Genomic DNA, 57,671 nt, shown 5'->3' on the forward strand with positions numbered 1-57,671 from the left:
GTCCACCTTGCGTTTCACTACAGTTGTCGTCACTCATTCTGGTCACCGCTTTCAGGTGACTGATTTTGGCCCATGCCGGGCACACTGGGAGCGGGCGTTGCCCGCGATGCGCCGCGCGGGCGGCGCTCGATCTTGAGGGCGCTGCAAGCCTCAAGACAGCCACCTGGCGGCCTTGACGCGACTCCCCGACAAGCCTTCAACGATCTAGATACCCCACACCTATCGCCGCCAAGTCACCTAAACAAACGCATCCGCATAAAAATCCCCCTCCGCCAGCCCACGCTGCGCCACATACTCGCGCCGCGCCGACTCGACCACGATCGGCGCCCCGCAGGCATACACCTCGAAGCCCTTGAGGCTCTGGAAGTCCTCCATCACCTGGCGATGCACGAAGCCGGTCGCGCCCTGCCAGTCGCAGGACTCGCCCGGCTCGGACAGCACCGGGGTATAACGCAGCCACGCCAGCTCCGCCTCCCAGGCCAGCAACTGCTCGTGCCGGTAGAGGTCCTCGCGCCGCCGCCCGCCCCAGTACAGGTACACCGGCCGCCGATTGCCCTGCTCGCGCAGTTGTTCAAGCAACGCCTGGATCGGCGCAAAGCCGGTGCCGCTGGCAAGAAACACCATCGGCGCCTCGCCCTGGCGCAGGAAGAACGAACCGAACGGCCCCTCCATGCGCAGGATCGCCTTCGGCTGCAGGGCGTTGAACACATGCCCGCTGAACACCCCGCCCGGCATGTGGCGGATATGCAGTTCCAGCTGCTGCTCACGCGCAGCGGCGGTCGCCATGGAATAGCTGCGCCGGCTGCCATCCTTGAGCAGCACCTGCACGTACTGCCCAGGGAAATAACCGAAGGTGCTGCCCGGCGCCAGCATCAGGCGCAGCACGGCGACGTCGTGGCTGACCTTGTCGATCGCCGCCACCCGCACGCCCATCTGCTGGATGCCGATCCCACGCAGCTCGGTGACTTCCGGCGCCTCGATCACCAGGTCCGACTGCGCCCGCGCGCAGCAGAACAGCGCCAGCCCCTGGGCGCGCTCGGCTTCGCTGAGCACCTCCAGCGGGCTGTCGGCGTGATCCACCTGGCCACTGAGCAAGCGCCCCTTGCAGCTGCCGCAGGTGCCGGTGCGGCAACTGTGCTTGAGCATCAGGCCATCGGCCAGAGCGGCATCGAGCACCGTCTGCTGCGGGGTGACCGGGCAGCTCAGGCCCACCGGCTCGATGCGCATCTGGAAGCTCATGACGCGCTCCTTGCCGCCAGCAGGTCCAGCGCCACATCGACGATCATGTCTTCCTGCCCGCCAACCATGCGCCGCTTGCCCAGCTCGACGAGGATGTCCACGGTCTTCAGGTCATAACGCTTCGCGGCGATTTCGGCGTGACGCAGGAAGCTGGAGTAGACGCCGGCATAACCCAGCGCCAGCGATTCGCGATCCACCCGCACCGGGCGGTCCTGCAGCGGTCGGACGATGTCGTCGGCGGCGTCCATCAGGGTGTAGAGGTCGGTGCCGTGGTTCCAACCCAGGCGCTCGGCGGCGGCAATGAACACTTCCAGCGGCGCATTGCCCGCCCCCGCGCCCATGCCGGCGAGGCTGGCGTCGATGCGGTCGCAGCCCTCCTCCACCGCGGCGATGGAGTTGGCCACGCCCAGGCTCAGGTTGTGGTGCGCGTGCATGCCAGTCTGGGTCGCGGGGTCGAGCACCGCCTTGAACGCGCGCATGCGCTCGCGGATGTCCTGCATGTTCATCGCGCCACCGGAGTCGGCCATGTAGATGCACTGCGCGCCGTAGCTCTCCATCAATTTGCCCTGCGCCGCCAGCTGCTCGGCCGGGATCATGTGGCTCATCATCAGGAAGCCGACGGTGTCCATGCCCAGCTCGCGGGCGTATTCGATGTGCTGCTTCGACACGTCCGCTTCGGTGCAGTGGGTGGCGACGCGGACCACGCGGGCGCCGGCGTCATAGGCGGCCTTGAGGTCGTGCACCGTGCCGATGCCGGGCAGCAGCAGCGTGGCGATCTTCGCGTGGCTGACCACGTCCGCCACCGCCTCGATGTACTCCAGGTCGGTGTGGCGGCCGAAGCCGTAGTTGAAGCTGGAACCCTGCAGGCCGTCGCCGTGGGCCACTTCGATGGAGTCGACTTTCGCCGCATCCAGCGCCCGGGCGATGTCGCGGGCATTGTCCAGGGTGTACTGGTGGCGCACGGCATGGCTGCCGTCGCGCAGGGTGACGTCGGAGATGTAGATCTTCTTCATGCTCTGTTCCTCAGCCGTCGATCATCGACACGGCCATGCGCTCGGCGGTGGCCATGGCGGCGGACGTCATGATGTCGAGGTTGCCGGCGTAGGCCGGCAGGTAATGGGCGGCGCCTTCGACTTCGAGGAACACCGAGGTCTTCAGGCCGCTGAACAGGCCGAGGCCAGGGATCTTCAGGTCGCTGACGGGCTCGAACTGCACCTTCTGCTTCAGCCGATAACCCGGCACGTAGGCCTGGACCGCCTGGGCCATCTCCTCGATGGAGGCCTCGACCCGGGCCTGGTCCGCGGCCTCGGACAGCACGAACACCGTGTCGCGCATGATCAGCGGCGGCTCCGCCGGGTTCATCACGATGATCGCCTTGCCCTTGGCCGCGCCGCCGATCACCTCGATGGCGCGGGAGGTGGTCTCGGTGAACTCGTCGATATTGGCGCGAGTGCCGGGGCCGGCGGACTTGCTGGCGATCGAGGCGACGATCTCGGCGTAGTGGACCTTCGCTACCCGCGACACCGCAGCCACCATCGGGATGGTCGCCTGGCCGCCGCAGGTGACCATGTTGACGTTGAGCTGGCCGAGGTTCTGCTCCAGGTTCACCACCGGTACGCAGTACGGGCCGATGGCGGCCGGGGTCAGGTCGATCAGGCGGATGCCGGGTTTGATCGAGCGCAGGAAGGCGTCGTTCTTCACATGGGCGCCGGCGCTGGTGGCATCGAAGACGAAATCGATGTCCTGGAACTGTGCCATCCGGGTCAGGCCTGCTACGCCTTCGTGGGTCGTGGCCACGCCCATGCGCGCGGCACGCGCCAGTCCATCGGAGTTCGGGTCGATGCCGACCATCACCGACATTTCCAGGTACTGCGCCTGGCGCAGGATCTTGATCATCAGGTCGGTGCCGATATTGCCGGAGCCGATGATGGCGACTTTGAGTTTTTTCATTGCAGTTCTCTCTTCGTTCACTCGGCGCTGAAGTCCACGGCGACCTGGCCGATGCCATCGATCACCGCTTCGAAACGGTCGCCGGGGGCGACGTTGACCATCGGGCCGAGGGCGCCGGTCAGGATGATGTCGCCCGCCTTCAGCGGGTCGCCCAGGCGGGCCATGGTCCGCGCCAGCCACACCGCGGCATTCAGCGGATGGCCGAGGCACTCGGCACCGCTGCCGGTGGAGACTTCCTCGCCATTGCGGGTCATGCGCATGGCCGCGCCGCGCAGGTCGAGGTCGGCGGCACGACGGGCCGGACCGCCGAGCACGAAGCAGCCGCTGGAGGCGTTGTCGGCCACGGTGTCGGCGAAGCGGATATTCCAGCCGGCGATGCGGCTGCCGACGATTTCCAGGGCCGGCAATACCCAGCCGGTGGCCTCCAGGACCTCGGCGAAGGTGGTGTCGGCGTCAGGCAGGTCGCGGGCCAGGACCAGGGCGATCTCCGCCTCGATCTTCGGCTGCAGCACCCGCCGGAACGGTACGGTTTCGTTGTCGCCATAGGCCATGTCGGCGAACAGGCAGCCGAAGTCCGGCTGGTCGACGCCCAGCTGGGCCTGCACCTTGGGGTTGGTCAGGCCGATCTTGCGACCGACCAGGCGCCGGCCCCGGGCCAGGCCGTGGGCGACGTTCAGGCGCTGGATGGCATAGGCCGCCGCGGCGTTGTTTTCTCCAATCCGCTCGCGCAGCGGGGCAATGGCTTCGCCGGCGGTTTCCGACTCGCGCAGCGCCTCGGCGAGCCGCTCAAGGGATTGATCGAGGGGCATCATGATTGACCTCATCGGGCAGTGAGTTGAACAGGCACGGCGGGAGGCTTTCGGCGCTCCCGCCGGCGATGCGCTAGCGACCCTTGGCACCAAGGAAATCGAGGGTGGCGGCGAGCGTCGCCTCGAGGTTTTCCATCTGCGGGATGTGTCCGGCCGCGGCGATGCTGCAGACCTGGCTGCCACAGATGGCGCTGGCGAACTCGTCGGCGTAGACCGGCGCCACCAGGCGGTCATGCTCGCCCCAGACGATCAGGGTCGGCGCTTCGATGCGGTGCAGGCGCTTGCGCAGGCCGCGATCGGCGATCGGCCAGACGAACTTGCCGGTGCAACCGAGGGCCCAGACCCCCGCGGCCATGGCGGTGACCCTGGCGTCGAGGTCCTCGGGCAGCTCGAACATCTTGCGTGCCACCGCGCAGGACGGGTCGTGGAACAGCAGGGCCGGCATCTGCTGCGCCGGCAGTTCGTTCCAGTTGACCACCGGCGCATCGTCACGCCACAGGCCGATGGCATTGCACAGCACCAGGCGCGACGGCAACTGCGGGAAGACACTGGCCAGCTCGGCGGCGAGCATGCCGCCAAAGCTCTGCCCCAGCAGGACCGGCCGTTCCAGGCCGAGCTTGCGAATCACTTCCTCGTACACCAGCACCACATCGTGCAGATCGTCGAGGTGCTTCACCGCGTACGGATCGTCCGGCGTGGTCCCGGGGAATTCAGGGGCGTAGACGGTGTAGTGCTCGGCCAGGCGATCGAGAAAATCGTCCCACAGCGGTCCTGCCGCCGAATGCAGATAGACCAGCGCCGGACCCTGGCCGGCAACGCGCACGCGCAGGGTGATCCTGTCGCTCCATGCCTTGACCTGAACGTATTGAATCGAGCTCATTGCAGTGACTCCAGAAAGGTGAAAGGGGGGGCTCACAGCGGCTTGCCGCCGAGACGCTCCGGCCACCAGTGGTGCTGGTAGCCCTGCTCGCTCCAGAGCCCGGACAGGTGCGGCTTGACCTCCCTGGCGAACAGCTCGATGTTGTGCCTGGCCAGCTCGGTGGGCATGGAGCCGAACTGCAACATGGCGTGCAGGTTGCCGATGCGGAAATCAGTGGCGAATTCCTTGATCCGCTCGCGCACCGTGGCCGGACTGCCGCAGATGATCGCGCCGCACTCCACCAGCTCCTTGAAGGTGATGTCGCGCATGCGCTCGTAGATGCCGAAGTCCTTGGGATCGCGGTAGATGAACTCCAGGCCGCGGATATCGATGCCGCCCGGCAGGGCCAGGCGGTTCATGCCGATGCCGCCCAGCGACTTGCGGAAGAAGTACTCGGCATGACGGGCATACAGGCGCTCGGCCTCGGCGTCGGTCTCGGCCACCGCGATCATCTGCATGAAGCCGATCTGGTAGGGGTTGACCTCCTTGCCCAGCTCCTCGGCGATCTGCTGGAAGCGGTCGAAGATCCGCCGTCCGGTGACCTTCGGCCCGAACCAGCCGAAGTAGTTGAAGCCGTAGTTGTTCTCGAGGATGAACTTCATGGTGTTCGGGTTGCCGATCGCGGTGATCCACACCGGCGGATGCGGCTTGTCCTGCAGCGGTCGCGGCCACAGGTTGACGTTGGACAGCTGGGTGTACTTGCCATTGAAGGCGAACGGCTCGCGCTCGCGCCAGGCACGCAGGATCAGCTCGAGGTTCTCGTCGAAACGCTCGCGGGTCTCCATCGGCGCCACGCCGTTGTTGGAGTTGGCGTCATACGCCAGGCCGATGGGGAAACCGCAGATCAGCCGGCCGCCGGACATGCAGTCGAGCATCGCCTGCTCTTCGGCCACCCGCAGCGGTTCGCGGGTCTTGCCCAGGGAGCGGCCGAGAGGATAGATCGCGGTTTCCAGCCCTTCCTGCTCGGTCATGTAGGCCACCACCGCCTGGAACAGGTCGGGGTTGGGCATCATGTCGTAGCTGCTCTGGCCGTGTTCGGTGATGGCGATGCCGTCGAAACCGCAACGGGCGGCGAACATCATCTCGTCCAGGGCGTGGCGGAAGTCGTCGCGGATCCCCTGGGCCGTTACCAACTGGTGGTAAGGCGTGGTCACCACCGACTCGTGGTGGCGTTCGAAGTCATCCGGCAACGAGCGATACGGCACTTGCTGGAAATAACTGATTTTCATGGTCAACTCCGTATTTCAGGACAGCGGTCGCTTGCCGCTGTCGAATGGAAAGTCGAAACGTCCTCCCGCGCGCCGTTGTCAGGCGCGCAGGAAGTCCTTCAACAGGGCGGCGAAGCGTTGCGCGTGTTCGATCTGCACCCAGTGCCCGCACTTTCTGAATACGTGCAGTTCGGCGTTCTCCAGCTGGGCGAACAGCTTGTGGCTGTTCTCCACCGGGATGACCTGGTCTTCCTGACCGTGGAGGATCAAGGTCGGGTGCTTGAGGGTCGCCAGTTGTCCGGCCGGGATCGCCAGGCGGTCGATGCCGTTCTGGCGAGGCTCGGGGAACATCGCGGCGAAGGCCTCCTGGAAGCCCGGGCGGATGCTCGCCTCGTAGCGCATCCGTGCCAGGTCGTCGTTGACCAGGTCATGGTTGAAGGCGAACACCTCCAGCAGCGCCTTCATGTTGGCGATCGACGGCTGGTAGCCCCACACCGCGTCCAGGCCCGGGGTAAGGGCAAAGTCGACGCCGACACTGCCCATCAGCACCAGGCGCTTGACCCGCTGCGGATGCTCGACCGCCATGGCCAGGGCCAGGGCGCCGCCGAACGAGTTGCCGACCAGGTTGACCTGCTCAAGGCCGAGTGCATCGAGGAAGTCCACCAGATGCTTGACCCAGACCTCGCGGCCGTAGGTGATCCCGGCGGGACGCTCGGTGTAGCCGAAGCCGACGATGTCCGGGGCGATCACCCGCATCTGCGTGGCCAGTTCCGGCAGCACCAGGCGCCAGTTGGCCCAGGCGGTCACGCCCGGCCCGGAGCCGTGGATGAACAGGGTCGCAAAACCCTCCCCACGGTCGTGATAGTTGGTCGAGATGCCACCGGCATCGATGCTCAGCCCGTGTTCGGGCGAATTGGCAATAGTCATGAAAAGGCCCAACCGTTGGATAAAACCCGCCCGCCACGACAACTGGCGGTCGCGGAACGAATGCTTGTCGGGTAGCGCTCAGGTGTAGTTTTCGAGGAACTCCGGGCGCGGCGTGCCGTCGTGGAAGAAGATGCCGCGCCAGATGTCCTCGGCATGCCAGGTGATGGTCGGCATGTCCGGCTGGGCGAAATAACCCATGCCGGCGAACATCTCGTTGCGGTTGCCACTGGGGTCGAAGAAGTAGGTGGTCTGCCCGCGGGTGATGGCATGCCGCTGCGGAGTCACGTCCACCGGGACCTTGTGCTTGCCGAGGATGTCGGCGCCGCGCAGCACCGCATTCCAGTCCTCCAGATAGAAGGCGATATGGTGCAGCCCGGTGCTGGCGCCGGCGCCCAGGGCCAGGTCATGGGCCTTGGTGCCGCGGAACAGCCAGGTGGCGAACTGGTTCTTGCCCTCGGCGTCGGTCACCACCTGCTCGGCCAGGTGGAAGTCGAGCACCTGCATGAGGAAGCGGGTGGTCTCGACCACGGTATTGATCCCCGCGCCCTCGTCCACCGGGCAGGTCAGCATCACATGATCGAGCCAGTGCACGCCGGCGCCTTGCAGGTCATCGGGCCAGGGGTGCGGGTTGACGCAGCCGACCGCCTTGCCGATGAAGGCCTTGGTCGCATACAGGTACATGCGGTGGCCGCTGGGCAGGTCGAAGGCGATCGAACGGCCGCACTGGTGCAGATGCCCCTCGTCATTCCAGGTCACCGCCACGCCATGGGCGCCGATCTTCTCGGCGAGCACCGCGAGGTCGCTGTCGTGCTCGACCTTGTAGGCGATGTGGTCGAGCCCCGGGCCGGTGCTGGGCGAGAGCACCAGGGAATAGGCATCCCATTCGTCCCAGGCCTTGAGGTAGACACGTCCCTGCGCGTCCCGCGAGGTCTCGCGCAAGCCGATGATGTTCACGTAGTGATGCAGCGCCAGATCGAGGTCGCTGACCTTCAGATCGACATGACCCACTCTGAGAATTCCCATTTCAGCCTCTCTTTTTCTCGGTTGTTGTTTTTTCCTGCGCGCAGGGGTCCCCCGCGGCAACGTGATTGCGCAGTGCAAGCCATCAGGTGTGTGTGCGCCGGGCAGGCCGGCGGCCAGGATTCAGCCGGCGGTTCGGAATACCGCGTACTGCCGGGCGCGGTGGCGCGACGAAGCGCTGCGGGGCGCCGGGCGATAGGCCGCGCAGCCCCATGCACGGCGCGTTGGCCGTGGAAGGACGGGAAGGCAGGTGGTCGTGCTCATTTTCTTGTTCTCCTGGCCACCGCGAAACGGATTTCGCCGTGGCTGAATGATCGCTAGATCAAAACTGATTTAATCATCAGTTACGATTAAGCGATCACATTTACCTTTTGTCAACACCCTTTCGCCACCGCGAAACAAGGACTGGCGCGGGGGAAAAACCTCTGATAGCCTAAAAACTGATGAATCAATCAGTTTTGATGATTCAATCAGACAACAACAATGACCCTGCTCCGCGGCCACTGCCGGGAGCCAAAGGAGGTAAAGATGGACGCCATCAGCTTTCGCGAAGCCATGACCCATCTCGGCGCGGCCGTGAATGTGATTACCACTGGTGGAGAAGCCGGCCTGGGAGGCTTCACCGCCTCCGCTGTGTGCAGCGTGACCGACTCACCGCCGACCCTGCTGTTCTGCATGAACAAGGGCGGCTTCCAGTACGAGCGCTTCGTGCGCAATGGCGTGGCCTGCGTCAACGTGCTGCATGGTCGCCAGGAGGACATCTCGCAGACGTTCAGCGGCGCCCTGAAGATCGGCGTCGAGGAACGCTTCGACGCCGTCGACTGGAGCCTGCTGCAGACCGCCGCCCCGGCCCTCGACGACAGCCTGGTGTCGTTCGACTGCCGCATCGTCAAGGTCAGTGAGGTGGGTACCCACGGCGTGTTCATCTGCGAGGTGCAGGCGGTACGTTTCGGGCCGCACAACGAGAGCCTGATGTACTTCCGCCGGCAGTATCACCGTCTCGCCCAGGCCTGCTGAGAACGCCTGCGCGGATACCATAATCCCGGCTGTCGAGGCATCATGTGTCGATGCGCGCCGCCCGCAGCTTCCTCGCTGCGGGCGGCGCAGAGACGATATGACCGGGGTTTACATGAAGAAACGCGACAACCCGCCTCTGGCGCCAGCCGTCGAGGCCAAGCCGGCAGCGATGCCACGAGGGCTCAAGTCGAAAATGCGCACGCGCAAGAAACTGATCGACTCCGTACAACGCCTGATCGCGGTCAAGGGCTTCGAGCAGATGACCATCGAGGACATCACCAACGGCGCGGACGTCGGCTTCGGCACCTTCTACAACCACTTCCACTCCAAGGAAGACATCGCCACCGCCCTGGTGCTGGAGAAGAACCAGGAGATCGAGGAGATCATCGGCAGCATCAACCAGGCCGAAGCGGACCGGGCGATCTCCATCGCCTACGTGCAGAAACTGTTTCTCACCCAGGCCATCCGCGATGAAATCTGGGGCTGGTTCATCGTGCGTTCGCACAGCAACCACAAGGTCATGAGCGACTCGTTCAACGAGCAGGCCAAGTCGGACATCGCCGCCGGCGTGGCCCAGGGCCGCTTCGACGTGGCCTGCATCGATGCCGCCGCGCAGATCACCATCGCCGGCCTGATCGCCGCCATGCGCAGCCTGCTCGACGGCGCTGCCGCGGCCAGCACGGTCAACAACACCGTCGAATGCTTCATGCGCCTGTATGGCCTGACGCCGGAGGAAGCACGCCGGGTCGCCCAGCTGGAGCTGCCGGCCTACGTCACCGCGCTGTTCGGCGAGGGCGGGCAGGAACGGCCGCCTACCTGATATTTCTGTCAGTTTCGCGGGGCTCGCGGCTCTGTTCCAATGTCGGGGTCGCCCACCCTACAGGAGCAGCGAAAATGGCGGACCCGCACAGCGAAATGGTCGTCAGATGCATCGTCGAGCGCTTGGGGCTCAAGCGACCACCACCGGTTGAGACCAGGTTGATAGACCTGGAAATGGACTCGCTCGACATCGTGGAACTGGTCGTAGACATCGAGAAAGAGCTGAATGTGTTGATCCCCGAGGAGGACGTTGTGGAGGAAATCACCGTCGGCCAGCTCATCGCCACCGTTAAAAACCATGCCTCCGATTCCGCTCAATAGTCGTACCGGTCAACCGCCCGCCGCCGCTCGTTGTCGTCGCGCATGTCGTAGTTGGCGGTGGTCTGGATATTGCTGTGGTGCGCCAGCTTCTGCGCGATGGACAGGTCGTGCTCCTCGATCACCCGGGTGATGAACGAGCGACGGAAGTCGTGGGGCATGATCTTCACCCCGACCTGCTGGCCGCGCTGGCGGGCGATATAGTAGATGGCGTGCTTGGTGATGCGCTCGCGGGTGATATGGCTGCCACGGCGGATGCGGTTGAACAGGAACGGATCGTCCGCCTGCCCCGCCGGCAGCTGTTCGCGGCGCAGCTTGAGCCAGGCATCGAGCTTTTCGAAGGCCCACACCGGCGCGTACTTGACCAGTTGCTTGTTGCCCTTGCCCAGCACCCGCAGGCTGCGTTCGGCGAAATCGACCTGGTCCAGGTCGATGTTGACCGACTCCGACTTGCGCATGCCGGTGCCGTACAGCAGCGCGATCACCGCCGCATCGCGCAGGCCCTGGGGGCGCGGGTCGGCGGCGCAGACGTCCATCAGCTCGCGGATCAGGCTGCGCTTGAGGTTGCGCCCCACCGGCAGGCGGCTGCCCTGCACACCCTTCACTTCACGAATGCGCAGCAGCCGTTCCTGGTCGATCAGGCCCAGGCGCCAGGCTTCGTTCATCACCCCGCGAATGGCGTTGACGTACAGCGAGGTGCTGTTGGGCGCGTAGCCGTCGCCGCGCAGCGCCGCCACCAGGTCGGTGACATGGGCGGGATCGAGGCCGTGCCAGGGCACCTCGAGGATGTCGATGTCGGCGAAACCGAGGCGGTCGGCGGCATCCTGGAGAACGTACTTCATGGTCAACTGGCTGGAAGGTGCCAGTCGGGCGAGGTATTGCGACAGCGGATTGGACAGTGACTCGGGCAAACCTTGGGGTTCCTCGACAGCATGGGTAACCGAAGCGGCGCAGGATGACCGAGCGCGGCGGCAGCGGCAAGCCCCTTCCGGCGGAACGCCGGCGCGCGGGGTAGCGTCTACAGTTGCCTGAACCACCCGCGCACCGAGGTCACATGGCATTCCACAAACTGGCCCGTACCCATCCCCGCCTGAGCATCGCCGCGCTGCTCGGGGTCCTCGGCGGGCTGTTCATCCCCGCTGAGGACAGCGTCCAGCATGTGCTGCTGGGCTGGAACATCGCGGTGTGGATCTACCTGCTGCTGGTGCTGCACCTGACCCTCAAGGCCAGCGCCGACGCGGTCCGGCGCACCGCCGACGTGGAGGACGAGAACGCCGCGCTGGTGCTGTTCGTGGTCAGCATCGCGGCAATCGCCAGCCTCGCCGCGGTGACCCTGCAACTGGTCGGCAGCCAGCACCTGCACGGCCAGGCGCTGCTCCTGCACTACGCCTGCACCGGGCTGACCGTGGCCGGCTCGTGGCTGCTGATCGGCACCATCTTCAGCCTGCACTACGCCCGCCTTTTCTATACCTGCGACGGCAAGGAGCCGCTGCTGCGCTTTGCCGACGGCGAGCGTCAGCCCGACTACTGGGACTTCCACTACTTCTCCTTCACCATCAGCGTCGCGGTGCAGACCTCCGATGTCGGCATCGCCGGCCGCACCATGCGCCGGGTGGTGCTCCTGCATTCGCTGATCGGCTTCCTGTTCAATACGGCGATTCTCGGTTTCACCGTGAACATCGCCGCCGGCCTGCTCAACTGAAACGTTTGCGCTGGAATGACAGGCATTTGCAATCACGCCACTGGTCGGAAAGTCTGGATCCAATAATCGCCGACGACCGCCGGTATTCCGCCGCGGCGTCCCGGGCTGGCGGACGAAAGCGGCGGAGAAAACGTTTGCGCAAAAAACAGCCAGCGGGCGGGAATGTGACAACCGTCATGGAACAGTAAAAAGCAGCGGGAATTATTCCTTTTCCTACAAAGTAATACTGCTATGGTTAGCCTCTGGCCGGAAAAGGCCTACAGATTCATCCGAGGTCATCGTCGCGCGGTACAAGGAGGCCTGCATGAACAAACTTACGTTCCCTGGCGCATGCCAGATGATGCGCTGGCATTTTCACCCTCTGGGCTTCGAAGCGAGCATGGATGCGCCGCGCAGTATGGTCGCCCGCCTCTTCGACCGGGCCACCGGCGAAACCCTGCTGGCGATCGCCGGCATCCCCTGCTCCACCGTCATGGCCGCCCACGATGTGGAGCGGATCATCGAAGCGGTGGAAGACGAACTGGAAGCCTTCCAGCCCTCCTGCGCCATCAGGCGTTCGGCCTGACGCTCAGACGCGCGCCTGGGCCGCCTTCACCCGCTCGATATCCTTGAGAAAACGCTCGGCCGGTACCGGCTGGCCGAGCAGATAGCCCTGCAGCGAATCGCAGCCCAGGCGGGTCAGGAAGTCCTGCTGGCGATCGGTTTCGACCCCCTCGGCAACGATGCGCAGGCCCAGCGCCTGGCCCAGGGCGACGATGGCCGAGACGATCGCGGCATCGTCGCTGTCCTGTTCCAGGTCGCGGACGAATCCACGGTCGATCTTCAACTCGTTGGCTGGCAGGCGCTTGAGGTACATCAGGCTGGAATAGCCGGTGCCGAAGTCGTCGATCGACAGGTCCACGCCCATGTCCGACAGTTGCTGCAGCACGCACAGGCTGGCGTCGGCGTCGCGCATGGCGGTGGTCTCGGTGATTTCCAGGGTCAGGCTGTTGGGCGGCAGGTCGTTGCGCTGCAATGCCGCGGCGACGCTGTCGACCAGCCCGGCATGGCAGAACTGGATGGCCGAGAGGTTCACCGCGATGCGCCAGTCGCTGTAGCCCTGGTCGACCCACTCGCGCATCTGCCGGCAGGCCTCCTCCAGCACCCACTCGCCAATCGGGATGATCAGCCCGGTCTTTTCCGCCAGCACGATGAAACGGTCCGGCAGCAGCAGGCCCATGCTCGGGTGATCCCAGCGCAGCAGGGCTTCGGCGCCGATCGGATGGCGGCCGATGGCGTCGTACTTGGGCTGGTAGAACAGGCGGAACTGCTTCTCTTCCACCGCGGTGCGCAGGTCCTGGAGCAGTTGCAACTGCAGGCGCGCGTTGCTGTTCATCGACACGTCGAAGAAGCTGTAGCCGTTCTTGCCGCCGCTCTTGGCGTGGTACATGGCGGCATCGGCGTTGCGCAGCAGTTCGTGCTGGTCGAGGCCGTTGCCCGGGTAGAGGACGATGCCGATGCTCGCCGAGATCTGCAGGTTCTGCTCGGCCACCTTGAAGGCCCGGGACACCAGGTTGACCTGCTTGGCGGCGACGTTGACCGCGTCGTCCGGGTCGTCCAGTTCCACCAGCAGGACGAATTCGTCGCCGCCGATACGCGCCAGGGTGTCCTGGCTGTGCAGGTGGCCGCGCAGGCGCACGGCCACTTCCTTGAGCAACTGGTCGCCGGTGTGGTGGCCGAAGGCATCGTTGACCGGCTTGAAACCATCCAGGTCGATGAACATCAGGGCGAAGCAGCCGCCCTGCTCCGCCACCTTGCTCATCGCCTGGTCGATGCGGTCGGCCAGCAGGGTGCGGTTGGGCAGCCCGGTGAGGGTGTCGTGCAGGGCCAGTTGGGTCAGTTCCTGGTTGGCCAGGGTCAGCGAACGCGCAAGCTCCGCGGTACGGGCCTCCAGGCGGGCATCCAGTACCGAGGTCAGCAGCGCTACCGCCAGCACCGCCAGGGTGGTGATCAGCACCAGGTAATCGAGGCCGTCACCGCTGAAACCGCTGTCGAAGGCTCCGCAGAAACTGCCCTCGGGGAAATTCGCCGCGGCCATGCCGGTGTAGTGCATGCCGACGATGGCCACGCCCATCAGCACCGCCGCGCCACCGCGCACCTGGCGCACATAGGGGGTATTGCGGCGCAGGCGGAAGGCGATCCACAACGCTGCCATCGAGGCGCCGACGGCGATCAGCAGGGACAGGCCGAACAGCAGCGGGTCGTACTCGATCCCCGGCTGCATGCGCATCGCCGCCATGCCGGTGTAGTGCATGCAGGCGATCCCCGCGCCCATGATCACGGCGCCGAGCAGCAACATGCGCAGCGGCAGGCTGCGCTGGCTGACCAGCCACAGGGCGAACCCCGAGGACAGCACGGCGATGACCAGCGACAACAGGGTCAGGGTGATGTCGTAGCCCAGCTGGATCGGCAGGCTGAAGGCAAGCATGCCGATGAAATGCATCGACCAGATTCCCATGCCCATGGCCAGCGCACCGCCCGCCATCCACAGGCAGGCGGCACGTCCCTTGGCAGTGGCCAGGCGCCCGGTGAGATCGAGGGCGGTATACGAAGCAAGGATCGCCACGCACAGGGAGATCAAGACCAGAGAGGGGGAATAACTGCCGATCAGCATGAAGGAATCCAGGAGGGGTACGACGGGGGCAATGTGCCAGCCCAAAAATCCGATGATTGTACTCAAGCTTTGGCGAAACGCACGGAGTTTCAGTGATGGCCGGATGAAACGACTGCGCGCAGGCGTTCACGGGCCGGCGTGCCAGCGAGGCTGGGCTGCGCGCCCCTGTAGGAGCTGGCTCGCCTGCGAAGGCCTGCAGAGCAGGCCCAATCCAGTCTCCGCAGAATGGAGACCGCTGCGCGGTCCTTTCGCGGGCAAGCCACGCTCCTGCAGCGCCGGTAGCCCGTCACTCCTCGGCGAACGCCGCCTGCGCATCCCAGCCGCCACCCAGCGCGGCGATCAACTGCACGCTGGCCACCAGCCGCCCCTGCAGCAGGGTCAGCACGCTGCGCTCGTTGCTCAGCGCGGTGGTCTGCACGTTGACCACATCCAGGTAGCCGATCAACCCGGCCTTGTACTGGTTCTCGGTCAGGCGCAGCGACTCCCGCGCCGATTCCAGTGCCTGCTGGCGGACCTCGGCCTCGTCGGCGTAGACCTTGAGCTGCACCAGGTAGTTTTCCACCTCGCGGAAGCCGTCCAGCACGGTCTGCCGGTACTGCGCCACGGTCTGGTCGTACACCGCCACGCTGCGGTCGACTTCCGCCGAACGCTTGCCGGCGTCGAACAGGGTCATGGCCAGGCTCGGTCCCACCGACCAGAAGCGGTTCGGCACGCTGATCCAGTCGCTGAAGCTGCTACTGCTGTAGCCGCCGTTCAGGCTCAGGCTCAGGTCCGGGAAATACGCGGCCCGGGCCACGCCGATGTTGGCGTTGGCCGCCATCACCTTGCGCTCCGCCGAGGCGATGTCCGGGCGCCGCTCCAGCAACTGCGAGGGCAAGGCTAGCGGTACCTGCGGCAGCCCCGGAATATCGCGGGTCGGCGCCAGGGCGAACTCCGCCGGGAGCTTGCCGAGCAGCACGGCGATGGCGTTTTCCAGCTGCGCGCGCTGCCAGACCAGGTCCACCAGGTCGGCCTCGGTGCTCTTCAGCTGGGTCTGCGCCTGGGCCACCGCGTCCTTGCCGGAAACCCCGGCGCGGTACTGGTTCTCGGTCATCGTCAGCGAACGCCGATACGCCGTCAGGGTGGCTTCGAGCAGGCGCTTCTGCTCGTCGAGCACGCGCAGTTGCAGGTAGTTCTGCACCAGCTCCGACTGCAGGCTCAAGCGGATCGCCGCAAGGTCGGCGAGGCTGGCCTGGGCACTGGCCTGGTTGGCATCGAGGGTTTCGCGCAGCTTGCCCCACAGGTCGATCTCCCAGCTCACCCCCAGTTGCGCGTTGTAGGTATCGCGGATCCCGCTGCTGCTGTTGCTCAGGCTCGAACTGCTGCTGCCGGTGCCCTGGCTGGAGCGGGTCTTGCCGGCGCTGAGGTCGAGGCTGGGAAACAGCGACGCCCGCGAGCTGCGCACCAGGGCCTGGGCCTGGCGGTACTGGGCGGCGTACTGCTGCACGGTCTGGTTGCCGGCATTCAGTTGCTCGACCAGGCCGTTGAGCTGCGCATCGCCATACAGCTCCCACCAGGCGCCGCGGGCCAGGGCGTCGGCAGGATTGGCCCGGGTCCAGCCCTCGGCATGCTTGAACGGCACCTCGGTGTGCATCTGCGGCCGCTGGTAATCCGGGCTCAGGGTACAGGCGCCGAGCATCGCCAGGCACAGCCCGGCGCCCAGCAGGCGTGAGCCGCGGACACCGAGCAGGCGCATCAGCGAAGGGTCGGAAAGAAACGAACGTTGGCTCATAGCGGGGTTTCCAGGGCAGCGTCGGTCCGCACTCCGCGCCAGCGGTTGAAGCGATGGCGCAGACGGTCCAGGTAGAGATAGACCACCGGGGTGGTGTAAAGCGTGAGCACCTGGCTGAAGACCAGGCCGCCGATGATGGTCAGGCCCAGCGGCTGGCGCATTTCCGAACCTTCGGCGCTGCCCAGCAGCAGCGGCAAGGCGCCGAGGATCGCCGCCAGGGTGGTCATCAGGATCGGCCGCAGGCGCAGCAGGCAGGCGCGGCGGATCGATTCGTCCGGGCTCAGGCCGTCGTTGCGCTCCAGTTGCAGGGCCAGGTCGATCATCAGGATGGCGTTCTTCTTCACCACGCCGATCAGCAGGAACAGGCCCAGCAGGGAAATCAGGCTGAACTCGCCCCCCGTCGCGTACAGGGTGAGCAAGGCCCCTACCCCGGCCGACGGCAAGGTCGACAGGATGGTCAGCGGATGGATGTAGCTCTCGTAGAGAATGCCCAGCACCAGGTACACCAGCACCAGCGCGCCGAGAATCATCAGCGGCTGGCCCTCCTGGGTCTTGGCGAAGGCGTTGGCGGTGCCGCCGAGCTTGGCGATCACCGCTTCCGGCAGCCCCAGTTTGGCCACCGCCCGCTCCACCGCGGCCAGGGCCTGGTCGGTGCTGTGGCCCTCGGCGACATCGAAGGAGATGTCCTCGGAGGCGAACTGCCCTTCGTGGCTGACGCGGTCGTTGGCCAGGCTGTTCTCGTAGCGGGCGAAGGTCGCCAGCGGCACCCGCGCGCCGTCGGCGGTGATCACCTGGACCTGCTCCAGGGTGCTCGGGTCCTGGGCGTATTTCGGGTTGATCTCCATCACCACCTGGTACTGGTTGAGGCTGTCGTAGATGGTCGAGATCTGCCGCTGGCTGTAGGCGTTGTTGAGCACCGCGGTGACCATGTTCATGTCGATACCCAGGCGCTTGGCCTGCTCGCGGTCGACCACCAGGGTCACCTGCTGGGTGCCGCTGCCGTCGCGGGCGTCGATGGCGGTCAGCTCCGGCAGCGCGCGCAGCGCCGCCACCACTTTCGGGTACCACTCGCGCAGCGCCGCGAGGTCGCCGCTCTGCAGGGTGTAGAGGTACTGCGAGGTGGTCTGGTCGCGACCGCCGCCGCCCAGTTGCAGGTCCTGGTCGGCCATCAGGAACAGGCGGCCGCCCGGGACCAGCGGCATGTTCTTGCGCAGTCGCTCGATCACCGCCTGGGCATCGAGCTTGCGCTCCTTGATCGGCTTCAGGCGCACCAGGACCATGGCGTTGTTGGTACCGCTGTTGCCGCCGATGAAACCGGCCACGCTCTGCACCGCCGGATCGGCGAGCAGCGCCCGACGGTAGATCTCCATCTTCGGCTGCATGACGCTGAACGACAGGCCGTCGTCGCCCCGGATGAAGCCCTGCAACTGGCCGGTGTCCTGCTGCGGCATCAGGGTCTTGGGCACCACCACGTACAGGGCGATATTGACGCCGACGGCGACGAACAGGCTGAGCAGGGTCAGGCGCCGATGACGCAGGGCCCAGCCCAGGCTGCGGTCGTAGCCGGCGATCATGCGCTGGTTGACCCGGTCGCTCCAGCGCTGCAGGCGGGTCGGCCCGGCGTCACGCGCATGGGGCTTGAGCCAGCGCGCGCAGAGCATAGGGGTCAGGGTCAGGGACACCAGCAGGGAGACGATGATCGCCGCCGCCATGGTGATCGAGAACTCGCGGAACAGCGCGTTGACGATGCCGCCCATGAACAGGATGGAAACGAACACCGCCACCAGCGAGACGTTCATCGACAGCAGGGTGAAGCCCACCTCCTGCGCGCCCAGGTAGGCCGCGCGCAGCGGCGGCTGGCCGTCCTCGATATGCCGGGAGATGTTCTCCAGGACCACGATGGCGTCGTCCACCACCAGGCCGGTGGCGAGGATCAGCGCCATCAGCGACAGGTTGTTCAGGGAGAAACCGCACAGGTACATGACCGCGAAGGTGCCCACCAGCGACACCGGCACCGCCAGGGTGGGGATCAGCGAGGCGCGGAAGTTGCCGAGGAACAGGTACACCACCAGCACCACCAGGACCACGGCGATCAGCAGGGTGTGCTCGGCTTCCTTGAGGGTCGCCTTGATCACCGGCGAGCGGTCCATGGCGATGTCCAGCTTGACGCTGGACGGCAGCAGCGACTGCAGGGCCGGCAACTGCGCCTTGATCTGCTCGACGGTCTCGATGATGTTGGCGTTGGTCTGCCGGTTGATCACGATCAGCACGGCCTGCTGGTCGTTGAAGAAACCGCTGTTGTAGCGGTTCTCCACGCCGTCGCTGACCTTGGCCACGTCGCTCAGGCGCAGCACCGAGCCGTCCTGGTAGCGGATCACCAGCGGCTCGTAGTCCCTGGCCTTCTCCAGCTGGTCGTTGGCACGCACCTGCCAGTTGCGCTCGCTGTCCTCGACGAAGCCCATGGGCCGGCGCTGGTTGGCCGCGGCCACGCTTTCGCGCACGTCCTCCAGGGCCAGGCCGTACTGGGCGAGCAGTTTCGGCTGCAGCTCGATGCGCACCGCCGGCAGCGAACTGCCGCCGATCTGCACCTCGCCGACCCCGGCCACCTGGGACAGGCTCTGCGACAGGATGGTCGAGGCCAGGTCGTACAGCTGGCCCTTCTGCAGCACGTCGGAGGTCAGCGACAGGACCATGATCGGCGCCTGCGACGGGTTGATCTTCTTGTAGGTGGGCATGCTTTTCATGCCGCTGGGCAGCAGGTTGCGCGTGGCGTTGATCGCCGCCTGCACTTCGCGCGCGGCGCCGTCGATGTCGCGACCGAGGTCGAAACCGAGGATCACCCGGGTCGAGCCCTGGCTCGAGCCGCTGGTCAGGGTGGTGACCCCGGCGATGGTGCCGAGCTTGCGCTCCAGCGGCGTCGCCACCGTGGCCGCCATCACTTCGGGGCTGGCCCCGGGCAGGTTGGCCGAGACCACGATCACCGGGAAATCCATCTGCGGCAGCGGCGCCACCGGCAGCAGGCCGAAGCTCACACCGCCCAGGAGCATGATCGCCAGGCTCAGGAGCATGGTCGCCACCGGGCGACGGATGAAGGGCGCGGAGAGGTTCACGACAGGCCCCCGGTCAGTCGGCGAACGGCGTTCATGCGTGTTCTCCCGCGGCATCGGCCTGCGCCTTGAAGCGCCGGGCCAGGCGGTCGAAGTACAGGTAGATCACCGGCGTGGTGAACAGCGTCAGGACCTGGCTGACCAGCAGCCCGCCGACCATCACCAGACCCAGCGGCTGGCGCAGCTCGGCGCCGGAGCCGGTGGCGAGCATCAGCGGCACGGCGCCGAACAGCGCCGCCAGGGTGGTCATCAGGATCGGCCGGAAGCGCAGGAGCGCGGCCTGGTAGATCGCCGTCCGCGGGTCCAGGCCCTGGTGCCGCTCGGCCTCGAGGGCGAAGTCGATCATCATGATCGCGTTCTTCTTGACGATACCGATCAGCAGGATGATGCCGATGATCGCGATCATGCCCAGGTCGTTGCCGCTGAGGATCAGCGCGAGCAAGGCGCCCACCGCCGCCGACGGCAGGGTCGAGAGGATGGTCACCGGGTGGATGTAGCTCTCGTAGAGCACGCCGAGGACGATGTACATGGTCACCACCGCGGCGAGAATCAGCAGCAGCGTGCTCGACAGCGAGGCCTGGAAGGCCTCCGCCGCGCCCTGGAAGCGGGTCTGCACGCCCAGCGGCATGCCGATGTCCTTCTGCACCTGTTCGATCAGTTGCACGCCCTCGCCCAGGGACACGCCCGCGGCCAGGTTGAACGACATCATCACCGCCGGGAACTGGCCGATATGGGCGATCGCCAGTTGCGCCTGGCGCTCCTCGACCCTGGCCAGGGCCGACAGGCGCACCTGGCTGCCGGCGGCGGTCTTGACGTAGATCTGCTCCAGCGCCCTGGCCCCGAGGCTGGACGCCGCCTCGGCCTGCAGCACCACGCGGTACTGGCTGGCCTGGGTATAGATGGTGGAGATCTGCCGCTGGCCGAAGGCGTCGTACAGGGCGTTGGTGATTTCCGCAACGGTCACACCGAGACGGCTGGCAGCGTCGCGGTCGATCACCAGGTAGACCTGCAGGCCCTTGTCCTGCAGGTCGCTGGCCACGTCGGTGAGCTGCGGGTACTGCTGCAGGGTGTGGACCAGCTTGTCGCTCCATTCGGCGAGCATCGCCGCGTCCGGCGAGGACAGGCTGAACTGGTACTGGGTGCGGCTGACCCGGTCCTCGATGCTCAGGTCCTGCACCGGCTGCATGAACAGGCGGATGCCACTGAGGCGATCGACCTGCGGTTGCAGGCGGGCGATCACCTGGGCCGCGCTGAGGTCGCGCTGGCCATGGGGCTTGAGGTTGATCAGCAGGCGGCCGCTGTTGAGCGTGGCGTTGTCGCCGTCGACGCCGATATAGGACGACAGGCTCTCCACCGCCGGGTCCTCCAGGATCAGCGCGGCGAGTGCCTGCTGGCGCTGGCTCATGGCGGCGAAGGAGGTTGCCTGGGGCGCCTCGGAAATGCCCTGGATCACCCCGGTGTCCTGCACCGGGAAGAAGCCCTTGGGCACGGCGAGGTAGAGCAGCACGGTGAGTCCCAGGGTCGCCACCGCCACCAGCAGGGTCAGCGGCTGGTGGCGCAGCACCCACTGCAGGGCGCTGCCGTAGCGCTCGATCGACCAGTCGATCCAGGCACCGCTGGCGCGGTAGAAACGGCCCTGCTCGGCTTCCTGCGGCTCGCGTTTGAGCAGGCGCGCGCACATCATCGGGGTCAGGGTCAGGGACACCACCAGGGAAATCAGGATCGCCACCGCCAGGGTGATGGCGAACTCGCGGAACAGCCGCCCGACCACGTCGGCCATGAACAGCAGCGGAATCAGCACGGCGATCAGCGAGAAGGTCAGGGAGATCAGGGTGAAACCGATCTGCTTCGCGCCCTTGAGCGCTGCCTGCAACGGTGTTTCGCCCTCTTCTATATGCCGGGCGATGTTCTCCAGCATGACGATGGCATCGTCCACCACGAAGCCGGTGGCGATGGTCAGGGCCATCAGGGTCAGGTTGTTGATGGAGAACCCGGCCAGGTACATGACGCCGAAGGTGCCGATCAGCGACAGCGGCACGGCGATGGACGGAATCAGGGTGGCGCTGACCCGGCGCAGGAACAGGAAGGTCACCATCACCACCAGGGCGATGGCGATCAGCAGCTCGTGCTGGACGTCCTTGACCGAGGCGCGGATGGTCTGGGTGCGGTCGGTGAGCACCATCACGTCGAGGCCGGCCGGCAGGTTGTCGGTGATCTCCGGGAGCATGCCCTTGATCCGGTCGACCACCTCGATGACGTTGGCCCCCGGCTGGCGCTGGATGTTCAGCAGCACCGCCTGGCTCTGGTTGGCCCAGGCCGCCAGGCGCTCGTTCTCGGCGCCGTCGACGATCTCGGCGACATCCTTCAGGCGCAGCGGCGCGCCGTTGTTGTAGGTGAGGATGAGGTTGGCGTATTCCTCGGGGGAACGCAGCTGGTCGTTGGCGTCGAGCATCGACACCCGGGTCGGGCCGTCGAAGTTGCCCTTGGGCTGGTTGACGTTGGAGGCGCCGATCAGGCTGCGCACGTCGGCCAGGTTGAGCCCCGCCGCGGCCAGGGCCTCGGGATTGACCTTGATCCGCACCGCCTGGCGCTGGCCGCCGGCGATGCTGACCATGCCGACCCCGCTGATCTGGGCGATCTTCTGCGCCATGCGCGTGTCGACCAGGTCGTTGAGCTTGGGCAGCGGCATGGTCTTCGAGGAAATCGCCAGGGTCAGCACCGGGGTGTCCGCCGGGTTGACCTTGTTGTACACCGGCGGTGCCGGCAGGTCGCTGGGCAGCAGGTTGCTGGCGGCATTGATCGCCGCCTGGACCTGCTGTTCAGCGACGTCCATGTTCATTTCCAGGCTGAAGCGCAGGGTCAGCACCGAGGCGCCGCCGGAGCTGGTCGAGGCCATCTGCGCCAGGCCCGGCATCTGCCCGAACTGGCGTTCCAGCGGCGCGGTCACCGCGCTGGTCATCACCTGCGGGCTGGCGCCGGGGTACAGGGTCATGACCCGGATGGTCGGATAGTCCACCTGCGGCAGGGCCGCCACCGGCAGCAGCTTGTAGGCGATCAGGCCGGCCAGGACGATGGCCAGCATGCTCAGGGTGGTGGCGACCGGGCGGAGGATGAACAGGCGCGAGAGGTTCATGCGCCAGCCTTGCCGTTGCGCGCCGGGGCCTCGGTGGACGACATGTCCGGCTTGTCCTGGCCCTGCAGGTGCTGGCCGGGGCTGGCCGGAACCTGCGCTGGATCGTCGACCACATCGACCTTGGTGCCGTCACGCAGACGGTCGGTGCCTTCCAGCACGACCCGCTCGCCCTTGGCCAGGCCTTCCTCGATCACAGTCTGCTCGCCATCGCTGGCGCCGACCTTGAGCTTGCGGATATGCACCTTGCTCTCCCCGTCGACGACATAGACGAAGGTCCCGTCGGTGCCGAACTGGATCGCCGCCGACGGCGCCAGGACCACGTCCTTGCGGGTGTCGGCGAGCAGCCGCACGTTGACGAACTGGTTGGGGAACAGCGCCTCGTCCCTGTTCTCGAAGCGCGCCTTGAACTTGAGGGTGCCGGTGGTGGTGTCGATCTGGTTGTCGATGCTGTTCAGCACGCCGCTGGCCTGCTGGCGGGTGTCGCCACGGTCCCAGGCCTCCACCGGCAGCGGCGCGCCGCTGCGGAAGCGCGCGAGCACGGTATTCAGGTCGCTTTCCGGCAGGGTGAAGGCCACGGTGATCGGCTGGGTCTGGGTGATCACCACCAGCGCGGTGGCGTCGTTGGCCGCCACCAGGTTGCCGAGGTCGAGCTGGCGCAGGCCGAGGCGGCCGCCGATCGGCGCGCGGATCCTGGTGAAGTCGAGGTTCAGCCGGGCATCGCCGACCGCCGCCTGGTTGGTCTTGATCGTGCCCTGGTACTGGGCGACCAGCGCCTCCTGGGTGTCGAGGGTCTGCTTGGCGATGCTGTCTTCGGCGTACAGGCCCTTGTAGCGGGCCAGGTCGATCTGCGCGTTCTTCAGTTGCGCCTGGTTCTGTGCCAGGGTGCCTTCGGCCTGTTGCAGGGCGATCTGGTAGCTGCGCGGGTCGATTTCCGCGAGCAGGTCGCCGGCCTTGACCTGCTGGCCTTCCTGGAAGTGGATCTTGACCAGTTCCCCCGCCACCCGGCTGCGCACGTTGACCGTGTTGGTCGCGGTCACGGTCCCGAGGGCCTTGTAGTACAGCGGGAAGTCGCCGACCGTGGCCGGCGCCACGCGCACCGGCACGCTGGCCGTGGACGAACCGAAGCCCGGCCGTCCCGGACCGCCCATCGGGCCGCGGCGCCCGCCGCCCTGGGCCTTGGCTTCGCCCTTGGCGACCGGTGCGGTGTGAGTCGCCGGCGCGGGCCACAGCCACCAGCACAGGCCGGCAATAACCAGGAGAATCAACAGGCTGAACAGCCAGCGACGGGAGGAACGGGAGGAAGATTGCATCGGGTTCTCGACCATGAGTACGCAGGAAACTTTGAAGGAGGCTGAACGATAAGCACTCGAACGGTTTTAGCAAAGCGCCTTTACCGGCAATTTACCGATCGCTGACGTTGCCAAAGCCCTGAACTGTAAACAAAAACGGCCTGGACAGAGCCAGGCCGTTTCAATGTTTTACATTTGTCGGCGCAGGTTGCCGACCGCGCCCTTTATTTCAGGGCGGCCAGTGCTGCGTCGTAGTTCGGCTCTTCGGCGATTTCACCGACCAGCTCGCTGTGCAGCACCTTGTCGTTCTCGTCGACCACGACCACCGCGCGGGCAGCCAGGCCGGCCAGCGGACCGTTGGCGATGGCCACGCCGTAGTTTTCCAGGAACTCGCGGCCGCGCAGGGTCGACAGGTTCTTGACGTTGGTCAGGCCTTCGGCGCCGCAGAAACGCGCCTGGGCGAACGGCAGGTCGGCGGAGATGCACAGCACGACGGTGTTGGCCAGGTCGTTGGCCTGGGCATTGAACTTGCGCACGGAAGTGGCGCAGGTCGGGGTGTCGACGCTCGGGAAGATGTTCAGCACTTTGCGCTTGCCGGCGAAGTCTTTCAGCGACACGTCGGCCAGGCCTTCGCCGACCAGCGAGAACGCCGGAGCCTGTGCGCCGGTCTTCGGCAGCTCGCCGTTGACCTGAACCGGGTTGCCTTTGAGAGTCACTTGAGCCATGAGCGGAGTCCTTATGCGGGGATTGAAGGACCCAGAGTTAAGCACGAAAGTGCGCGCGCACCTATGGGGGAATGCAAATTGTTGAATTGACCGACAATTATTGTGGACAATCCGACGCATCAGATCCAGACAATCGAATCCCCTGTAGGAGCGCGGCTTGCCCGCGAAGGACCGCAAAGCGGTCCCGAACCTCATCGCTTCCTTCGCGGGCAAGCCACGCTCCTACAAGCCCTGATCACGGCAACAGCGAGTACACCACCGACGACAACGCCACCAGCCCCACCACCACGACGAACACATTAGACAGCTTGCCGCTGTACTTGCGCATCGCCGGCACGCGGCGGATCGCGTACATCGGCATGAGGAACAGGATCGCCGCGATCACCGGGCCGCCCAGGGCCTCGATCATGCCGAGGATGCTCGGGTTGAGGGTGGCGACGATCCAGCACACCACCAGCATCAGCGCCGCGGTGACGCGGTCCAGGGTCTTGGCCTGGGGGCGCTTGCCGGTCTTCAGGATCATGCCCTTGAGGCCTTCGCTGGCACCGATGTAGTGACCCAGGAACGATTTGGCGATGGCGACGAAGGCGATCAGCGGCGCGGCGAAGGCGATGGTCGGGTTGCTGAAGTGGTTGGCCAGGTAGGACAGGATCGACAGGTTCTGCGCCTTGGCCTCGGCCAGTTGGGCCGGCGACAGGGTCAGCACGCAGCTGAAGACGAAGAACATGACCATGGCCACCATCAGCAGGTGGGCACGGGCGAGGATCTGCCCGCTGCGCTCGTCGGCGTTGGCGCCGTAGCGGCGTTTCTGGTCGACGGCGAAGGCCGAGATGATCGGCGAGTGGTTGAAGGAGAACACCATCACCGGGATCGCCAGCCACAGGGTATGCAGGAAGGCGCTGCCGCCGGGCAGGTCGGTGGCGGTGCTGAGGATGCCGCCGTTCCAGTGCGGGATGAGGAACACGGCGAGGAATGCCAGGGCGACGATGAACGGGTAGACCAGCAGGCTCATGGCCTTGACCGTGGCCTGCTCGCCGCAACGGACCACGCCCAGCAGGCCGAGGATCAGCACGAAGGACAGCAGCGCGCGGGGCGGCGGCTGGATGTGCAACTGGTGCTCGAGGAAGCTGCCGACGGTGTTGGTCAGGGCCACCGAGTAGATCAGCAGGATCGGGAAGATGGCGAGGAAGTACAGGACGGTGATCATCGCCCCGGCGCTGAGGCCGAAATGCTCCTCGACCACCTCGGTGATATCGCCGCTGTCGCGTCCGGAAAGGACGAAACGGGTCAGGCCGCGGTGCGCGTAGTAGGTCATCGGGAAGGCCAGCAGCGCCAGGATCAGCAGCGGCCAGAAGCCGCCGAGGCCGGCGTTGATCGGCAGGAACAGGGTTCCGGCGCCGATGGCGGTGCCGAACAGGCCGAGCATCCAGGTGGTGTCATGACGATCCCAGCTGGCGAGGCGCGCCGCGGGGGTGGATTCGAAGCGTTGTTCAACGCTCGGGGACTGCTCGTTCATTCCGGGTGCAACTCCACTCGCAAGACTGCAACAGCACCGGAAGCGGCTGAATAGACACCTCAGCACACCCCGGCCATAAAAGAGGGGCGCGATTGTGCGCTGATTGGTTGCACTTGCAAAGCCCTGTCCGAGGAATGGTTGCACCTTTGCGCGACATCACCCGGTTGCGCTCCTACGGGGGAATGAACTGCGCCCCGGATGCTGGACAACAAATCCAATATCCGGGGCGCAGTTCAGAGGCGTGGCAGCGCTTATTGCACTGCGGCGAACGCCTCGGCCACCTGCTGCAGGTTGTCCGGACGCAGGCCCGACATGCACACCCGGCCGCTGTCGATCAGGTACACGCCGAACTCGTCACGCAGGCGACGCACCTGGGCGACGCTGAAGCCGGTGTAGCTGAACATCCCGCGCTGGCTGAGGAAGAACGAGAAGTCCTGCCCCGGCAGCAGCACCGCCAGCGCATCCACCAGGCCCTGGCGCATGTCCAGGATACGCAGGCGCATCTGCTCCACTTCTGCCGCCCACTGGGCATTCAGCCCGGCGTCGTTGAGCACCGCGGCCACCAGTTGCGCGCCGAAAGCAGGTGGACTGGAGTAGTTGCGGCGTACGGTGGCCTTGAGCTGGCCGAGCACGCTCTGCTGGGTCTCGGCGTCGTCGCAGACCACCGACAGGCCGCCTACCCGCTCGCCGTACAGCGAGAAGATCTTCGAGAACGAGTTGCTGACCAGGCACGGCACGCCGGCCCGGGCCGCTTCGCGGATGGCGAAGGCGTCGTCCACCAGGCCCGCGCCGAAGCCCTGGTAGGCGATATCGAGGAACGGAATCAGGTTGCGCGCCTTGACCACCTCGATCACCTGTTGCCACTGGGCCTGGTCCAGGTCGACGCCGGTGGGGTTGTGGCAGCACGGATGGAGCAGGACGATGCTGTTGGCCGCCAGGCTCTGCAGGCTGGCGAGCATGCCGGCGAAATCGACGCCGCGGGTGGCCGGGTCGAAGTACGGGTAGGTGTGCACCTTGAAGCCGGCGCCTTCGAAGATCGCGCGGTGGTTGTCCCAGGTCGGATTGCTGACCCAGACCTCGGACTCGGGGAAGTAGCGCTTGAGGAAGTCGGCGCCGACCTTCAGCGCGCCGGAACCGCCGACGGTCTGCACGGTGGCCACGCGACCGCTGGTGACCGCCGGGTGCTCGGCGCCGAACAGCAGGTTCTGGATCGCCTGGCGGTAGCCGGCCAGGCCTTCCATCGGCAGGTACAGCGAGGCTTCATGGGGCTTGGCGGCCAGGCGCCGTTCCGCCTCGCCCACCGCCGCCAGCTGCGGCACCACGCCGGCGGCGTCGTAATAAAGGCCGATGCTCAGGTTGACCTTGTTGGCACGCGGATCGGTCTTGAAGGTTTCCATCAGGGACAGAATCGGGTCACCGGCATAGGCATCGACATGTTTGAACACAGCGCACAACTCCTTGGGAGAGGATCAATCGAACAAAGTGTGTCGAGAATACCCGGAGTAGGGGCCAAGGAACATGCCCCCGGCGCAACCGATGTATGCATGGACGCATGAATCCGAACCTGCAGGAGCGAGCTTGCTCGCGAACGGCGGCGCGCCCGTTCGCGAGCAAGCTCCTACAGCACGACCTGCCTAGGCCAAAGCCTGCAACTGCTCCCACTCCTGCGCCGTCACGCTCACCCCTTCCCTTTGCGACTTCGCCCGCTCCTTGAAGCGCCGCGCCCCCGGCATCCGCGTCACCCCCACTGCCTCCAGCTGCCGCACCAGCTCGCGGCTGCGTTCGGCGAAACGCTCGCCCTGGGCCAGGCTCGGGTCGATGACGATCAGCAACTGCCCGGTCCACGGCGTCTTCGCCCCCGGGTGCTGCGACCAGTCGAACTCGAAGGAGAAATTGCCCCCGGTCAGCGCCGCCGCCAGCAACTCCACCATCATCGACAGGGCCGAACCCTTGTGCCCGCCGAACGGCAGCAGCGCGCCGCCGTCGAGGATCGCCGCCGGATCGCGGGTCGGCTGGCCCGCACGGTCCACACCCATGCCCTCCGGCAGCAGCTCGCCCTTGCGCGCGGCGATCTGCACGTCGCCATGGGCGATGGCACTGGTGGCCATGTCGAAGACGATCGGCGCGCCGCCCGCGCACGGCGCGGCGAAGGCGATCGGGTTGGTGCCGAACAACGGCCGCTGCGCGCCCTCGGGGACCACGCAGGTCATACTGTTGACCACGCTCAGCGCCACCAGGCCCTCGTCGGCGAAAGGCTCGACATCCGGCCACAGCGCAGCGAAATGGTGGGAATTGTGGATCGCCAGCACCGCGATGCCGGCACTGCGCGCCTTGCTCACCAGCAGGTCGCGCGCCACCGCCAGGGCCGGCTGGGCGAAACCGCCGCCGGCATCGACGCTGACATAGCCACTGGCAACATCCCGCACCACCGGCTCGGCCCGGCCGGCGACCCAGCCGCTGGCCAGGGTCGAGACATACCCCGGGATACGGAATACCCCATGACTGTGGGCGCCATCGCGCTGGGCACTGGCGCAGTTGCTGGCCAGCACAGCGGCCACCGCCTCGCTGCAACCGTGGCGGACGAAGATGCGCTGCAGCAGGTTGACCAGCTCGGCAAACGGAATCTGTCTGGCAGGTGCGGACATCTGGAGCTCCCTTGATTGGAATTGGACGGGGAACAGCGACAGCAATGAACAGGACTTTCCTCGCATGACAGCAATCTGTCAAATATTGACTTAATGACAGAAAACATTCATTTTCTGCCTCCAGCAACACCGCCAGCGAGAACGCCCCGTGAGCCAACCGATCAAGCAACGCCTGGAAAACAGCCTGCACGACGCCTCGGCCTCGGGTCGCAAGATCGCTACCTACATGCTCGCCCACCTCACCGACCTGCCCTTCGAGACCTCGGCCAGCCTGGCGCAGAAGATCGGGGTCAGCGAGTCCAGCGTCGGGCGCTTCTGCCGCGCCCTCGGCTACGAACACCTGAAAGCGCTGAAACAGGACCTCAAGGACGACCTCGGTGACGGTCCGTGGCTGGTGGGCGATCGACTGCAAGAATTCCGCCAACAGCCCGGCGATGACGGCGAAGGCCGCAGCCTGGAACTGGAAATCGCCGCCCTGGTGCGGGTCCACGAATACCGCCGCACGCCCGAATGGGACACCGCCGCGCAGCGCCTGGCCGAACGCCCGCGGGTGTTCATCGCCGGTTTCCAGACCGAGCGCGGCATCGCCCAGTGCATGAGCCACCTGCTGCAGTACCTGCGCGACGGCGTGCAGGTGGTGGACGGCAGCGCCGGGCACTTCGGCGACGTGCTGCTGGGTGACCCGGCCCGCTGCGCGCTGGTGGTCTTCGAGGCGCGCCGCTATTCGCGCCATGCCCTGCTGCTGTGTCGCAAGGCACGGGAAGCGGGCATCCCGGTAACACTGGTTACCGACACCTTCTGTGACTGGGCCGAGGCCAACGCCGACGAGGTGTTCCGCATCCCCACCCAATTCAACCTGTTCTGGGAGTCCACCGCGACGATGCTGTCGTGGGTACACCTGATGGTCAACGAGGTCTGCCGGAAACTCGGGCCTGATGTTGAAAAACGCTTGGACGCAACTGCCGCTCTACACAACGAGTTCGTTGGCTACACGTCAACGGCAAAACAATAGCCAGAGAGTGCATTCACAGATCGAGGTGTCAGATGAAACCTGTCATTCGTTTCGCGGGGGCCTGCGCATTGCTGCTGGCCGGCATCACGTCGGCCCAGGGCGAAACCCTGAAGATCGCCACGGAAGGCGCCTACCCGCCCTTCAACTATGTTGATTCGGACAACACCCTGCACGGCTTCGATGTGGATATCGCCAAGGCCCTGTGCGAACGGATGAAGGTCGAATGCACCCTGGTCGCCCAGGACTGGGAAGGCATCATCCCGGCGCTGATCGCGCGCAAGTACGACGCGGTGGTGGCGTCGATGATCGACACCGAGGAGCGGCGCAAGAAGATTGCCTTCACCCACCACTACTACCGCACCCCGCTGTCGGTGGCAGTAGCCAAAGACAGCGAGATCAGTGACGCGCAGACCGATTTCAAAGGCTACACCGTCGGCGCCCAGGCCTCCTCGACCCAGGCCATCTATGCCGAGGATGTCTATGGCAAGGCCGGCGCCGACGTGAAGCTGTACCCGACCCTCGACGAAGCCAACGCCGACCTCGCCGCCGGCCGCCTGGACGGGGTCATCGCCGACAAGTTCCCGCTGCTGGAATGGCTGAAGAAGACCGGCAAGGACTGCTGCAAGGCCCTGGGCGACGTCAATGGCACCCGCGCCGACGCGGCGATCGCCGTGCGCCAGGACGACGATGCCCTGCGCGAGCGGCTGAACACGGCACTGGCGGCGATCGTGGCGGATGGCACCTACCAGAAGATCGCCGGCAAGTACTTCGATTTCGATATCTATCACTGAAGCACTGGCATCCCCTCTCCGTAGGAGCTGGCTTGCCTGCGAAGGATCGCGAAGCGGTCCCCAGAAATTGCATTGGCGCTATCAATTTGGGACCGCTTCGCGGTCCTTCGCAGGCAAGCCAGCTCCTACAGGTTCATGCGTACAAGGGTTCCGACCATGCTCGACCAACTCTCCCTGCTCTCCTTCGCCAGCGGCGGCTGGGGCCAGGCGCTGCTCGCCGGGGCCCTGGTGACCGTGGCCCTGGCCCTCGCCTGCCTGCCCATCGGCCTGCCCCTGGGCCTGGCCGTGGCCCTCGCCGCGCGCTCGCAGAAACGCCTGCCGCGCGCCTGGGCCACGCTGTTCTCCACGGTGTTCCGCGGCCTGCCCGAACTGCTCACCCTGCTCATCATCTATTACGGCTGCCAGATCGCCGCGCAGAAACTCCTCGCCGCCCTCGGCTATGAAGGCGAGGTGCTGATCAACACCTTCCTCGCCGCCATGGTCGCCTTCAGCCTGGTATTCGCCGCGTTCTCCAGCGAAATCTGGCTGGCCGCGTTCAAGACCGTGCCCAAGGGCCAGTACGAAGCCTGCGCCGCCCTCGGCCTGCGCAAGCACACCGCTTTCGCCACGGTGATCTTCCCGCAGTTGCTGCGCATCGCCCTGCCCGGCCTGTCGAACAACTGGCTGTCGCTGCTCAAGGACACCTCGCTGGTCTCGACCATTTCCCTGGTCGACCTGATGCGCCAGACCAACCTGGCGGTCAGCGTGACCAAGGAACCGATGCTGTTCTACGGCGTCGCCTGCCTCTGCTACCTGCTGTTCTCGGCGCTGTCGGGGCGGGTGTTCACTGCCATCGAGCGGCACTACAGCCGCCATCTGCGGAGCGCCCGGACATGACCTTCGAACAACTCCTGGCCCTGCTCGTCGATCCCGACCTGCTGGAACGCTACGGCCCGCGCTTCATCGACGGGCTGCTGGTGACGGCGAAACTGGTGGCGATCTCCTTCACCCTCGGCGCCCTGCTCGGCCTGCTCCTGGCCCTGGCGCGGATGTCGCGCCACCGCCTCGTGCAGCGCCTGAGCGCCGGCTACATCTATTTCTTCCGCGGCTCGCCGCTGCTGGCGCAACTGTTCCTGCTGTACTACGGCCTCGGTTCGCTCAAGGCCTTCTGGCAGGACGTCGGCCTGTGGTGGTTCTTCCGCGATGCCTGGTACTGCACCCTGCTCGCCTTCACCCTGAACACCGCCGCCTACCAGGCGGAGATCTTCCGCGGCAGCCTGCTGGCGGTGGCCCCGGGGCAGTACGAAGCCGCCGACGCCCTGGGCCTGAAGCGCTCGACCACCTTCTTCAAGGTGATCCTGCCGCAGTCGCTGGTGATCGCCGTCGGGCCGCTGGGCAACGAACTGATCCTGATGATCAAGGCCAGCGCCATCGCCTCGCTGGTGACCATCTACGATCTGATGGGCGTGACCAAACTGGCCTTCTCGCGCAGTTTCGACTTCCAGATCTATCTCTGGGCCGCCGTGCTCTACCTGCTGATCGTCGAGGCCGTGCGCCGCGGCCTGAAACTCATCGAGGCCCGCCTGGGCCGTCACCTGCGCTGAACCCTGCCGTAGAGGAACCTTTCACATGCACTGCCAAACCATCGTTCTCGGCGCCGGAATCGTCGGCGTCAGTACCGCCCTGCACCTGCAGGCGCGCGGCCGCAAGGTCGTCCTGATCGACCGCGACGAACCGGGCAGCGGCACCAGCCATGGCAACGCCGGGCTGATCGAACGCTCCAGCGTGATCCCCTATTCGTTCCCGCGGCAACTGTCGAAGCTGGCCCGCTACGGCCTCAACCAGCAGTCCGACGTGCGCTTCAGCTGGCGCTACCTGCCCAAGGTCGCGCCCTGGCTGCTGAGCTACTGGCGCAACTCGGCGCCGGCGCCGCTGGCCGAGGCGACCCGCGCCATGCTGCCGCTGGTGCAGCGCTGCGTGGAAGAACACGACCAGTTGATCGAAGCCGCCGGCGCCCAGGCCCTGGTCAAGGCCAACGGCTGGATCGAGGTGTACCGCGAGGAAGCCGCGTTCGCCGCGGCCAAGGCCGATGCCGAGTCGCTGCGTGCCTACGGCCTGGCCTTCGAGATCCTCGACCGCCAGCAACTGCATGCGCGCGAAGGCGACCTCAGCCAGGGCGCCATCGGCGGCATCCACTGGCTCGACCCCAAGACCGTGAGCAACCCCAGCGCGCTGGTGCGCGCCTATGTGGCGCTGTTCGTGCAGCGCGGCGGCCAGTTCATCCACGGCGATGCGCGCAGCCTGCGCCAGGTCGGCAGTGACTGGCAGGTAGACAGCCGCCGCGGCCCGATCAGCGCCGAAGAGGTGGTGATCGCCCTCGGCCCGCAGGCCGCCGAGCTGTTCAAGCCGCTGGGCTATCGCATTCCGCTGGAAATCAAGCGTGGCTACCACGCCCATTACCGTGCGCGTCCCGGCGCGCACCTGAATCACTCGATCTGCGATGCCCAGGCCGGTTATGTGCTGGCGCCGATGGAACAGGGGATCCGCCTGACCACCGGGATCGAGTTCGCCGCCAGCGACGATGCCGCCAACGAGATCCAGTTGCAGCGCTGCGAAGCCGTGGCCCGTGGCCTGTTTCCCCTCGGCGAGCGGATCGACGAGACGCCATGGCTGGGCCGCCGTCCGTGCCTGCCGGACATGCGCCCGGTGATCGGCCCGGCCAGTCGGCACAAAGGCCTGTGGTTCAACTTCGGCCACGCCCACCACGGCCTGACCCTGGGCCCGGTGAGCGGTCGGCTGCTGGCGGAAATGATGACCGGCGCGACCCCGTTCACCGACCCCGCGCCCTACAGCGCCGAACGTTTCCACTGAAGCAACGAAAAAGGCCGACGCGGATGAGGTGTGGGCCTAATGCCGGTCAGTTAGCGTTCTGGGAGTTTGGGGAGTGTCGGTGTCGGTGTCGGTGTCGCGAGCTTATCCAGTACAGGCGGTGACGCCACCGGCCCCTTCCGCCTCTACGGCGGGTCCATTTTGTCTTGGCAAAATGGACGAAAACCGCCCGCTCCCACAGCCGGCCCTACGCTTCGCTTCGGGTCCCCTCCTTCCGGTGCCTTGCGGGGGCTCCGCGGCCTACGACTTGCTGCGCAAGTCTTCACCTCGCGTCTTCGGCTACGCCGAAGGGTGCTACGCACCTGCCCCCTCCAGACACCTCCACTCGGCCGGCTGAAGTCGCAATTGGCTGCGTCTGAAACTACGCGCACGCAGAGCAAGAGCAAGAGCAAGAGCAAGAGCGCCTTGCATGTCTCGGATTACCGATGCCGATGTCGTTTTCGAAGATGGGTTCATCGTGTCGCCGCCCGTAACTCGCGACGTCAGGAGGCCGAGCGGAGGTGTCTGCCGGGGCTGTGCGCAGCACCTTCGGCGTAGCCGAAGACGCGAGGTGAAGACTTGCGCAGCAAGTCGTAGGCCGCGGAGCCCTGGCAGGCGCCGGAGGGAGGGGACCCGGAGCGCAGCGTAGGGTCGGATGCAGGAGCAAGCGGTTTTCGTCCATTTTTGCCAAGACAAAATGGACCCGCCGTAGAGGCAGAAGGGGCCGGTGGCGTCACCGCCAGCAATGGATCAACTCGCGGCAGCGCCACCACCACCGCCGTGAAGAACCCAAAAAAAAGCCCCACCGAAGTGGGGCCTGAAGAAGTAACGGATGAAGGAGCGATGTCGCTTAGAACACGTACTGCGCGCGCATTACGAAGCCGTCGCCGTCGTCGTCGCCATTGGCGTTCTGGGCGTTGTCGACCTTGGCCTTGACGTAGGTGCCGCTCAGCTTGATCGACTCGTTGGCGTACCAGTTCAGACCCAGGTTGTGCACCTTGCCTTCGATGTCGGCAACGCGGGCGAAGGCGCCGTTGTCGTCTTCAGCTTCGATGTGGTCGTAGCGGTAGAACACTTCCCAGGCACCGATCTGCTTGTTCGAAGGCTTGATCGCGTCGAACTTGCCGAGCTTGTAGCCACGCGCCTCGCCAGTGATGGTGTAGGCGATCTGGCCGTAGTAACCGGTGGCCTTGATGTCCTGGTAGGCGGCAGCGTCGGCTTCGACCTTGCGCTTGAGGTACTCACCCTGGATCGAGAAAGGACCGGTGGCGAAGGCGGCTTCCAGGCCCCAGGCGCGGTCGGTGTCGTAGGCACCGGCCGGGGTGTTGTTGGCGCCGGCGAGGGTCAGGCGGTTGCCATTGTTGCCGGCATCCTGGCCACCGTCGGTGCTCACCCCACGCATGCCCAGGCGGCTGCGGATACGGCCGTCGAAGACGGTGTCGGACAGGTCGCGCTGCGCCACGTTCACACCGAAGTGCAGGACGTTGCCGTCGCTGTGCAGCGGGGCGAAGACGCCGCGGAAGTTGAACTGCTTGGTGCTGTCGCCGTCTTTGTCGGCGTTGGTGGCGTCCTTGGCGTAGGCACCGCCGGACAGGTACACGGACTCACCGATGGTGCTCGACGCCTGGATGCCCAGGCCGCCGTTGTGACCGTTGACCCAGTCGGCCAGGTCGTAGGCAGCGGTACGCTCAGGAGCGGTTACCCACTTGGAGCTGGTGGCCTTTTCCAGACCGAACTCGGGGTCGAAGCGACCGACCTTGATCGACACTGGCTTGAAGCCGTTGTAGGCCAGCGAGGCTTCGTCGAAGTAACCGTCTTCGGTACGGTTGTCACCACCGGCGTTGTGGGAGAAGTCGTAGTTGATCTGGTAAGCCCAGTCGGTGGCCAGAACGCCGCCGATTTCCAGGAAGGCACGACGGAAGTAACCGGCGTCGGCGGTGTTGCCGTTGTTGGTGTAGAAACCGTCGAAGCGGCTGTAGTCAGCCTGGATACGACCACCGATCTTGAAGCTGTATTGCTTGTCAGTAGTAGCGACCTCGAGGCCACCTTTGGTCTTGACTACGATATCGGCGCCGTCGGTGGTCACGGTACCCGCGAAAGCCTGGGCGGTAACGGCCATGGCCAAGGCGCTGGCTACGAAACCTGCGAAGTGCTTACGGATCATCGATGAAGCTCCCCTAACGTTTATGGTCTTGATTACGTTGAAAAAAACACGCGGCTCAGGCCACTTGTGCTGGGGAGGAATCTTGGCGGGGGGTTATGTCAGATCAGTGGCTGTTATATAAATGTTTTGTTACAGCGGAACTTTTTTACTCCGAACGGAAATATGGCAAAACGCCCGGCCCACGGGCCTCTCCGCCATTTCAAACTGCTTGCCCGCGACCGCTTCGGCAACGCGCAGGCAAAAAAATACGCCCGGTCCGCTAAAGCGGACCGGGCGTATTACGTTTTCAGTCGCCTGGGCGATCAGCGCTTGCGCAGGATCACGCTGCCGATGGAGTAGCCGGCGCCGAACGAACTGAGCACGCCCAGGGCCCCCTTGGGCAGGTCGTCCTGGTGGCTGTGCAGGGCGATCACCGAGCCCGCCGAGCTGGTGTTGGCATAGCGGTCGAGGATCACCGGCGCCTCGTCCTCCAGGGCATCGCGGCCGAGCAGTTTCTTCACGATCAGGTGGTTCATGCTCAGGTTGGCCTGGTGCAGCCAGAAACGCTTGACGTCGCTGACGTTGAGGTTGTTTTCCGCCAGGTGCTGGCCGATCAGCTCGGCGACCATCGGGCACACCTCGCGGAACACCTTGCGACCTTCCTGGACGAACAGTTTGTCCGGCGCGCCAATGCCCTCCTCACCCGCACGGTTGAGGAAACCGAAGTTGTTGCGGATGTTGTTGGAGAACTGGGTCAGCAGCCTGGTGCTGACGATATCGAACTGATGCGCCGAAGTGGCCAGGTCGGCCCGCTCCACCAGCACCGCGGTGGCGGCATCGCCGAAGATGAAGTGGCTGTCGCGGTCACGGAAGTTGAGGTGGCCGGTGCAGATTTCCGGGCTCACCACCAGCACCGCCCGAGCCTGGCCCAGTTGCACGCTGTTGCAGGCGGTCTGGATGCCGAAGGTGGCCGACGAGCAGGCGACGTTCATGTCGAAGCCGAAACCGCTGATGCCCAGGGCCTGCTGCACTTCGATGGCAATCGCCGGATAGGGTCGCTGCAGGTTGGAACAGGCGACGATCACCGCATCGACGTCGGCAGCGGTCCGACCGGCCCGTTGCAGGGCCTGCTCGGCGGCCGCCACGGCCATCTGGCAGAGGATCGACGGTTCGTCGTTGCTGCGCTCGGGCAGGCGCGGCGTCATGCGCTGCGGATCGAGGATGCCGGCCTTGTCCATGACGAAGCGGCTCTTGATCCCGGAAGCTTTCTCGATGAAGGCGGCGCTGGACTCGGCCAGCGCCTCGACCTCGCCGCGCTCGATGGCGGCGGCATTGTCGGCGTTGAACTGCGTGACGTAAGCGTTGAAGGACTCCACCAGCTCTTCGTTGGAAATGCTGTTGGCCGGGGTGTACAGGCCAGTGCCGCTGATGACGACGTTATGCACGGTCGATCCTCTGTTCGGGGCCGGCGCCAGACGGGCGTCGACGGGTCGGTTCGGCGAGCTGGCACCAAGGTACCAACTCGTACAGGCAATGCGCCCGATCATACGGGGCATTGCCGACTGTTTGTCACCGCCACCCGGGGAAATCCCCCGATGGCGAAAAATATCGCCAAGTGTGCCACAACTGCGCCGGGTTGGCCTCTGTCCGGCCATCCCCGGCGCCTGTCGGTCTGGGGCGATCAGGCTTCCACCTGGCTCCACTGCTTGCTCAGGCGCTTGTCGGAAATCGGCACCTTGGTCCCCAACTGCTGGGCGAACAGCGATACCCGGTACTCCTCCAGCCACCAGCGGTACAACTGCAACTGCTCGTCGCGCTTGCCTTCCTGGGCATGCTTGTCGGCACGGGCCTTGTACTGCGTCCAGCAGTTACCCAGCTCGCCACTCCAGACCCGATCCTTCTGCACCTGCGCGCCGAGTTTCTCCAGACGCAGTTCCACCGCCTTCAGATAGCGCGGCAGTTCCTTGAGCCAGATCCCCGGGGTTTCCCGGACGAACCCCGGGTACACCAGGTTGCCGACCTGCTGCTTGATATCGTTGAGCGCCACCGCCTGGGCCAGGTCGATCTTGCCCTTGAAGCGCTTCTGCAGGCCGTGCCACAGCTTGAGGATTTCCAGGACCAGGCGCGCCAGGCGTTCGGCGTGATCGCTCCAGTCGCCGCGCTTGCGCTCGGCCAGCGAGGCCAGGGCCGCGCCATCGCGCGGCAGGGTGCTTTCGCCTTCCAGCACACAGCTGTCTAGGCTGGCCAGGAAGATGTCCTCGACCAGCGACTCGACCCGGCCCAGCTCGCGATAGAGCAGGCCCAGTTCGGTCAGGCCCGGCAGCTTGCTGCGGAGGAACTTGGCCGGCTCCGCCAGTTGCTGCAGAAGCAGGCGCTGCAAGGCGCGACGGTGCTGGAAGGTGGCCTCGGCCTGGGTCGAGAAGCGTCCTTCCTTGACCGTGCCGCCCTCTTCCACCAGCGCCGGATAGACTGTCATCGACAGCCCGGCGATCTTCTGCTGGGCGGTCTGCTCGACCTTGCCGAAGCCCTTGGCTTCCACCGGCTTCTGCGTTTTCTCCGACTGCGGCACGGCCAGCGCCGCCTGGCTGGCCGCGGCGAAACGCGCGGTCAGCTCGGCCAGGTCGCGGCCTTCGCCAAGGAACTTGCCCTGGCCGTCGACCACTTCGATATTCATCTTCAGGTGGTTTTCCACCTGCACCGCGGCCTCGGCCCAGGCCTCGTCGGCAACCCGTGCGCCGGTCATGCGCAGCAGCTCGCGGCCCAGCGCCTGGGGCAACGAGCCCTCGGCGAAGGTCATGCGCGCCAGCGCTGCCTTGACGAAGTCCGGCACCGGCACGAAGTTCTTGCGCAGGGCCTTGGGCAGGTTGCGCACCAGGGCAATGCACTTGGCCTCCAGCAGCCCCGGCACCAGCCATTCCAGGCGCTCGCCCGGCAGGCTCGGCAACAGCGGCGCCGGCACCCGCACGGTGACGCCATCGCGCGGGTGGTTGGGCTCGAAGTGATAGCTCAGCGACAGTTTCAGATCACCCAGGCGCAGGGTGTCCGGGTACTGCGCGGCGGTGACCTCGCTGGCCTCGCGGGCCAGGACGTCCTCGGCGCGCATGATCAGCAGGTTGGGGTCTTTCTGGCTGTTGACCCGGTACCAGCTGTCGAAGGTGGCGGTCTGGTGGATCTCCGCCGGCAGCCGCTCCTCATAGAAGCCGTAGAGGGTTTCCTCGTCGGCGAGGATGTCGCGGCGACGGGCCTTGGCCTCCAGTTCGTCGAGTTCTTCCAGCAGCTTCTGGTTCGCCGCCAGGCACTTGGCCCGGGAGTTGATCTCGCCCCTGACCAGGCCTTCGCGGATGAACAGCTCGCGGGAAGTCTGCGGATCGATCGGACCGTAGTGCACCGGGCGCCGGCCGACCACGATCAGGCCATACAGGGTCACCTGCTCGAAGGCCACCACCTGGCCGCGCTTCTTCTCCCAGTGCGGCTCGAAGTGGTTCTTCTTCAGCAGATGCCCGGCCAGCGGCTCGATCCAGTCGGAATCGATCTTGGCTACCATGCGCGCGTAGAGCTTGGTGGTTTCCACCAGTTCGGCGGTCATCAGCCACTGCGGGCGTTTCTTGCCGATGCCGGACGACGGATGGACCCAGAAACGCCGCTGGCGCGCGCCGAGGTAGTCGCCGTCCTCGGTCTTCTGGCCGATCTGGCTGAGCAGGCCGGAGAGAATCGCCTTGTGCAGCCGCGGAAAGTCCGCCGGTTCCTTGTTGACGCCAAGTTGCAGGTCGCGGCAGATCAGCCCGAGCTGACGATGGGCGTCGCGCCATTCGCGCAGGCGCAGGTAGTTGAGGAAGTTCTTCCGGCACCAGTTGCGCAGCGGGCTGGAGGTCAGCGCCTGGCGCTGCTCCTCGAAACCGCGCCACAGGTTGACCAGCGCGGCGAAGTCGGAATCGGCGTCCTTCCATTGCGCATGGGCCTGGTCGGCGGCCTGCTGGCGCTCCGGCGGACGCTCGCGCGGGTCCTGCACCGACAGGGCGCTGGCGACGATCAGCACTTCCTGCAGGCTGCCCTGCTTCGCCCCTTCCAGCAGCATGCGGCCCAGCCGCGGGTCCACCGGCAGGCGCGCCAGCTGGCGGCCGAGCGGGGTCAGCTGGTTCTCGCGGTTGACCGCCGAGAGCTCCTGCAGCAGGTTGAAACCGTCGCTGATGGCCTTGCCATCCGGCGGCTCGATGAACGGGAAGGCATCGATCTCGCCGAGGCGCAGATGGAGCATCTGCAGGATCACCGCGGCGAGGTTGGTGCGCAGGATTTCCGGATCGGTGAAGGCCGGTCGCGCGTTGAAATCCTCTTCGCTGTACAGGCGCACGCAGATACCCGGCTCGACCCGGCCGCAACGGCCCTTGCGCTGGTTGGCGCTGGCCTGCGACACCGCCTCGATCGGCAGGCGCTGGACCTTGGCGCGGTAGCTGTAGCGGCTGATGCGCGCGGTGCCGCTGTCGATCACGTAGCGGATGCCCGGCACGGTCAGCGAGGTCTCGGCGACGTTGGTCGCCAGCACCACTCGACGCCCCGGATGGGACTGGAAGATGCGCTGCTGCTCGGCCGGCGACAGGCGCGCGTACAGCGGCAGGATTTCGGTATGGCGCAACTGCGCCTTGCGCAGCACCTCGGCGGCATCGCGGATCTCGCGCTCGCCGGGGAGGAACACCAGCACGTCGCCCGGGCCCTTGCCGACACTGCGCTCGTGGGCGGCGATCTCGTCGAGGGTGGCGAGGATCGCCTGGTCCACGGTGAGGTCGTCTTCGACCCGGTTGCCCTCCTCGTCCTGCTCGCTGGTCAGCGGGCGGTACCAGGTTTCCACCGGGTAGGTGCGCCCGGAGACCTCGATGATCGGCGCATCGTCGAAGTGCTTGGAGAAGCGCTCCAGGTCGATGGTCGCCGAGGTGATGATCACCTTGAGGTCGGGACGGCGTGGCAGCAGGGTCTTCAGGTAACCGAGCAGGAAGTCGATGTTCAGGCTGCGCTCGTGGGCTTCGTCGACGATGATCGTGTCGTAGCGTTCGAGGAAGCGGTCGTGCTGGGTTTCGGCCAGGAGGATGCCGTCGGTCATCAGCTTGACCAGGGTATTGGCGTCGCTCTGGTCCTCGAAGCGCACCTGGTAGCCGACCAGTGCCCCCAGTGGCGTGCCCAGTTCCTCGGCGACCCGGCTGGCGACGCTGCGCGCGGCGATCCGCCGTGGCTGGGTGTGGGCGATCAGGCCGTACTGGCCGCGGCCCAGCTCCAGGCAGATCTTCGGCAACTGGGTGGTTTTGCCCGAGCCGGTTTCGCCGGCGATGATCACCACCTGGTTTTCCGCTACCAGTTTCTTGATCTCGTCGCGCTTGGCGGCGATCGGCAGGCTATCGTCGTAGCGGATGCCCGGCACGCTGGCCTTGCGCGCGGCGGCCTGGTCGCAGGAAGCCTGGACCCGCTCGGCCCACTGGGCGAGCTTGGCGTCGTCGGGGCGCTTGCGCAGTTCGTGCAGCTGCCGGCGCAGGCGGTGGCGCTCGGCGGCCATGGCGTGATCGAGGTTTTTCAGCAGTTGCCCGATGGCGGCGTTCTGGTCAGTCATGAGGTCTGTGGCGGCGCAGGTTAGCCGGCGATTGTCGCAGATTTGCCGGGGCTCGGCACGGCTCCCCGGACATGACTGGCCACAAACCCCCGTAGGAGCGTGGCTTGCCCGCGAAGGACCGTGCCAGCGGTCCCGGAGATAACCGCCATTGGGGACCGCTGCGCGGTCCTTCGCGGGCAAGCCACGCTCCTACGGGGGTTTTAGCCAGAGATCGCCCTGGATTGTTTAGCAGAACCTTGCCTGAAGTTACACAAACGCCAATTTAATAACCCTTAGCCAGCATGGGAGTATCGAGGAATGATTTTGCCCACCGCTGTGTCCCATCCGTGCCAGGCCCCTTCGTTCCCGAAGGTGCGCGCCCGTCGTGGGGAAAACCCGCTGATCCATGTGATCCTCGCCTTCTGGGCCCTGTGGCATTGCCGCCACGCACGCCCACCAGATTCCGTTCTCGCCTGACCGATCCCACGGCCGGCGCCCCTGCGCAGGCCTTCATGTCGATTGCCGCCGCGCCCGTGCGCGGACGGTCTGCGCGCCCGCGTGGCGCAAGCGAGAACACCATGCACTTTGCCCCCATCGAGCAGGCCCGCGAGTTCCTGGCCGCCAACCCCGATATCGAGATGATCGAGCTGTTCATCCTCGACGCCAACGGCGTGCCCCGCGGCAAGCTGCTGCACCGCGAGGAACTGCTGGCGGTCTACGAAAGCGGCCGGCCGCTGCCCAGCACCATCCTCGGCCTGACCCTGCACGGCGAGGATGTGGAAAACTCCGGGCTGGTCTGGGACGTCGGCGATATCGACTGTCGCGCCTATCCACTGGAAGGCAGCCTGGTGCGCCTGCCCTGGCGCAGGATTCCCACCGCCGCGGTGCAGGTCAGCATGCACCCGAGCGCGGGCCTGCCGGCGGCGGTCGCCGACCCACGGCATGTCCTGCTGCGGGTGATCGAAGCGCTCAAGGCCGACGGCTACCACCCGGTGATGGCCTGCGAGCTGGAGTTCTACCTGCTCGACCAGCAGCGCGACAGCCAGGGCCGACCGCAACCGGCGCTGGATGCCGACGGCGGGCGACCGCGAAGTACGCAGGTCTATGGCCTGCGCGAACTGGAACAGATCGAACCCTTCCTCGCCGACCTCTATGCTGCCTGCAAGGCCCAGGGCATCCCGGCGCGCACGGCGATTTCCGAATACGCCCCGGGCCAGGTGGAAATCACCCTGGAACACGGCGACGCGCTGCTGGCGATGGACCAGGCGGTGCGCTACAAGCGCATCGTCAAGGGCGTGGCGCACCAGCACGGCATGCAGGCCTGCTTCATGGCCAAGCCCTTCGATCATCTGGCCGGCACCGGCATGCACCTGCATGTGAGCCTGGCCGATGCCGAGGGCAACAACCTGTTCGCCAGCGACGACCCGGCCGGCACGCCGCTGCTGCGCCAGGCGGTGGGCGGGATGCTCGCCGCCCTGCTCGACTCGCTGCTGCTGTTCTGCCCCAACGCCAACTCCTACCGCCGCTTCCAGGCCAACAGCTACGCGCCGCTGGCGCCGACCTGGGGCATCGACAACCGCACCGTGAGCCTGCGCGTACCCGGCGGCCCGGCCCCGACCCGGCATATCGAGCACCGCATCTGCGGCGCCGACGCCAACCCGTACCTGGCCGCCGCGGCCCTGCTCGGCGCGGTCCACCACGGCCTGCGCCAGCAACTCGACCCGGGTGCGCCGGTGGAAGGCAACGGCTACGCCCAGGCCAGCGAACTGCTGCCCACCGACTGGCTAAGCGCCCTCACCGCCCTGGAGCGCTCGGCCTGGGCCCGCGACACCCTCGGCGCCGACTTCCTCGGCGTCTACCTCGCGGTCAAGCGCGCCGAATACCGTCAGTTCATGGCCGAGGTCGGCGAACAGGACTGGCGCTGGTACCTGACCCAGGCCTGAACCGTTTTTCACTTTCGCCAAGGATTCGCCACATGAATGCAGCTTTGAACACCGGCACCGCCCAGCGCGCCGCCTCCTACTACAGCGCCACCCTCAACGACCCGACCCAGTACCCGACCCTGCAGGGCAGCGTGGAGGTCGATGTGGCGATCATCGGCGGCGGCTTCACCGGCGTCGCCAGCGCGGTGGAGCTGGCCGAGCGGGGCCTGAAGGTGGCCATCGTCGAGACCAACCGCATCGGCTGGGGCGCCAGCGGACGCAACGGTGGCCAGGTCACCGGCAGCCTGTCCGGCGACGAGGCCATGCGCAAGCAGATGCGCGCCCGCCTCGGCGATGACGTCGACGATTTCATCTGGCACCTGCGCTTTCGCGGGCACGACATCATCCAGCAGCGGGTGGCACGCTACGGCATCGACTGCGACCTCAAGCGCGGCCATCTGCATGCGGCGATGAAGCCGTCGCACATGGCCGAGCTGGAGGGTTTCGCCACCGAGGCACTGCTGCGCGGCATGGGCGACCAGGTCGAGCTGCTCGACCGCGAGGGGGTGCGGCGCCACCTCGATTCGCCGCTGTACCTCGGCGCCCTGAAGAACCAGCGCAACCTGCACCTGCATCCGCTCAACCTGTGCCTGGGCGAAGCCCGCGCGGCCCATGGCCTCGGTGCGCTGATCTTCGAAAACTCGCAGGTCCTGGAGATCGTCCACGGCCCGCGTCCGGCGGTGGTCACCGCGCAAGGGCGGATCGAGGCAAAGCAGGTGCTGCTGGCCGGCGACGTCTATCACAAGCTCGAACCGGGCCAGCTCAAGGGCAAGATCTTCCCGGCCATGGGCGGCATCGTCACCACCGCGCCGCTGGGCGACCTGGCCCGCCAGCTCAACCCTCACGACCTCGCGGTGTACGACTGCCGCTTCGTCCTCGACTACTACCGCATGACCGCCGACGGCCGCCTGCTGTTCGGTGGCGGCGCCAACTATTCGGGACGTGATTCACGGGATATCGCCGGCGAACTGCGGCCGTGCATCGAGCGCACCTTCCCGGCGCTGAAAGGCGTGCCGATCGAGTTCCAGTGGAGTTGCGCCATGGGCATCGTGGTCAATCGCATTCCGCAACTGGGCAAGCTGTCGCCGAACGTCTGGTACTGCCAGGGCTATTCCGGGCACGGCATCGCCACCAGCCACATCATGGGCGAGATCATGGCCGAGGCGATCACCGGGACGCTGGAGCAATTCGATACCTTCGCCGGCTGCTCGCACATTCGCGTGCCGATGGGGGATCTGCTGGGGAATCCGCTGTTGGCGGCGGGGATGTGGTACTACCAGATGCTCGAGAAGCTGCGCTGAGTCTGCAGTTTCATCCTTCTGTAGGAGCTGGCTTGCCTGCGAAAGGACCGTGAAACGGTCCCCGATAGCGCTGATTTCCAGGACCGTTTCACGGTCCTTCGCGGGCAAGCCACGCTCCTACGGGGGGAATGGATGTGAACCATTGAAAAGGGCCGCATGTGCGGCCCTTTTGGCAGGAAGATCAGGCGATCTTCTTGAGTCCCAGCTTCTTCAGCTCTTCATCCCGCAGCTCGCGCCGCAGGATCTTGCCGACGTTGGTGGTCGGCAGCGCCTCGCGGAACTCGACGTAACGCGGCACCTTGTAGCCGGTGACGTTGGCACGCATGTGCTCCATCACCTGCTCGCGGGTCAGGGTCACGCCTGGCCTGGCGACGATGAACACCTTGATCACCTCGCCCGACTTCTCGTCCGGCACGCCGATCGCCGCGCACTGCAGCACGCCCGGCAGGGCCGCGAGCACGTCTTCCAGCTCGTTGGGGTACACGTTGAAGCCGGAGACCAGGATCATGTCCTTCTTGCGGTCGACGATACGCATGTAGCCGTCGGCCTGGATCACCGCGATATCGCCGGTCTTCAGCCAGCCTTCGCCGTCGAGGATCTCGGCGGTGGCATCGGGACGCTCCCAGTAACCCTTCATCACCTGCGGGCCCTTGATGCACAGCTCGCCGACTTCACCCAGCGGCAGTTCGTTGCCGGCGTCGTCGATGACCTTGCACAGGGTCGACGGCACCGGAATGCCGATAGTGCCGATCTGGTTGCGATCGGCCGGGTTGACCGTCGCCACCGGGCTGGTCTCGGTCATGCCGTAGCCTTCGCAGATGGCGCAGCCGGTGACTTCCTTCCAGCGCTCGGCCACCGACATCTGCAGGGCCATGCCGCCGGACAGGGTGAGCTTCAGCCCGGAGAAGTCGAGGCGACGGAAGTCCGCGTTGTTGCACAGGGCAACGAACAGGGTGTTGAGGCCGACGAAGCCGCTGAACTTCCACTTCGACAGTTCCTTGACCATCGCCGGCAGATCGCGCGGGTTGCTGATCAGGATGTTGTGGTTGCCGATCAGCATCATCGCCATGCAGTGGAAGGTGAAGGCGTAGATGTGATAGAGCGGCAGCGGGGTGATCAGGATCTCGCAGCCCTGGCTGAGGTTGGAGCCCATCAGCGCCCGGCACTGCAGCATGTTGGAGACCAGGTTGCGGTGGGTCAGCATCGCGCCCTTGGCCACGCCAGTGGTGCCGCCGGTGTACTGCAGCACGGCGACTTCGTCGCTGGCCGGCGATGCTTCCCGGACCGGCTTGCCGCGCCCCTTGGCCAGCGCGTCGTTGAAACTGACGGCGGTGGGCAGGTTGTAGGCCGGGACCATCTTCTTCACGTACTTGATCACGCTGTTGACCAGCAGACGCTTGAGCGGCGGCAGCAGATCGGCGACTTCGGTGACCACGACGTGCTTGACCGACGTCTTCGGTACGACCTTCTCGGCCAGGTGCGCCATGTTCGCCAGGCACACCAGCGCCTTGGCACCGGAGTCGTTGAATTGATGTTCCATTTCCCGCGCCGTGTAGAGCGGGTTGGTGTTGACCACGATCAGGCCGGCACGCATGGCACCGAAGACCGCGATGGGATATTGCAGAACGTTCGGCAGTTGAACGGCGATGCGATCTCCGGGTTGCAGGTCGGTATGCTGCTGCAGGTACGCAGCGAAAGCACCGGACAACTCGTACAGCTCGCCATAAGTCAGGGTCTTGCCCAGATTGCTGAATGCCGGTTTATCGGCGAAACGCTGGCAGGACTGCTTCAATACCGCCTGGATATTCGGGTACTCGTCCGGGTTGATCTGCGAAATGACCCCGGCTGGGTACTTATCCTTCCAAAAGTTTTCGATCATGGAAGCCCACTCCTCCAGCAACAGCGAATTCACCGCGTCGATGCGATTGTTATTGATATTTGATGTCAGTTTATTGCAAACCGAGTGATCAGAAGCGCGCCGAGAGTAACAGCTTTGATTTGTGTCGCCTAGAGCTAAGGTAGCCTAACTGGTCATTAAAATGACTCATCATGTTGCTACGGTCATTTTTAGAGTTAATAGTCTAAAGACTTTGTTCGGCGCCATGAAAAAGCCGCGAGAAGCGCCTTTTTCAAGGCTCTAACTCGCGGCTTTCGGCTTGACTCAAGGGGCTTATGCGGGCTCTCTCAACTCGCGCCGCAGGATCTTCCCGACCGGTGTCATCGGCAACGAATCGCGCAGGACGATGTGCTTGGGCACCTTGTAGCCAGTGAAGTTGGCCTTGCAGTAGGCCTTCAGTTCTTCCAGGGTCACGCCGCCCTCGCGGGCCACGACGAACAGCTTCACCGCCTCGCCGGAGCGCTCGTCCGGCACGCCGATGGCGGCGCAGGCGGCGACTTTCGGGTGGGCCATGACCACGTCCTCGATCTCGTTCGGGTACACGTTGAAGCCCGAGACGATGATCATGTCCTTCTTGCGATCGACGATGCGGGTGAAACCGTCCGGATCGATCACCGCGATGTCGCCGGTCCTGAACCAGCCGTCGCCATCGAAGGCCTCGGCGGTCGCGTCCGGACGCTGCCAGTAGCCTTTCATCACCTGCGGCCCCTTGATGCACAGCTCGCCGCGTTCGCCCAGGGGCATTTCGTTGCCCTCGTCATCGGTGACCTTGAACGCCGTGCCCGCCACCGGAATCCCCACGGTCCCGAGGCGCGCCAGTTCACCATAGGGGTTGGTACTAGCCACCGGCGAGGTTTCGGTGAGGCCATAGCCCTCGACGATGCGACAACCGGTGATCTGCTCCCAGCGCTCGGCAGTGGCCTTGACCAGCGCGGTGCCGCCGGAGTTGGTGACCTTCAATGCGGAGAAATCCAGGTCCTTGAAGCCGGGGTTGTCCATCAGCGCGACGAACAGGGTGTTGAGCCCCAGCAGCGCGGAGAAGCGCCACTTCTTCAGTTCCTTGACGAAACCCGGGATATCCCGCGGATTGGTGATCAGGACGTTGTGGTTGCCGGTCACCATCATGCACATGCAATTCGCCGTGAAGGCATAGATGTGATAGAGCGGCAGCGGCGCGATCATCACTTCCTGGCCGTCCTTGAGCAGCTTCTGCCCATCCGCGCCGAGCTGGGAGAAGCAGGCCAGGACCTGGAGCATGTTGGCCACCAGGTTGCCGTGGGTGAGCATCGCCCCCTTGGCCACCCCGGTGGTGCCGCCGGTGTACTGCAGCACGGCGATATCGTCGTGCGCGGACTGCACCGGCTTCAGCGCATGGCCCTTGCCCTGGCGCAGCACCTGCCTGAACGGCAGCGCCTGCGGCAGGCTGTAGGCGGGGACCATCTTCTTCACCTTGGCGACGAGGGTGTTGACCAGCCAGCCCTTGGCCGGCGGCAGCATGTCGCCCATCTTCGCCTCGATGAGGAAGTCGATGCCGGTGTCCGGCAGCACCTCCTGGACCAACTTGCCGAACATGTTCAGGTAGACCAGGGCCCGGGCGCCGGAGTCCTTGAACTGGTGGCGCATTTCCCGGGCGGTGTACAGCGGATTGGTGTTGACCACGATCAGCCCGGCGCGCAGCGCACCGAACACGGCGATGGGGTACTGCAGGACGTTGGGCATCTGCACGGCGATACGCTCGCCCGGCTTGAGGTCGGTGTACTGCTGCAGGTAGGCGGCGAAGGCCGCGGAGTAGCGATCCAGTTCGGCGTAGGTCAGGGTCACGCCCAGGTTGCTGAAGGCCGGTCGGTCGGCGAACTTCTTGCAGGAGCGTTCGAATACTTCGATCACCGACTTATAGCTGCTCATGTCGATCTGTGAAGGTACGCCAGCGGGGCGCTTGTCGTTCCAGAAATCGGCGTGCATTTATTATTGTCCTCGGTCCTGAGCCTTTTCGGGGCCGCATTGCTGCTTGCAAAACGGCGTTCTGCGGACGTTAGCAGCTATGCGACAGGTGGCAAATATGCCAAGCGTTGTCATTGATCGTGTGAATCTTGGGTCACCGTGCCTTGCAATTCATCAAGCGGCTATACACTCAACGGCATCCCACGGCCTGGAAAACCGCCCATGCTCTACGACGCTTTCTGGCTGCCGGCCAGCAATCATTGCAGCCTGTATGTCCACCAGTGGCTGCCGTCTACACCGGTGCGCGCGGTGGTCTTGCTGGCCCACGGCATGGCCGAGCATGCCGGCCGCTACCAGCGTTTCGGCGAGGCCCTGAGCAGTGCCGGCTTCGCCCTCTATGCCCACGACCAGCGCGGTCACGGACGCACCGCCGAGCTGGGTACCCTTGGCCTGTTCGCCCGCGAGAACGGCTGGAACAGCGTGGTCAACGATCTCGGCCTGCTCAACCAGCACATCGGCCAGCAGCATCCCGGCGTGCCGGTATTCCTCTTCGGTCACAGCATGGGCAGCTACATCGCCCAGGCCTATCTGCTGCACCACAGCGCCAGCCTGCAGGGTGCGGTGCTCAGCGGCTCGAACTTCCAGCCGCCGGCGCTGTACCGCGCGGCGCGGCAGATCGCCCGCCTGGAAAGCTGGCGCCAGGGCCCGCTGGGGCGCAGCGCCCTGATCGAGTGGCTGTCCTTCGGCTCGTTCAACAAGGCCTTCAAGCCAAACCGCAGCGCCTTCGACTGGCTCAGCCGCGACCCCGACGAGGTGGACAAGTACGTGCAGGACCCGCTGTGCGGCTTCCGCTGCTGCAACCGCCTGTGGATCGACCTGCTCGCCGGCCTCGAACAGATCAGCCGCACCGGCAACCTGGCGCAGATCGATCCGAACCTGCCGATCCTGGTGATTGGCGGCGAATGTGATCCGGTCAGTGCCGGCAAGCGTCTGAAGGATCTGACCGGTGCCCTGCGCCTGTCCGGGAACCAGCACGTGGAACTGCGACTCTATCCGCAGGCCCGCCACGAACTGCTCAACGAAACCAACCGTGACGAGGTCACCACGCAGGTGATCGACTGGCTCGAACGGACCCTGGCCCTTGGCCGCCCCGTGCGCAGCGAGTGATACTGCCTCCCCGTCGCACCCAGAAGGAATCTCCTGAATGACCCAGGTCACCAACACGCCTTACGAATCCCTCGAAGTCGGCCAGACCGCCAGCTTCAGCAAGACCGTCGAAGAACGTGACATCCAGCTGTTCGCCGCGATGTCCGGTGACCACAACCCGGTGCACCTGGATGCCGAGTTCGCCGCCAGGAGCATGTTCAAGGAGCGCATCGCCCACGGCATGTTCAGCGGGGCGCTGATCAGCGCCGCGGTCGCCTGCGAGCTGCCCGGCCCCGGGACCATCTACCTGGGCCAGCAGATGAGCTTCCAGAAACCGGTGAAGATCGGCGACACCCTCACCGTGCGCCTGGAAATCCTCGAAAAGCTGCCGAAATTCCGCGTGCGCATCGCCACCCGGGTGTTCAACCAGCACGAAGAGCTGGTGGTCGACGGCGAAGCCGAGATCCTCGCCCCGCGCAAGCAGCAGACCGTCGACCTGGTCAGCCCGCCACCGATCAGCATCGGCTGATCAGCCTCACAGCCCTTGCAGGCGGCGCTCGATGAAGCGCCGCTCGGGCTCCTGCCGGGTCAGGCCGAGGGCGACGCGATACGCCTCGCGGGCCTGACCGCGGCGGCCCAACTGGCGATACAGCTCGGCCCGCGCGCAATGCGCTGGCTGGTAGTCGCGCAGGTCGCCGCGCTGCAGAATCGCTTCCACCACCGCAAGTCCGGCCTGCGGCCCGTCCCGCTGCGCCAGGGCGGCGGCGCGGTTGAGTTCGATCACCGGCGAAGGCCAGCCGCGCAGCAACACATCATAGAGCCCGACGATCTGCACCCAGTCCGTCTGCGCCGTGCTCGCCGCCTCGGCATGCACCGCGGCGATCGCCGCCTGCAGGCTGTAGGGGCCGAAGCGCCGGCTGCGCAACGCCTGTTCCACCAGGGCGCAGCCTTCGCTGATCAGGGCCGGGTCCCACAGCCTGCGGTCCTGCTGCTCGAGCAGGATCAACTCGCCCGGCACCGCGCTGCGCGCCCGCGAGCGTGACGCCTGCAACAGCATCAGCGCCAGCAGGCCGAGCACTTCCGGATCGGGCAGCAGCTCGCGCAACAGCCGCCCCAGGCGGATCGCCTCGGTGCACAGGTCATCGCGCACCACACTGTCGCCGGATGACGCCGAATAGCCTTCGTTGAACACCAGGTAGATGACCCGCAGCACGCTGTCCAGGCGCTCCGGCAACTCGGCGAGGGCCGGCACCTGGTAGGGAATCCGCGCGTCGCGGATCTTGGCCTTGGCGCGGACGATGCGCTGGGCGATGGTCGCCGGTGTCTGCAGAAAAGCCCTGGCGATTTCCTCGGTGGTCAGGTCGCAGACCTCGCGCAGGGTCAGCGGCACCTGGGCATCCGCCGCCAGCGCCGGGTGACAGCAGGTGAAGATCAGGCGCAGGCGGTCGTCCTCCAGCTCGTCCTCGTTCATGTCCTGTGCCTCCAGATGCTCCAGGGCCTGGCGCAGAACCTCGGGCGAGCGCTCGAAGCGGGCTCGCCGACGCAGACTGTCGATGGCCTTGAAGCGCCCGGTGGACACCAGCCAGGCCCGCGGGCTCGCGGGAATGCCGTCGCGCTGCCAGCGTTGCACGGCGATGAAGAAGGCTTCATGCATCGCCTCCTCGGCCAGCTCGAAATCACCCAGCAAGCGGATCAGGGTCGCGAGAATCCGCCGCGACTCCTCGCGATAGACCGCCTCGACCGCCGCGCGGACCGCCTGCGCCTCGGCCATCAGTCGTCCAGCGGCCCGCTCAGCAGTTCCACCAGGCGATCGAGACTTTCGCCCCAGCCGCGGTGGAAGCCCATCTCCTCGTGGGCCTGGCGATCGCTGGCGCTCCAGTGCCAGGCGCGGGCGGTGTAGAGGGTCTTGCCGTGGATATCGTCGAGGGTGATGACCACGGTCATGAAGGCCTTGGCCGATGGCACCCAGCCGGGACCGAAGGCGTCGGTGAAGACGATCCGCTCCGGCGCGACGATATCGAGAAACACCCCCTGGTTCGGGTACTCGCTGCCGTCGGCGGCGCGCAGCACGGTGCGGAACAGGCCGCCGACCCACAGCTGCATCTCGCACAGCGGCGTGGTCATGCCGTGCGGGCCCCACCAGCGGCTGAGCAGCTGCGGATCGGTCCAGGCACGAAACACCCGGGTGCGCGGTGCGTCGATCAGACGACTCAGCGACAGTTCATGCAGCGCCTCTCCCTGGCCGGGTTGTTGAGGATGCATTGGTGTTGTTCTCCTCGTTCAGGGTTGCAGCTCGCGCACCGGCCGGACCTCGACGCTGCCGACCCGCGCCGCGGGAATGCCGCGGGCGATGTTCAGCGCTTCGTTGAGATCGCGTGCCTCCACCAGGTAGAAGCCGGCCAGTTGCTCCTTGGTTTCGGCGAAGGGGCCATCGGTCAGGCTCATCTGGCCGCCCCGCACCCGCACCGTGGTGGCGGTCCGCACCGGCTTGAGCGCCTCGGCGGCGAGCATGCGCCCGCTGTCGAGGATCGACGCCGCGTAGGCCATGCATTCGGCATCCGCGGGGCTCTCGGGCAGACCGTGCAACAGGGTTTCATCACAGTAGACCAGGCACAGGTATTTCATGATGTTCTCCGACGCGGGGTGAAGGGCGATCGATGACTGGCGTCAGGGCTTGAGGTCGAACAGGGCTTTCTGGGTTTCCATGTCGAAGGGCGCCGACCAGTGTTCGTGGATGACCTGCCAGGCCCCGCCGCGGCGCCGGTAGCCCACGGTGACGCGCATGTAGCCGCACTGGCTTTCGTCGTCCGCCGGGCCGCAGCGATTGAGCCAGTGCGCCAGGGCCAGGTCGCTGTCGGCGTGCACGGTGAGTTGCGCCACCTCGAAGACCATCGGCCCGGTACAGAAGCCCATGCACATTTCCCAGTGCGCGCGGTAGGCGGCCTTGCCCTTGAACTGCAGGGACTTGATCGCATCGAAGGCGACGATGTCGTCGGCATAGGGCGCGACGATGGCGTCCAGGTCGCGGTCTTGCACCGACTGGATCCAGCGCTCGACCAGTTGACGGATTTCGTGTTCGGCTGCGGTATTCATCGCTACGCCCTCCGGGGCTTCGTCAGGTTGCGGCGCCGGAACATTCCGGCGCCTTCACTCACTGGTCGAACGGGAGGAGCGGCAATCGACAGGCCGGCTGAAAAAAATCAGCGCGGCTCCAGGGGAATCCAGATTTCCACCGTGCCGCTGGCCGACTCGGGGTCGAAGGCTTCGCCATAGCGCTCGAACTCGGGCGCGTCGGCCGCGCGTTCGCCGGACTGCGGGAGCCATTGTTTCCAGATCTTTTCAAAGGTATGACCGAGGCCGCTGATCTTGCCGTGGTGCTCGAACACCGCATAGCGCTGCGGGGCCAGGGTGTGCCAGGTAAATTCCTGGGGCAGTGCATCGGGGCTGCGCACTTCGACCCCGGCGATGTAGAGAAACCCGCCCTTGCCATCGAAGTTGCAGCAGACCCCGTAGCTGTCGCAGCCAATCTGCCCGGGAACCTTGCCGATATGTGCGGCGAAACGCTGCCAGAGAGCAGGAATGCCTTTGTTGGTCTGCAGGGTGTAACGCTCGCCGAAGCCGGCGATGGTGAACGAACGTCCATTCTCGATTCTTGCCGGAGCGAATCCGGCCTCCATCTGGGTCGACATTTCCGTGCCTCACAAGGTCTGGTCAAGAAAGCTGGCAGGACGGCATTTTCGGTTGCCGCGCCTGCTGGCACTCGGCTAGCGTAACTGCGTTGCACACTTCGGGGAATCTGCCAGATGGCATTAGTCAGCCAGGCGTTACGGACTTGTGGACTGGTCGAATCTTCCTGGGTTCAGGCCAGTGACGCCGCGCGCTTCGAGCGCCACACCCACGACGAGTACGTCCTGGGCGCGAACCTGCGAGGAAATGAACGGATCTGGCTGGATGGCGAGACCCTCGACGTGCCTCCCGGGGCCATCACCCTGTACAACCCGCTGGCGGTCCAGGCCTCGGAATTCGGCGCGGGTGGCGTGGAATACATCAGCCTGCACCTGGCCCCGGACGCGCTGCAGCGGATCGCTCGCGAAAACAACCTGAAGCAGGCGGACGGCCTGCCGAGCTTCGCCCAGGGTGTGTTGCACGATGCCGGACTGTACCGCGCCATCATCGACTTCGCCCGCAGTGCCGACACACAGCCTGCCTGTCAGGAAGAGGCGCTGCTGAGCCTGCTGGCCCGGCTGCTCGAACAGCCCACCGCGCCGTTGCCTGAACAGACCCGCGCGGTGCGCCAGGCGATCCAGTGCATGCGCGACACCGCGCAGGGCCGGCTGGAGCTGGAAGAGCTGGCGGCGGTGGCCGGCCTGAGCAAGTACCACTTCGTGCGCTGTTTCAAGAAGGCCACCGGGCTGGCGCCGTTGCAGTACCACATGCAGGTGCGCCTGAGCGAGGCGCGCCGTCGCCTGCGTCTCGGCGCGCATCCGGCGGAGGTGGCGGATGCTCTCGGTTTCTATGACCAGAGCCACTTCATCAACGCCTTCCGCCGGGTCATGGGCATCACGCCCAAGCACTACTGGCTGGCGTTCAGAGGGCCGGGGCGAGGATGAATTCGCGGTAGCCGGAGACGATCACGTAGACCGCGAAGTAGCAGAAGATCCCCGCCGAAGCCAGGTACGACCAGATCAGCAGACGATCGCCGAGCAGTCGCCCGCCATGACTGGCGACCCCGCACAGGGTCAGGCACCAGAGCACTCCGGCGCAGAAGAACCCGCCGAGGAACAGCCCCGCCTCCAGCGGCCCGCCAGCGCCGGAACGGGAAATCAGCACCCCGCCCACCGCGGCGAACCAGAGGATCGCGCTGGGCGAGGACATGGCCAGCACGATCCCGCGGAGAAACTCGCGCCAGGGCGACTCGCGCACCACCTGCACCGCGGTATCCAGATGCGCATCACCGCGCAGCGCCGCCAGCAGCATCTTCACCGCGAACCACACCAGCAGCAGCGAGCCGCCGATCCACAGGGTCCAGCGCACCGCCTCGAACTGCAGCAGTACGGTCATCCCGGCCAGCGCTGCGAGGGCATAGAGCAGATCGCCGACACAGGTGCCCAGGCCCAGCCACATGCCCTGCCAGAAGCCGCGCTGCATGGCCAGGGTAATCATGGCGATATTGGCGATGCCGATATCCAGGCACAGGGACAGGCTGAGAAGAAATCCGTTGGAGAAAGGCATGAAGGGATCCGCTACCGACTACGAAAAAGGCAGCCGGTATTGAAGCGGATCGGGCAGGGAATGTATTGGAAGAAATTGCGGATCAGGCCAGGGCTGCCTGCTCGAAGACCTCATCGGCCCACTGGTTGAGACTCTTGCCCTGCTTTTGCGCGGCAATGGTCGCCGCTGCATGGACCTCCGGGCGAATGCGCAGCATCACCTTGCCGGATGCCGGTTTGTCCGGTGTCACACCGCGCTCGCGGCAATCGGCGAGATAGTCTTCCAGCGCGCCCCTGAATGCCTCGTGCAGTTCACTGACGGAACTCGCGTGGAAACTGATGATGTCGCGCACACCCAGCACCCGCCCGACGAAAATATCGTCGCGGGCATCGTACTCGACCCGCGCCGAATAGCCTTTGTAACTCATGTTGCTCATGCCTGGACTCCTGCTCGCAGAAGAAACTCCCGTGCTTCTTCGACCTGATAACGCCTGGCCTCCTTGCCCGGATGGGGCCGGTGGCAGCGCCATTGATGCTGCCCCAGCACAAGCTTGACCCGCGAACCTTCGCGCTCATGCACCGAGCCGCCCAGATGCACGATCAGGGCTTCGATATCGGCAAATACCAGTGAAGTACTGGTGGGTAGCCGGAAGATGGTTTCGAGAATCTTGCGATGTCGATTCTGCATCGGAAAATGCTATCAAATTAAGATAGCACTTTTTCCTCGGAGTTCATTCAAGACTTTTCAATCCCCCGCCAGCACTCGCGCATACCCCTGCCGATCGATGTTCGCCCCACTCAACACCACCGCCACCTTCTTCCCGCGCTGCCGTTCGCGCTCCTGGCATAGCGCGGCCAGGCCCGCGGCGCCGGCGCCTTCGGCCGTGTTGTGGGTGTCCTCGTGGTAGATGCGCATGGCGTCGGCGATCTCGGCGTCCGTCACCCGGACGATACGTGCCGCCCCCTGGCGAATGATCTCGAACGCTTGCGCCACCGGCATGCGGCAGGCCATGCCGTCGGCGAAGGTATTGGCGGTCGCGGTGGTGACGATACGACCCTGCTCGAAGCTCTGCGCGTAGGCATCGGCCTCACTGGACACCACACCGATGATCTCGGTATCCAGCCCCAGCAGGTCGCGGGTACGGATCAACCCGCAGATCCCCGAGCCCATGCCGATCGGCACGTACACCGCATCCAGCCGCGCCACGGCCTCGAACAGTTCCAGCGCGTAGGTGGCCACGCCCCGAATCAGGTCCGGGTGAAACGGCGGTACGCTTTCATAGCCATGCAGCTCGGCCAGCCGCGCCGCCTCGGCCCGCGCCAGGTCGAAGTCGGCACCGTGCTCCACCAGCTCGGCGCCGAGGGCGCGCATCGCCGCGTTCTTTTCCCGGGAATTGCCTTCGGGTACGACGATGATGATCGGTACCCCGGCCTTGCCCGCCGCCAGGGCCATGCTCTGCCCGTGATTGCCCCGGGTGGCGGTGACCAGGCCACGGGTCTGCGGTGCGCGGGCCAGCAGCGACTGCACATAGAGCAGGCCGCCACGCACCTTGAAGGCGCCGGTGGGCGCATGGTTTTCGTGCTTGACCCAGACCTCGCAGCCCAGTCGCTCGGCCAGGCGCGGCCAGGCGTACTGCGCAGTGGCGGGCACCTCGGCGTGGACCAGACGGGACGCTTCGCGCAGGGCAGGCAGATCGAACATGGAACACCTCGGATCGGATGGAGTTGACCCGATCCTGGCCGCCGCGCATTGTATGGGTCAAACCTTATATTGCATGGCCAACAATAAAACATGTGGACCCCTACCCTCACCGATGACGGCCAACCGCGCTACCTCGCCCTGGTCGATGCCATCGCCCGCGCCATCGAAACCGGCGAACTCAAGGTCGGCGAACGCCTGCCACCGCAGCGCCGCCTGGCCTGGACCCTGGGCCTGAATCCGAGCACCACGCAGCAGGCCTATCGCGAGGCGGCGGCGCGGCACCTGGTGTCCGGCGAGGTCGGGCGCGGCACCTACGTGCTGGCCGGCAGCAAGGAAGCCACACTGTTCCGCCTCAAGCAGCGCGACGACAGCAGCGCCAGCATCGACCTGTCGACCAACGTGCCGGTGGTGGACGAGCACAGCCAGGACCTCGAACAGGCCCTGCGCGAAGTGCTGCAGGGCGCCGGCCACGCGCTGGAACACTATCTCGGCGCCGAACAGTTGCTCCTCGGCCGCCTGCACGGCGCCAGTTGGCTGAACCGACGCGGCCTGGCGCTCAACCCGGCCCAGGTGCTGCTCTGCGGCGGCGCGCAGCAGGGGCTGTTCAGCGTACTGCTGTCGTTCTGTCAGCCCGGCGAAGCGGTGATGGTCGAAGCGCTGACCGCGCCCGGCATCAAGGCCGCCTGCCGCCAGTTGCGCCTGCCGCTGCACGGCATCGCCATGGACCGCGAAGGCATCCTCCCCGACGATCTCGACCGCGTGGCGCGGGCCAGCGGCGCGCGGGTGGTGGTCCTGACCCCGGCACTGCACAACCCCACCGGGGCGCGCATGGGCGAACAGCGGCGGCGGGCCGTCGCCGCCGTGGTCGAACGCCTGGACCTGCTGCTGGTGGAGGACGATGTCTATGGCGCCCTTGGCGACGAGCCCCCGCTGCTGCCGTTGCTCGGCCCGCGCGGCTTGCTGGTCAGCAGCCTGTCGAAGACCGTCTGCGCGGGTCTGCGCCTGGGCTGGATCGCCGGCGACGCGAGCCTGCTGGGCCGCATCGATCCACATGCCCAGGCGACCCATTGGCAGATCGCGCCGTTGATGCTGGGCATCGCCTGCCGCTGGATCGACGACGGTACCGCCGCGCGCAAACTGGCCTGGCAGCGCGAGGAAGTCATGCAGCGCTGGCGCCTGGCACAACGCCTGCTGGGGCCGGCGCTGGCCCATCAGGAGCGGCCATCGCCGCATATCTGGCTCGGCGGTCCCCGCCCCGGCGACGAGCTGGCCGCAGCCTGCCGCGCCAGGGGCGTCGAGGTGGTGCCGGCGCAGGTGTTCGCGGTGAAACAGGGGCAACTGCCGGCGCTGCGCATCAGCC

At 65.8% G+C, this 57,671-nt stretch carries 48 protein-coding genes (1 of these 48 running past the window's edge); 16 read left to right on the forward strand and 32 right to left on the reverse strand.

The genetic code is table 11. The features are described 5' to 3' along the window. Positions 1–237: 237 nt before the first annotated feature. The 8 genes from RTI28_RS12115 to RTI28_RS12150 form a co-directional block, all read right to left on the reverse strand. Positions 238–1,239 (reverse strand): CDP-6-deoxy-delta-3,4-glucoseen reductase, encoded by a 1,002-nt coding sequence (locus RTI28_RS12115; protein ID WP_316920665.1) that lies wholly within the window; start codon positions 1,237–1,239, stop codon positions 238–240. Continuing rightward, positions 1,236–2,252 (reverse strand): 4-hydroxy-2-oxovalerate aldolase, encoded by a 1,017-nt coding sequence (gene dmpG / locus RTI28_RS12120; RefSeq protein ID WP_316920666.1) that lies wholly within the window; start codon positions 2,250–2,252, stop codon positions 1,236–1,238. The genes RTI28_RS12115 and dmpG overlap by 4 nt, the downstream gene beginning before the upstream one ends. Before the next feature lie 10 nt (positions 2,253–2,262). Then, complete coding sequence (locus RTI28_RS12125; protein ID WP_316920667.1) at positions 2,263–3,189, reverse strand: acetaldehyde dehydrogenase (acetylating); 927 nt, start codon at positions 3,187–3,189, stop codon at positions 2,263–2,265. 17 nt (positions 3,190–3,206) lie between these two features. Then, positions 3,207–4,001: a 2-keto-4-pentenoate hydratase gene (mhpD, locus tag RTI28_RS12130; RefSeq protein WP_316920668.1), complete on the reverse strand. Its 795-nt coding sequence runs from the start codon at positions 3,999–4,001 to the stop codon at positions 3,207–3,209. Between the two features lie 70 nt (positions 4,002–4,071). Next, on the reverse strand, positions 4,072–4,878 hold the full coding sequence (locus RTI28_RS12135) for an alpha/beta hydrolase (protein ID WP_316920669.1): 807 nt from the start codon (positions 4,876–4,878) through the stop codon (positions 4,072–4,074). A 32-nt stretch (positions 4,879–4,910) separates the two neighbouring features. Continuing rightward, a complete protein-coding gene (locus RTI28_RS12140; protein ID WP_316920670.1) occupies positions 4,911–6,146 on the reverse strand; it encodes an LLM class flavin-dependent oxidoreductase in 1,236 nt (411 codons plus the stop codon). A 78-nt stretch (positions 6,147–6,224) separates the two neighbouring features. Further along, a complete protein-coding gene (locus RTI28_RS12145) occupies positions 6,225–7,052 on the reverse strand; it encodes an alpha/beta fold hydrolase (protein ID WP_316920671.1) in 828 nt (275 codons plus the stop codon). A gap of 78 nt (positions 7,053–7,130) precedes the next feature. Continuing rightward, entirely contained in the window at positions 7,131–8,075 is a 945-nt protein-coding gene (locus tag RTI28_RS12150) for a catechol 2,3-dioxygenase (protein WP_316920672.1), read from the reverse strand. A 525-nt stretch (positions 8,076–8,600) separates the two neighbouring features. Here RTI28_RS12150 and RTI28_RS12155 point away from each other — a divergent pair. The 3 genes from RTI28_RS12155 to RTI28_RS12165 all read left to right on the forward strand — a co-directional run bounded on the left by RTI28_RS12155 (position 8,601) and on the right by RTI28_RS12165 (position 10,229). Next, positions 8,601–9,089: a flavin reductase gene (locus RTI28_RS12155; RefSeq protein ID WP_316920673.1), complete on the forward strand. Its 489-nt coding sequence runs from the start codon at positions 8,601–8,603 to the stop codon at positions 9,087–9,089. A 112-nt stretch (positions 9,090–9,201) separates the two neighbouring features. Beyond that, positions 9,202–9,909: a TetR/AcrR family transcriptional regulator gene (locus RTI28_RS12160; protein ID WP_316920674.1), complete on the forward strand. Its 708-nt coding sequence runs from the start codon at positions 9,202–9,204 to the stop codon at positions 9,907–9,909. 74 nt (positions 9,910–9,983) lie between these two features. Beyond that, positions 9,984–10,229, forward strand: a complete 246-nt coding sequence (locus tag RTI28_RS12165; RefSeq protein WP_316920675.1) for an acyl carrier protein — start codon at positions 9,984–9,986, stop codon at positions 10,227–10,229. Here the strand turns inward: RTI28_RS12165 and xerC are convergent. After that, positions 10,223–11,137: a tyrosine recombinase XerC gene (gene xerC, locus RTI28_RS12170; RefSeq protein ID WP_316920676.1), complete on the reverse strand. Its 915-nt coding sequence runs from the start codon at positions 11,135–11,137 to the stop codon at positions 10,223–10,225. The two genes, RTI28_RS12165 and xerC, sit on opposite strands and share 7 nt — an antisense overlap. Positions 11,138–11,280: 143 nt before the next feature. On the opposite strand from xerC, the gene RTI28_RS12175 reads away from it, so the two are divergent. Continuing rightward, positions 11,281–11,928, forward strand: coding sequence for a DUF1345 domain-containing protein (locus RTI28_RS12175; RefSeq protein WP_316920677.1), 648 nt, complete (start codon positions 11,281–11,283; stop codon positions 11,926–11,928). A gap of 304 nt (positions 11,929–12,232) precedes the next feature. Beyond that, entirely contained in the window at positions 12,233–12,493 is a 261-nt protein-coding gene (locus RTI28_RS12180) for a DUF1652 domain-containing protein (protein ID WP_042129824.1), read from the forward strand. 3 nt (positions 12,494–12,496) lie between these two features. Here the strand turns inward: RTI28_RS12180 and RTI28_RS12185 are convergent, their stop codons facing one another. The 9 genes from RTI28_RS12185 to RTI28_RS12225 all read right to left on the reverse strand — a co-directional run bounded on the left by RTI28_RS12185 (position 12,497) and on the right by RTI28_RS12225 (position 28,767). After that, a complete protein-coding gene (locus RTI28_RS12185; protein ID WP_316920678.1) occupies positions 12,497–14,581 on the reverse strand; it encodes a putative bifunctional diguanylate cyclase/phosphodiesterase in 2,085 nt (694 codons plus the stop codon). A gap of 286 nt (positions 14,582–14,867) precedes the next feature. Continuing rightward, positions 14,868–16,352: an efflux transporter outer membrane subunit gene (locus tag RTI28_RS12190; protein ID WP_316920679.1), complete on the reverse strand. Its 1,485-nt coding sequence runs from the start codon at positions 16,350–16,352 to the stop codon at positions 14,868–14,870. Next, positions 16,349–19,462: an efflux RND transporter permease subunit gene (locus RTI28_RS12195; protein ID WP_316920680.1), complete on the reverse strand. Its 3,114-nt coding sequence runs from the start codon at positions 19,460–19,462 to the stop codon at positions 16,349–16,351. Before RTI28_RS12195 ends, RTI28_RS12190 begins: the two co-directional genes overlap by 4 nt. A gap of 31 nt (positions 19,463–19,493) precedes the next feature. Further along, positions 19,494–22,592 (reverse strand): MdtB/MuxB family multidrug efflux RND transporter permease subunit, encoded by a 3,099-nt coding sequence (locus RTI28_RS12200; RefSeq protein WP_316920681.1) that lies wholly within the window; start codon positions 22,590–22,592, stop codon positions 19,494–19,496. Beyond that, complete coding sequence (locus RTI28_RS12205) at positions 22,589–23,902, reverse strand: MdtA/MuxA family multidrug efflux RND transporter periplasmic adaptor subunit (protein WP_316920682.1); 1,314 nt, start codon at positions 23,900–23,902, stop codon at positions 22,589–22,591. Before RTI28_RS12205 ends, RTI28_RS12200 begins: the two co-directional genes overlap by 4 nt. Before the next feature lie 203 nt (positions 23,903–24,105). Then, on the reverse strand, positions 24,106–24,606 hold the full coding sequence (gene tpx / locus RTI28_RS12210; protein ID WP_316920683.1) for a thiol peroxidase: 501 nt from the start codon (positions 24,604–24,606) through the stop codon (positions 24,106–24,108). 235 nt (positions 24,607–24,841) lie between these two features. Next, positions 24,842–26,122: a serine/threonine transporter gene (locus tag RTI28_RS12215; RefSeq protein WP_316920684.1), complete on the reverse strand. Its 1,281-nt coding sequence runs from the start codon at positions 26,120–26,122 to the stop codon at positions 24,842–24,844. Between the two features lie 251 nt (positions 26,123–26,373). Then, positions 26,374–27,567, reverse strand: coding sequence for an amino acid aminotransferase (locus RTI28_RS12220; RefSeq protein WP_316920685.1), 1,194 nt, complete (start codon positions 27,565–27,567; stop codon positions 26,374–26,376). A 189-nt stretch (positions 27,568–27,756) separates the two neighbouring features. Then, a complete protein-coding gene (locus tag RTI28_RS12225; RefSeq protein ID WP_316920686.1) occupies positions 27,757–28,767 on the reverse strand; it encodes an Ldh family oxidoreductase in 1,011 nt (336 codons plus the stop codon). Positions 28,768–28,915: 148 nt separating this feature from the next. Here RTI28_RS12225 and RTI28_RS12230 point away from each other — a divergent pair, with 148 nt between their 5' ends. From RTI28_RS12230 to RTI28_RS12250, 5 genes are all read left to right on the forward strand, one after another. Then, positions 28,916–29,779: a MurR/RpiR family transcriptional regulator gene (locus tag RTI28_RS12230; RefSeq protein ID WP_316920687.1), complete on the forward strand. Its 864-nt coding sequence runs from the start codon at positions 28,916–28,918 to the stop codon at positions 29,777–29,779. A gap of 32 nt (positions 29,780–29,811) precedes the next feature. After that, positions 29,812–30,570 carry a transporter substrate-binding domain-containing protein gene (locus RTI28_RS12235; RefSeq protein WP_316920688.1) on the forward strand — a complete coding sequence of 253 codons (759 nt, stop codon included), beginning with the start codon at positions 29,812–29,814 and terminating at the stop codon, positions 30,568–30,570. A gap of 156 nt (positions 30,571–30,726) precedes the next feature. After that, positions 30,727–31,446 carry an ABC transporter permease subunit gene (locus tag RTI28_RS12240; protein ID WP_316920689.1) on the forward strand — a complete coding sequence of 240 codons (720 nt, stop codon included), beginning with the start codon at positions 30,727–30,729 and terminating at the stop codon, positions 31,444–31,446. Further along, positions 31,443–32,153, forward strand: coding sequence for an ABC transporter permease subunit (locus tag RTI28_RS12245; protein WP_316920690.1), 711 nt, complete (start codon positions 31,443–31,445; stop codon positions 32,151–32,153). The genes RTI28_RS12240 and RTI28_RS12245 overlap by 4 nt, the downstream gene beginning before the upstream one ends. 25 nt (positions 32,154–32,178) lie before the next feature. Further along, entirely contained in the window at positions 32,179–33,420 is a 1,242-nt protein-coding gene (locus RTI28_RS12250) for an FAD-binding oxidoreductase (protein ID WP_316920691.1), read from the forward strand. Positions 33,421–34,267: 847 nt separating this feature from the next. On the opposite strand, the gene RTI28_RS12255 is transcribed toward RTI28_RS12250, so the two are convergent. From RTI28_RS12255 to hrpA, 3 genes are all read right to left on the reverse strand, one after another. Continuing rightward, on the reverse strand, positions 34,268–35,581 hold the full coding sequence (locus RTI28_RS12255; RefSeq protein WP_316920692.1) for an OprO/OprP family phosphate-selective porin: 1,314 nt from the start codon (positions 35,579–35,581) through the stop codon (positions 34,268–34,270). 302 nt (positions 35,582–35,883) lie between these two features. Beyond that, the gene (locus RTI28_RS12260) at positions 35,884–37,005 is read right to left on the reverse strand and encodes a beta-ketoacyl-ACP synthase III (protein WP_316920693.1); all 1,122 of its coding nucleotides are present in this window, start codon (positions 37,003–37,005) and stop codon (positions 35,884–35,886) included. Between the two features lie 236 nt (positions 37,006–37,241). Further along, positions 37,242–41,153, reverse strand: coding sequence for an ATP-dependent RNA helicase HrpA (gene hrpA / locus RTI28_RS12265; protein ID WP_316920694.1), 3,912 nt, complete (start codon positions 41,151–41,153; stop codon positions 37,242–37,244). Between the two features lie 557 nt (positions 41,154–41,710). Between hrpA and RTI28_RS12270 the strand changes: the two genes are divergently transcribed. Next, positions 41,711–43,075, forward strand: coding sequence for a glutamine synthetase family protein (locus tag RTI28_RS12270; protein WP_316920695.1), 1,365 nt, complete (start codon positions 41,711–41,713; stop codon positions 43,073–43,075). 32 nt (positions 43,076–43,107) lie between these two features. After that, positions 43,108–44,415: an FAD-binding oxidoreductase gene (locus tag RTI28_RS12275; RefSeq protein WP_316920696.1), complete on the forward strand. Its 1,308-nt coding sequence runs from the start codon at positions 43,108–43,110 to the stop codon at positions 44,413–44,415. 181 nt (positions 44,416–44,596) lie between these two features. On the opposite strand, the gene fadD1 is transcribed toward RTI28_RS12275, so the two are convergent. Both fadD1 and fadD2 read right to left on the reverse strand, forming a co-directional pair. After that, positions 44,597–46,294, reverse strand: a complete 1,698-nt coding sequence (gene fadD1, locus RTI28_RS12280; protein ID WP_316920697.1) for a long-chain-fatty-acid--CoA ligase FadD1 — start codon at positions 46,292–46,294, stop codon at positions 44,597–44,599. A 291-nt stretch (positions 46,295–46,585) separates the two neighbouring features. After that, on the reverse strand, positions 46,586–48,274 hold the full coding sequence (fadD2, locus tag RTI28_RS12285; protein WP_316920698.1) for a long-chain-fatty-acid--CoA ligase FadD2: 1,689 nt from the start codon (positions 48,272–48,274) through the stop codon (positions 46,586–46,588). Positions 48,275–48,475: 201 nt separating this feature from the next. Between fadD2 and RTI28_RS12290 the strand changes: the two genes are divergently transcribed. Beyond that, entirely contained in the window at positions 48,476–49,420 is a 945-nt protein-coding gene (locus RTI28_RS12290; RefSeq protein ID WP_316920699.1) for an alpha/beta hydrolase, read from the forward strand. Positions 49,421–49,457: 37 nt separating this feature from the next. Beyond that, a complete protein-coding gene (locus RTI28_RS12295) occupies positions 49,458–49,928 on the forward strand; it encodes a MaoC family dehydratase (protein WP_316920700.1) in 471 nt (156 codons plus the stop codon). A gap of 6 nt (positions 49,929–49,934) precedes the next feature. Here the strand turns inward: RTI28_RS12295 and RTI28_RS12300 are convergent, their stop codons facing one another. The 5 genes from RTI28_RS12300 to RTI28_RS12320 all read right to left on the reverse strand — a co-directional run bounded on the left by RTI28_RS12300 (position 49,935) and on the right by RTI28_RS12320 (position 53,088). Next, a complete protein-coding gene (locus tag RTI28_RS12300) occupies positions 49,935–51,170 on the reverse strand; it encodes an RNA polymerase sigma factor (RefSeq protein WP_316920701.1) in 1,236 nt (411 codons plus the stop codon). Further along, the gene (locus tag RTI28_RS12305) at positions 51,170–51,661 is read right to left on the reverse strand and encodes an SRPBCC family protein (RefSeq protein WP_316920702.1); all 492 of its coding nucleotides are present in this window, start codon (positions 51,659–51,661) and stop codon (positions 51,170–51,172) included. The genes RTI28_RS12300 and RTI28_RS12305 overlap by 1 nt, the downstream gene beginning before the upstream one ends. A gap of 18 nt (positions 51,662–51,679) precedes the next feature. Continuing rightward, positions 51,680–52,024, reverse strand: coding sequence for a YciI family protein (locus tag RTI28_RS12310; protein WP_042126546.1), 345 nt, complete (start codon positions 52,022–52,024; stop codon positions 51,680–51,682). A gap of 42 nt (positions 52,025–52,066) precedes the next feature. Beyond that, entirely contained in the window at positions 52,067–52,492 is a 426-nt protein-coding gene (locus tag RTI28_RS12315; RefSeq protein WP_316920703.1) for an SgcJ/EcaC family oxidoreductase, read from the reverse strand. A gap of 107 nt (positions 52,493–52,599) precedes the next feature. Next, complete coding sequence (locus RTI28_RS12320) at positions 52,600–53,088, reverse strand: GyrI-like domain-containing protein (protein ID WP_316920704.1); 489 nt, start codon at positions 53,086–53,088, stop codon at positions 52,600–52,602. Between the two features lie 114 nt (positions 53,089–53,202). Here RTI28_RS12320 and RTI28_RS12325 point away from each other — a divergent pair, with 114 nt between their 5' ends. Then, a complete protein-coding gene (locus RTI28_RS12325) occupies positions 53,203–54,009 on the forward strand; it encodes an AraC family transcriptional regulator (protein WP_316920705.1) in 807 nt (268 codons plus the stop codon). Here RTI28_RS12325 and RTI28_RS12330 read toward each other — a convergent pair. From RTI28_RS12330 to RTI28_RS12345, 4 genes are all read right to left on the reverse strand, one after another. After that, positions 53,987–54,631 carry a LysE family translocator gene (locus tag RTI28_RS12330; protein WP_316920706.1) on the reverse strand — a complete coding sequence of 215 codons (645 nt, stop codon included), beginning with the start codon at positions 54,629–54,631 and terminating at the stop codon, positions 53,987–53,989. The two genes, RTI28_RS12325 and RTI28_RS12330, sit on opposite strands and share 23 nt — an antisense overlap. Before the next feature lie 82 nt (positions 54,632–54,713). After that, positions 54,714–55,046 (reverse strand): type II toxin-antitoxin system HicB family antitoxin, encoded by a 333-nt coding sequence (locus RTI28_RS12335; protein ID WP_316920707.1) that lies wholly within the window; start codon positions 55,044–55,046, stop codon positions 54,714–54,716. Then, positions 55,043–55,297 (reverse strand): type II toxin-antitoxin system HicA family toxin, encoded by a 255-nt coding sequence (locus RTI28_RS12340; RefSeq protein WP_316920708.1) that lies wholly within the window; start codon positions 55,295–55,297, stop codon positions 55,043–55,045. Before RTI28_RS12340 ends, RTI28_RS12335 begins: the two co-directional genes overlap by 4 nt. A gap of 57 nt (positions 55,298–55,354) precedes the next feature. Continuing rightward, on the reverse strand, positions 55,355–56,311 hold the full coding sequence (locus tag RTI28_RS12345) for a threonine dehydratase (RefSeq protein WP_316920709.1): 957 nt from the start codon (positions 56,309–56,311) through the stop codon (positions 55,355–55,357). A gap of 90 nt (positions 56,312–56,401) precedes the next feature. On the opposite strand from RTI28_RS12345, the gene RTI28_RS12350 reads away from it, so the two are divergent. Beyond that, positions 56,402–57,671, forward strand: the 5' portion of a protein-coding gene (locus RTI28_RS12350) for a PLP-dependent aminotransferase family protein (protein WP_316920710.1). 92 nt of this gene lie beyond the right edge of the window; the window shows 1,270 of its 1,362 coding nt (coding positions 1–1,270); it begins with the start codon at positions 56,402–56,404; the stop codon falls past the right edge of the window.

The sequence above is a fragment of the Pseudomonas sp. zfem002 genome, assembly GCF_032621685.1.
Classification (GTDB): Bacteria; Pseudomonadota; Gammaproteobacteria; order Pseudomonadales; family Pseudomonadaceae; genus Aquipseudomonas; species Aquipseudomonas japonica.

Coding starts and splice junctions, on each gene's coding strand:
- RTI28_RS12235 (WP_316920688.1), top strand. CDS start 29,812: ATGAAACCTGTCATTCGTTTCGCGGGGGCCTGCGCATTGCTGCTGGCC.
- RTI28_RS12145 (WP_316920671.1), bottom strand. CDS start 7,052: ATGACTATTGCCAATTCGCCCGAACACGGGCTGAGCATCGATGCCGGT.
- RTI28_RS12200 (WP_316920681.1), bottom strand. CDS start 22,592: ATGAACCTCTCGCGCCTGTTCATCCTCCGCCCGGTCGCCACCACCCTG.
- RTI28_RS12135 (WP_316920669.1), bottom strand. CDS start 4,878: ATGAGCTCGATTCAATACGTTCAGGTCAAGGCATGGAGCGACAGGATC.
- dmpG (WP_316920666.1), bottom strand. CDS start 2,252: ATGAAGAAGATCTACATCTCCGACGTCACCCTGCGCGACGGCAGCCAT.
- RTI28_RS12155 (WP_316920673.1), top strand. CDS start 8,601: ATGGACGCCATCAGCTTTCGCGAAGCCATGACCCATCTCGGCGCGGCC.
- RTI28_RS12140 (WP_316920670.1), bottom strand. CDS start 6,146: ATGAAAATCAGTTATTTCCAGCAAGTGCCGTATCGCTCGTTGCCGGAT.
- RTI28_RS12225 (WP_316920686.1), bottom strand. CDS start 28,767: ATGTCCGCACCTGCCAGACAGATTCCGTTTGCCGAGCTGGTCAACCTG.
- tpx (WP_316920683.1), bottom strand. CDS start 24,606: ATGGCTCAAGTGACTCTCAAAGGCAACCCGGTTCAGGTCAACGGCGAG.
- RTI28_RS12345 (WP_316920709.1), bottom strand. CDS start 56,311: ATGTTCGATCTGCCTGCCCTGCGCGAAGCGTCCCGTCTGGTCCACGCC.
- RTI28_RS12315 (WP_316920703.1), bottom strand. CDS start 52,492: ATGAATACCGCAGCCGAACACGAAATCCGTCAACTGGTCGAGCGCTGG.
- RTI28_RS12240 (WP_316920689.1), top strand. CDS start 30,727: ATGCTCGACCAACTCTCCCTGCTCTCCTTCGCCAGCGGCGGCTGGGGC.
- RTI28_RS12330 (WP_316920706.1), bottom strand. CDS start 54,631: ATGCCTTTCTCCAACGGATTTCTTCTCAGCCTGTCCCTGTGCCTGGAT.
- hrpA (WP_316920694.1), bottom strand. CDS start 41,153: ATGACTGACCAGAACGCCGCCATCGGGCAACTGCTGAAAAACCTCGAT.
- RTI28_RS12325 (WP_316920705.1), top strand. CDS start 53,203: ATGGCATTAGTCAGCCAGGCGTTACGGACTTGTGGACTGGTCGAATCT.
- fadD1 (WP_316920697.1), bottom strand. CDS start 46,294: ATGATCGAAAACTTTTGGAAGGATAAGTACCCAGCCGGGGTCATTTCG.
- RTI28_RS12150 (WP_316920672.1), bottom strand. CDS start 8,075: ATGGGAATTCTCAGAGTGGGTCATGTCGATCTGAAGGTCAGCGACCTC.
- RTI28_RS12185 (WP_316920678.1), bottom strand. CDS start 14,581: ATGCTGATCGGCAGTTATTCCCCCTCTCTGGTCTTGATCTCCCTGTGC.
- RTI28_RS12205 (WP_316920682.1), bottom strand. CDS start 23,902: ATGCAATCTTCCTCCCGTTCCTCCCGTCGCTGGCTGTTCAGCCTGTTG.
- RTI28_RS12255 (WP_316920692.1), bottom strand. CDS start 35,581: ATGATCCGTAAGCACTTCGCAGGTTTCGTAGCCAGCGCCTTGGCCATG.
- RTI28_RS12290 (WP_316920699.1), top strand. CDS start 48,476: ATGCTCTACGACGCTTTCTGGCTGCCGGCCAGCAATCATTGCAGCCTG.
- RTI28_RS12305 (WP_316920702.1), bottom strand. CDS start 51,661: ATGCATCCTCAACAACCCGGCCAGGGAGAGGCGCTGCATGAACTGTCG.
- RTI28_RS12245 (WP_316920690.1), top strand. CDS start 31,443: ATGACCTTCGAACAACTCCTGGCCCTGCTCGTCGATCCCGACCTGCTG.
- RTI28_RS12115 (WP_316920665.1), bottom strand. CDS start 1,239: ATGAGCTTCCAGATGCGCATCGAGCCGGTGGGCCTGAGCTGCCCGGTC.
- mhpD (WP_316920668.1), bottom strand. CDS start 4,001: ATGATGCCCCTCGATCAATCCCTTGAGCGGCTCGCCGAGGCGCTGCGC.
- RTI28_RS12190 (WP_316920679.1), bottom strand. CDS start 16,352: ATGAGCCAACGTTCGTTTCTTTCCGACCCTTCGCTGATGCGCCTGCTC.
- RTI28_RS12160 (WP_316920674.1), top strand. CDS start 9,202: ATGAAGAAACGCGACAACCCGCCTCTGGCGCCAGCCGTCGAGGCCAAG.
- RTI28_RS12165 (WP_316920675.1), top strand. CDS start 9,984: ATGGCGGACCCGCACAGCGAAATGGTCGTCAGATGCATCGTCGAGCGC.
- RTI28_RS12175 (WP_316920677.1), top strand. CDS start 11,281: ATGGCATTCCACAAACTGGCCCGTACCCATCCCCGCCTGAGCATCGCC.
- RTI28_RS12270 (WP_316920695.1), top strand. CDS start 41,711: ATGCACTTTGCCCCCATCGAGCAGGCCCGCGAGTTCCTGGCCGCCAAC.
- RTI28_RS12275 (WP_316920696.1), top strand. CDS start 43,108: ATGAATGCAGCTTTGAACACCGGCACCGCCCAGCGCGCCGCCTCCTAC.
- RTI28_RS12215 (WP_316920684.1), bottom strand. CDS start 26,122: ATGAACGAGCAGTCCCCGAGCGTTGAACAACGCTTCGAATCCACCCCC.
- RTI28_RS12310 (WP_042126546.1), bottom strand. CDS start 52,024: ATGAAATACCTGTGCCTGGTCTACTGTGATGAAACCCTGTTGCACGGT.
- RTI28_RS12340 (WP_316920708.1), bottom strand. CDS start 55,297: ATGCAGAATCGACATCGCAAGATTCTCGAAACCATCTTCCGGCTACCC.
- RTI28_RS12250 (WP_316920691.1), top strand. CDS start 32,179: ATGCACTGCCAAACCATCGTTCTCGGCGCCGGAATCGTCGGCGTCAGT.
- RTI28_RS12300 (WP_316920701.1), bottom strand. CDS start 51,170: ATGGCCGAGGCGCAGGCGGTCCGCGCGGCGGTCGAGGCGGTCTATCGC.
- RTI28_RS12125 (WP_316920667.1), bottom strand. CDS start 3,189: ATGAAAAAACTCAAAGTCGCCATCATCGGCTCCGGCAATATCGGCACC.
- RTI28_RS12335 (WP_316920707.1), bottom strand. CDS start 55,046: ATGAGCAACATGAGTTACAAAGGCTATTCGGCGCGGGTCGAGTACGAT.
- RTI28_RS12320 (WP_316920704.1), bottom strand. CDS start 53,088: ATGTCGACCCAGATGGAGGCCGGATTCGCTCCGGCAAGAATCGAGAAT.
- fadD2 (WP_316920698.1), bottom strand. CDS start 48,274: ATGCACGCCGATTTCTGGAACGACAAGCGCCCCGCTGGCGTACCTTCA.
- RTI28_RS12180 (WP_042129824.1), top strand. CDS start 12,233: ATGAACAAACTTACGTTCCCTGGCGCATGCCAGATGATGCGCTGGCAT.
- RTI28_RS12295 (WP_316920700.1), top strand. CDS start 49,458: ATGACCCAGGTCACCAACACGCCTTACGAATCCCTCGAAGTCGGCCAG.